At 69.1% G+C, this 57,246-nt stretch carries 47 protein-coding genes and 7 pseudogenes (1 of these 54 cut by a window edge); 32 read left to right on the forward strand and 22 right to left on the reverse strand.

The annotated features are described in order from the left end of the window. The first annotated feature begins 17 nt into the window (after positions 1-17). Positions 18-512: a putative immunity protein gene (locus ACF08M_RS12005; protein WP_392185118.1), complete on the forward strand. Its 495-nt coding sequence runs from the start codon at positions 18-20 to the stop codon at positions 510-512. A gap of 134 nt (positions 513-646) precedes the next feature. Here ACF08M_RS12005 and ACF08M_RS12010 read toward each other — a convergent pair. Beyond that, positions 647-905, reverse strand: a pseudogene (locus ACF08M_RS12010) (DNA helicase); the annotation flags it as partial. Between the two features lie 388 nt (positions 906-1,293). Here ACF08M_RS12010 and ACF08M_RS12015 point away from each other — a divergent pair. Both ACF08M_RS12015 and ACF08M_RS12020 read left to right on the forward strand, forming a co-directional pair. Beyond that, the gene (locus tag ACF08M_RS12015; protein WP_392185119.1) at positions 1,294-1,749 is read left to right on the forward strand and encodes a hypothetical protein; all 456 of its coding nucleotides are present in this window, start codon (positions 1,294-1,296) and stop codon (positions 1,747-1,749) included. Further along, a complete protein-coding gene (locus tag ACF08M_RS12020) occupies positions 1,746-2,138 on the forward strand; it encodes a hypothetical protein (RefSeq protein ID WP_392185120.1) in 393 nt (130 codons plus the stop codon). The genes ACF08M_RS12015 and ACF08M_RS12020 overlap by 4 nt, the downstream gene beginning before the upstream one ends. 33 nt (positions 2,139-2,171) lie before the next feature. Here ACF08M_RS12020 and ACF08M_RS12025 read toward each other — a convergent pair whose 3' ends face one another. Next, positions 2,172-2,918: a phosphotransferase family protein gene (locus ACF08M_RS12025; RefSeq protein ID WP_392185121.1), complete on the reverse strand. Its 747-nt coding sequence runs from the start codon at positions 2,916-2,918 to the stop codon at positions 2,172-2,174. Between the two features lie 211 nt (positions 2,919-3,129). On the opposite strand from ACF08M_RS12025, the pseudogene ACF08M_RS12030 reads away from it, so the two are divergent. After that, positions 3,130-3,399: pseudogene (locus tag ACF08M_RS12030) on the forward strand (integrase); the annotation flags it as partial. A 58-nt stretch (positions 3,400-3,457) separates the two neighbouring features. Here ACF08M_RS12030 and ACF08M_RS12035 read toward each other — a convergent pair. Continuing rightward, complete coding sequence (locus ACF08M_RS12035) at positions 3,458-4,330, reverse strand: aldo/keto reductase family oxidoreductase (RefSeq protein WP_392185122.1); 873 nt, start codon at positions 4,328-4,330, stop codon at positions 3,458-3,460. Between the two features lie 140 nt (positions 4,331-4,470). On the opposite strand from ACF08M_RS12035, the gene ACF08M_RS12040 reads away from it, so the two are divergent. Beyond that, entirely contained in the window at positions 4,471-4,908 is a 438-nt protein-coding gene (locus ACF08M_RS12040; RefSeq protein ID WP_392185298.1) for a winged helix-turn-helix transcriptional regulator, read from the forward strand. Positions 4,909-4,978: 70 nt separating this feature from the next. Here the strand turns inward: ACF08M_RS12040 and ACF08M_RS12045 are convergent, their stop codons facing one another. The 3 genes from ACF08M_RS12045 to ACF08M_RS12055 form a co-directional block, all read right to left on the reverse strand. Further along, a complete protein-coding gene (locus tag ACF08M_RS12045) occupies positions 4,979-5,167 on the reverse strand; it encodes a hypothetical protein (protein ID WP_392185123.1) in 189 nt (62 codons plus the stop codon). 79 nt (positions 5,168-5,246) lie between these two features. Beyond that, on the reverse strand, positions 5,247-5,675 hold the full coding sequence (locus tag ACF08M_RS12050; protein WP_392185124.1) for a hypothetical protein: 429 nt from the start codon (positions 5,673-5,675) through the stop codon (positions 5,247-5,249). A gap of 685 nt (positions 5,676-6,360) precedes the next feature. Continuing rightward, on the reverse strand, positions 6,361-7,335 hold the full coding sequence (locus tag ACF08M_RS12055) for an NAD(P)/FAD-dependent oxidoreductase (protein WP_392185125.1): 975 nt from the start codon (positions 7,333-7,335) through the stop codon (positions 6,361-6,363). A 92-nt stretch (positions 7,336-7,427) separates the two neighbouring features. Here ACF08M_RS12055 and ACF08M_RS12060 point away from each other — a divergent pair, with 92 nt between their 5' ends. Further along, entirely contained in the window at positions 7,428-8,078 is a 651-nt protein-coding gene (locus ACF08M_RS12060) for a helix-turn-helix domain-containing protein (RefSeq protein ID WP_392185126.1), read from the forward strand. On the opposite strand, the gene ACF08M_RS12065 is transcribed toward ACF08M_RS12060, so the two are convergent. After that, positions 8,031-9,908, reverse strand: a complete 1,878-nt coding sequence (locus ACF08M_RS12065) for a transketolase (RefSeq protein WP_392185127.1) — start codon at positions 9,906-9,908, stop codon at positions 8,031-8,033. The genes ACF08M_RS12060 and ACF08M_RS12065 overlap by 48 nt on opposite strands. A gap of 163 nt (positions 9,909-10,071) precedes the next feature. After that, on the reverse strand, positions 10,072-10,842 hold the full coding sequence (locus ACF08M_RS12070) for a dienelactone hydrolase family protein (RefSeq protein ID WP_392185128.1): 771 nt from the start codon (positions 10,840-10,842) through the stop codon (positions 10,072-10,074). Between the two features lie 266 nt (positions 10,843-11,108). Between ACF08M_RS12070 and ACF08M_RS12075 the strand changes: the two genes are divergently transcribed. Then, positions 11,109-11,507, forward strand: a complete 399-nt coding sequence (locus ACF08M_RS12075) for a DUF6221 family protein (protein ID WP_392185129.1) — start codon at positions 11,109-11,111, stop codon at positions 11,505-11,507. Between the two features lie 32 nt (positions 11,508-11,539). Here the strand turns inward: ACF08M_RS12075 and ACF08M_RS12080 are convergent. Further along, positions 11,540-12,536 (reverse strand): annotated as a pseudogene (locus ACF08M_RS12080) (RNA-guided endonuclease InsQ/TnpB family protein). Between ACF08M_RS12080 and ACF08M_RS12085 the strand changes: the two are divergent. Continuing rightward, a pseudogene (locus tag ACF08M_RS12085) lies at positions 12,522-12,596 on the forward strand (transposase); the annotation flags it as partial. The pseudogenes ACF08M_RS12080 and ACF08M_RS12085 overlap by 15 nt on opposite strands. A 188-nt stretch (positions 12,597-12,784) precedes the next feature. Here ACF08M_RS12085 and ACF08M_RS12090 read toward each other — a convergent pair. Continuing rightward, the gene (locus ACF08M_RS12090) at positions 12,785-15,028 is read right to left on the reverse strand and encodes a serine/threonine-protein kinase (protein ID WP_392185130.1); all 2,244 of its coding nucleotides are present in this window, start codon (positions 15,026-15,028) and stop codon (positions 12,785-12,787) included. A gap of 388 nt (positions 15,029-15,416) precedes the next feature. Between ACF08M_RS12090 and ACF08M_RS12095 the strand changes: the two are divergent. Continuing rightward, positions 15,417-15,742 (forward strand): annotated as a pseudogene (locus ACF08M_RS12095) (SAM-dependent methyltransferase); the annotation flags it as partial. A 36-nt stretch (positions 15,743-15,778) separates the two neighbouring features. On the opposite strand, the gene ACF08M_RS12100 reads toward ACF08M_RS12095, so the two are convergent. Then, positions 15,779-17,263 carry a DEAD/DEAH box helicase gene (locus ACF08M_RS12100; protein WP_392185131.1) on the reverse strand — a complete coding sequence of 495 codons (1,485 nt, stop codon included), beginning with the start codon at positions 17,261-17,263 and terminating at the stop codon, positions 15,779-15,781. Positions 17,264-17,428: 165 nt separating this feature from the next. Beyond that, the gene (locus ACF08M_RS12105; RefSeq protein WP_361458513.1) at positions 17,429-17,632 is read right to left on the reverse strand and encodes a cold-shock protein; all 204 of its coding nucleotides are present in this window, start codon (positions 17,630-17,632) and stop codon (positions 17,429-17,431) included. Positions 17,633-18,143: 511 nt separating this feature from the next. Here ACF08M_RS12105 and ACF08M_RS12110 point away from each other — a divergent pair. The 3 genes from ACF08M_RS12110 (at position 18,144) to ACF08M_RS12120 (ending at position 19,731) form a co-directional block, all read left to right on the forward strand. Continuing rightward, entirely contained in the window at positions 18,144-18,668 is a 525-nt protein-coding gene (locus ACF08M_RS12110; RefSeq protein WP_392185132.1) for an alcohol dehydrogenase catalytic domain-containing protein, read from the forward strand. A 61-nt stretch (positions 18,669-18,729) separates the two neighbouring features. Beyond that, positions 18,730-19,287: a TetR/AcrR family transcriptional regulator gene (locus tag ACF08M_RS12115; protein WP_392185299.1), complete on the forward strand. Its 558-nt coding sequence runs from the start codon at positions 18,730-18,732 to the stop codon at positions 19,285-19,287. Positions 19,288-19,413: 126 nt separating this feature from the next. Further along, positions 19,414-19,731 (forward strand): hypothetical protein, encoded by a 318-nt coding sequence (locus ACF08M_RS12120; RefSeq protein ID WP_392185133.1) that lies wholly within the window; start codon positions 19,414-19,416, stop codon positions 19,729-19,731. Between the two features lie 177 nt (positions 19,732-19,908). Here the strand turns inward: ACF08M_RS12120 and ACF08M_RS12125 are convergent, their stop codons facing one another. Beyond that, positions 19,909-20,496 (reverse strand): TetR/AcrR family transcriptional regulator, encoded by a 588-nt coding sequence (locus tag ACF08M_RS12125; protein ID WP_392185300.1) that lies wholly within the window; start codon positions 20,494-20,496, stop codon positions 19,909-19,911. A 73-nt stretch (positions 20,497-20,569) separates the two neighbouring features. Between ACF08M_RS12125 and ACF08M_RS12130 the strand changes: the two genes are divergently transcribed. The 5 genes from ACF08M_RS12130 to ACF08M_RS12150 all read left to right on the forward strand — a co-directional run bounded on the left by ACF08M_RS12130 (position 20,570) and on the right by ACF08M_RS12150 (position 23,530). After that, positions 20,570-21,400, forward strand: a complete 831-nt coding sequence (locus ACF08M_RS12130) for a class I SAM-dependent methyltransferase (RefSeq protein ID WP_392185134.1) — start codon at positions 20,570-20,572, stop codon at positions 21,398-21,400. After that, a complete protein-coding gene (locus ACF08M_RS12135) occupies positions 21,343-21,702 on the forward strand; it encodes a TauD/TfdA family dioxygenase (protein ID WP_392185135.1) in 360 nt (119 codons plus the stop codon). Before ACF08M_RS12130 ends, ACF08M_RS12135 begins: the two co-directional genes overlap by 58 nt. 130 nt (positions 21,703-21,832) lie before the next feature. Further along, positions 21,833-22,876 carry a 2,3-diaminopropionate biosynthesis protein SbnB gene (sbnB, locus tag ACF08M_RS12140; RefSeq protein ID WP_392185136.1) on the forward strand — a complete coding sequence of 348 codons (1,044 nt, stop codon included), beginning with the start codon at positions 21,833-21,835 and terminating at the stop codon, positions 22,874-22,876. Between the two features lie 76 nt (positions 22,877-22,952). After that, positions 22,953-23,378, forward strand: a complete 426-nt coding sequence (locus ACF08M_RS12145) for a pyridoxal-phosphate dependent enzyme (RefSeq protein ID WP_392185137.1) — start codon at positions 22,953-22,955, stop codon at positions 23,376-23,378. Continuing rightward, the gene (locus ACF08M_RS12150; protein WP_392185309.1) at positions 23,303-23,530 is read left to right on the forward strand and encodes a hypothetical protein; all 228 of its coding nucleotides are present in this window, start codon (positions 23,303-23,305) and stop codon (positions 23,528-23,530) included. The genes ACF08M_RS12145 and ACF08M_RS12150 overlap by 76 nt, the downstream gene beginning before the upstream one ends. 24 nt (positions 23,531-23,554) lie before the next feature. Here the strand turns inward: ACF08M_RS12150 and ACF08M_RS12155 are convergent, their stop codons facing one another. From ACF08M_RS12155 to ACF08M_RS12170, 4 genes and pseudogenes are all read right to left on the reverse strand, one after another. Further along, the gene (locus tag ACF08M_RS12155; protein WP_392185138.1) at positions 23,555-24,043 is read right to left on the reverse strand and encodes an MFS transporter; all 489 of its coding nucleotides are present in this window, start codon (positions 24,041-24,043) and stop codon (positions 23,555-23,557) included. A 55-nt stretch (positions 24,044-24,098) separates the two neighbouring features. After that, positions 24,099-24,395, reverse strand: a pseudogene (locus tag ACF08M_RS12160) (MFS transporter); the annotation flags it as partial. Between the two features lie 235 nt (positions 24,396-24,630). Further along, positions 24,631-26,781: a DUF6351 family protein gene (locus tag ACF08M_RS12165; protein ID WP_392185139.1), complete on the reverse strand. Its 2,151-nt coding sequence runs from the start codon at positions 26,779-26,781 to the stop codon at positions 24,631-24,633. Between the two features lie 242 nt (positions 26,782-27,023). Then, positions 27,024-28,166: a mandelate racemase/muconate lactonizing enzyme family protein gene (locus ACF08M_RS12170; protein ID WP_392185140.1), complete on the reverse strand. Its 1,143-nt coding sequence runs from the start codon at positions 28,164-28,166 to the stop codon at positions 27,024-27,026. A gap of 235 nt (positions 28,167-28,401) precedes the next feature. On the opposite strand from ACF08M_RS12170, the gene ACF08M_RS12175 reads away from it, so the two are divergent. The 7 genes from ACF08M_RS12175 to ACF08M_RS12205 all read left to right on the forward strand — a co-directional run bounded on the left by ACF08M_RS12175 (position 28,402) and on the right by ACF08M_RS12205 (position 38,240). Next, positions 28,402-29,403 (forward strand): LacI family DNA-binding transcriptional regulator, encoded by a 1,002-nt coding sequence (locus tag ACF08M_RS12175; protein WP_392185141.1) that lies wholly within the window; start codon positions 28,402-28,404, stop codon positions 29,401-29,403. 119 nt (positions 29,404-29,522) lie between these two features. After that, a complete protein-coding gene (locus ACF08M_RS12180) occupies positions 29,523-30,863 on the forward strand; it encodes an ABC transporter substrate-binding protein (protein WP_392185142.1) in 1,341 nt (446 codons plus the stop codon). 7 nt (positions 30,864-30,870) lie between these two features. Then, positions 30,871-31,821: a carbohydrate ABC transporter permease gene (locus ACF08M_RS12185; protein ID WP_392185143.1), complete on the forward strand. Its 951-nt coding sequence runs from the start codon at positions 30,871-30,873 to the stop codon at positions 31,819-31,821. Further along, complete coding sequence (locus ACF08M_RS12190; RefSeq protein ID WP_392185144.1) at positions 31,818-32,696, forward strand: carbohydrate ABC transporter permease; 879 nt, start codon at positions 31,818-31,820, stop codon at positions 32,694-32,696. Before ACF08M_RS12185 ends, ACF08M_RS12190 begins: the two co-directional genes overlap by 4 nt. Before the next feature lie 124 nt (positions 32,697-32,820). After that, on the forward strand, positions 32,821-35,112 hold the full coding sequence (locus ACF08M_RS12195; RefSeq protein ID WP_392185145.1) for a hypothetical protein: 2,292 nt from the start codon (positions 32,821-32,823) through the stop codon (positions 35,110-35,112). A 12-nt stretch (positions 35,113-35,124) separates the two neighbouring features. Continuing rightward, positions 35,125-37,347 carry an FAD-dependent oxidoreductase gene (locus tag ACF08M_RS12200; protein ID WP_392185146.1) on the forward strand — a complete coding sequence of 741 codons (2,223 nt, stop codon included), beginning with the start codon at positions 35,125-35,127 and terminating at the stop codon, positions 37,345-37,347. A 26-nt stretch (positions 37,348-37,373) separates the two neighbouring features. Continuing rightward, positions 37,374-38,240, forward strand: a complete 867-nt coding sequence (locus ACF08M_RS12205) for an NAD-dependent epimerase/dehydratase family protein (protein WP_392185147.1) — start codon at positions 37,374-37,376, stop codon at positions 38,238-38,240. A gap of 81 nt (positions 38,241-38,321) precedes the next feature. On the opposite strand, the gene ACF08M_RS12210 is transcribed toward ACF08M_RS12205, so the two are convergent. After that, positions 38,322-38,744, reverse strand: a complete 423-nt coding sequence (locus tag ACF08M_RS12210) for a secondary thiamine-phosphate synthase enzyme YjbQ (RefSeq protein ID WP_392185148.1) — start codon at positions 38,742-38,744, stop codon at positions 38,322-38,324. A gap of 321 nt (positions 38,745-39,065) precedes the next feature. On the opposite strand from ACF08M_RS12210, the gene ACF08M_RS12215 reads away from it, so the two are divergent. Next, positions 39,066-40,250 carry an NAD(P)-binding domain-containing protein gene (locus ACF08M_RS12215; protein WP_392185149.1) on the forward strand — a complete coding sequence of 395 codons (1,185 nt, stop codon included), beginning with the start codon at positions 39,066-39,068 and terminating at the stop codon, positions 40,248-40,250. A gap of 12 nt (positions 40,251-40,262) precedes the next feature. On the opposite strand, the pseudogene ACF08M_RS12220 reads toward ACF08M_RS12215, so the two are convergent. Then, positions 40,263-40,574, reverse strand: a pseudogene (locus tag ACF08M_RS12220) (aminodeoxychorismate lyase); the annotation flags it as partial. Positions 40,575-40,925: 351 nt separating this feature from the next. Next, positions 40,926-42,731: an ABC transporter ATP-binding protein gene (locus ACF08M_RS12225; protein WP_392185150.1), complete on the reverse strand. Its 1,806-nt coding sequence runs from the start codon at positions 42,729-42,731 to the stop codon at positions 40,926-40,928. Between the two features lie 200 nt (positions 42,732-42,931). Here ACF08M_RS12225 and ACF08M_RS12230 point away from each other — a divergent pair, with 200 nt between their 5' ends. The 5 genes from ACF08M_RS12230 (at position 42,932) to ACF08M_RS12250 (ending at position 52,049) form a co-directional block, all read left to right on the forward strand. After that, positions 42,932-43,375: a MarR family winged helix-turn-helix transcriptional regulator gene (locus ACF08M_RS12230; RefSeq protein WP_392185151.1), complete on the forward strand. Its 444-nt coding sequence runs from the start codon at positions 42,932-42,934 to the stop codon at positions 43,373-43,375. A gap of 93 nt (positions 43,376-43,468) precedes the next feature. Continuing rightward, entirely contained in the window at positions 43,469-46,420 is a 2,952-nt protein-coding gene (locus ACF08M_RS12235; RefSeq protein ID WP_392185152.1) for an FAD-binding and (Fe-S)-binding domain-containing protein, read from the forward strand. A 262-nt stretch (positions 46,421-46,682) separates the two neighbouring features. After that, complete coding sequence (locus ACF08M_RS12240) at positions 46,683-48,155, forward strand: Gfo/Idh/MocA family protein (RefSeq protein ID WP_392185153.1); 1,473 nt, start codon at positions 46,683-46,685, stop codon at positions 48,153-48,155. A 217-nt stretch (positions 48,156-48,372) separates the two neighbouring features. Continuing rightward, positions 48,373-50,271, forward strand: a complete 1,899-nt coding sequence (locus ACF08M_RS12245; RefSeq protein ID WP_392185154.1) for an ABC transporter transmembrane domain-containing protein — start codon at positions 48,373-48,375, stop codon at positions 50,269-50,271. Continuing rightward, complete coding sequence (locus ACF08M_RS12250) at positions 50,268-52,049, forward strand: ABC transporter ATP-binding protein (protein WP_392185155.1); 1,782 nt, start codon at positions 50,268-50,270, stop codon at positions 52,047-52,049. Before ACF08M_RS12245 ends, ACF08M_RS12250 begins: the two co-directional genes overlap by 4 nt. Positions 52,050-52,218: 169 nt before the next feature. On the opposite strand, the gene ACF08M_RS12255 is transcribed toward ACF08M_RS12250, so the two are convergent. Beyond that, positions 52,219-53,103 (reverse strand): nucleoside hydrolase, encoded by an 885-nt coding sequence (locus ACF08M_RS12255; RefSeq protein WP_392185156.1) that lies wholly within the window; start codon positions 53,101-53,103, stop codon positions 52,219-52,221. A 126-nt stretch (positions 53,104-53,229) separates the two neighbouring features. Between ACF08M_RS12255 and ACF08M_RS12260 the strand changes: the two genes are divergently transcribed. After that, positions 53,230-54,330, forward strand: coding sequence for a LacI family DNA-binding transcriptional regulator (locus tag ACF08M_RS12260; RefSeq protein ID WP_392185157.1), 1,101 nt, complete (start codon positions 53,230-53,232; stop codon positions 54,328-54,330). Positions 54,331-54,354: 24 nt separating this feature from the next. Here the strand turns inward: ACF08M_RS12260 and ACF08M_RS12265 are convergent, their stop codons facing one another. Then, positions 54,355-55,146, reverse strand: coding sequence for a metal-dependent hydrolase (locus ACF08M_RS12265; RefSeq protein ID WP_392185158.1), 792 nt, complete (start codon positions 55,144-55,146; stop codon positions 54,355-54,357). A gap of 138 nt (positions 55,147-55,284) precedes the next feature. Here ACF08M_RS12265 and ACF08M_RS12270 point away from each other — a divergent pair, with 138 nt between their 5' ends. After that, positions 55,285-57,246: the 5' portion of a DUF3516 domain-containing protein gene (locus ACF08M_RS12270; RefSeq protein WP_392185159.1), read on the forward strand. It continues 552 nt past the right edge of the window; the window shows 1,962 of its 2,514 coding nt (coding positions 1-1,962); its start codon is at positions 55,285-55,287; its stop codon lies beyond the right edge, outside the window.

A 57,246-nucleotide genomic window follows, 5' to 3' on the forward strand; every position in this document is an offset into this window, starting at 1 on the left:
GTCGTAGGGTCGTGGTGGTGAAGAGCTACAGCAAGGAAGACCAGCGCAGGATGGCCACGTGGGCCGCAGCTTGCGCCGAACGCGTGCTCCCGCTCTTCGAGCGGGCACACCCGGAGGACGGACGCCCCCAAAAGGCCATCGAAGTCTGCCGTAAATGGGTTGAAACGGGCGTCTTCAGTATGGCGGACATTCGCGGAGCCTCCCTTGACGCCCATGCAGCGGCGCGGGCGGCGAAGGCGGACAGCGATGCGGCCTGCTTCGCCGCTCGTGCCGCAGGGCAGGCGGTAGCGACGGCGCACGTGCCGCAACATGCCTTCGGCGGTTCCTACTACGCACTCAAAGCTCTCGCGGCAGCAAATCACACGGGGGCCGAAGCTGCCGCGAGCACAGAACGCGAGTGGCAGGCACAGCAGCTCCCTGAAGACCTGAAGCAAGAGTTCCTTGAACGAGTGGTCATAGAAAAACGTCGAACCGGCATCTTCGTCACGGTCAGGAAGGACGAGAACTTCTAGTGCGATGGCCGCATGGGTTCCCCGGGGTTGGGTCAGGCCGCGGTCGTGGAGGTAGGAGACGCGGTTGAAGCGGACTTCCGGCTCCTCGTCGCTGCTGGAGCTGGCGTCAGGTCGGCGGATGTCCTGGCGCACGTGCCAGCGGCGATGAGTGCGAGGACCTCGGTCATCGCGGCGACGTTGGTCCGGCACAGGACCGCATCCGGGCGCCCGTGCACCGGATCCGATCGTGGTGCGAATGTCGGGTGTCCCGGTCAGCCGGATGGGAGCGTTGCTGAGGGTGAGCCAGCGGTTGGCCTCCATTGCGAGTGTGAGGCCGAAGCGGGAGGAGCGGGTGAGCGTGAGGTGATGGCCGGTGAACCGCGCCATCACATCCCGGGCGCCGCGCCAGCCGTAGGGGGAGCGGAGTTGCCTGGGCGGCAGAAGCATCGGCGCCCACGGGGTGAGAAGAGCACCGACTGCACACCACAGACTCTGCGAAGGCGATGTTGATGGCCGGGCCGCGAGTGCCTGCCTCGATCGGAGTGGAGTTCCGGTCCACGACCCATCCGGCTACTGCCTGTGGGAGCAGCCGGGGTGAACGGGCGAACGGTGCTGTGAGATCAAGCTGGTTCCGCCGCACCCTGGCATGGTTCATCGCCCGCCACCCCGGGGTCGCCGGGGCCCTGCAATACCGCCACCACAGGATCCAGATGTTCGAGGGCTATGCCGGCACCAGCGCGTCCGGCTTCTGCGCGGAGGTCGAAAGTGAGCAGGCCCTGGCCGCGGCCAGGGCCTCATCGGGATGGTCGGAGGACATGAACACCGCGACCTCGCCGGACCGGCTGCCGACGAAGCCGAACGGCGCCTTGACGAGTTCGGCGAGCGCTCCCAGTTCCAAGGCACCGTCGTTCTCGACGAGCGCCGACTAGAAAGGATCACGAAGCGGCATGATCCGGCGGTCTATCCGGGCGACTACATCACCTGCATCCACGATTCGGCCAAGGCCCTCTGCGAGAAGGCCAAGCGCGGCCGGGCCGAGGACATGCCCGAGCACGGCGGATGCCAGCCGCTGGCCTGCCGCAACGTCGCCCTCACACCCGGCAACACAGCGGCCTGGCACCGTGAACTCGACCGGATCGAGCGCCGGCTCGACGCCCGCCCGCCTCTGCCGCCGCTGCTGGCCGACCGCCTGCGGAAACGGCAAGAGGAGATCACTGAGTTCCTCCGGGACAACGGCCAGTTGGAGGCCTCAGCATGAACACCGTCCCCGAGGCCCTGATCCGCAAGAAGCTCCAGGAGATGCTCACCGCCTGCGAGCAGCACAACCGTCGCCCAAGCGTCCTCGCCCTCGCGCAGAAGGTTGGCATGAGCAACACGACCCTCCGCCGCAACTACCCCGACATCGCACGCGAGATCGGGCTCCGCCGCTCGGAACCGACGAAGCCGACCCCCGGCACCCGCAGCGAGCACGACCGGCTCACCGCCAGGAACGCAAAGCTCCGCCGCCGCAACCGAGAGTTGAAAGATCAGCTTAAGCTTGCCGCCGCACAGATTCAGTTCCTTGCCCTCCGCGCTGCCCAGGCAGAGGAGGCGCTGGAAGCACAGGCGAAAGTCACGCACATCAGCAGCCATCGCTACCGCGGTTGACAGACAAAACCCGGCAGATTGGCCCGCGCAGCCTCACATCCGGGATCTCAGCACGTCGACCTCACAGCCCGGCGCGAACGGGTCGAAGCCGTGCTCCATCAGCCAGCGAATTGCCAGCAGGCTTCGCAACGACCACCACGCGTGGATCACGTCGAGGTCGATGTCGGTGCCATAGCCGGCGATGACGTCGTCGAGGTGCTCCTCGTGTCCGAGAGTGAAGGTGGCGAGGTCGGACAGGGCATCCCCCTGGCCCGCCTCGGACCAGTCGATGATGCCCGTGACCTCATCGCCGTCGACGAAGACGTGCGCGATCTGCAGGTCGCCGTGTGTGAACGCCGGAGTCCACGGCCGGAGCGCGGCCTCGGCGACCTGGCGGTTGCGGGTGACCAGGTCAGCGGGCAGGACACCGTTCGTCACGAGCAATGCGCACTCGTCGTCGAGTTCCGCCGCCAGCGCGACGATGCTCCGCCCGGCCCCGCCGGGCCGGGGCGGCAGCGGCGCTTCGTGCAGCTTCCGGATGGCGGCGCCCGCCGCGGCCCACGCCGCCGGCGAACCGGTCGACGGCCCGCCGAGGCGCCCAAGCGTCGTCCCCGGGAGCGCGGCGATCGCAAGCACGGGCGGCTTGCACCACAGGACCTCCGGGGTCGGGACCGGCGCGAGGGACATCGCCTCGACCTCGACGTCGATGCGCGCCTGATCGGCGTCCACCTTCAAGAACACGTCGCCGACGCGCAGAGTCGCGCGCTCGGAATGGGCGACGACGACTTTGACCTCATCCATGGGCGACCAGTATCCCGGGGATGATCGCCGACGTCGCCAGGTTTATCGCGTGCGACTACGCGGCTGACCGCGTCGCTATCCGGCGGCCTCATGCACGGCACCGACCCCTGACCAGGTCCCACCACTTTTGTTGGGAGTCCAAGAGTCACCAGGCGCCAAGGACAGCTGCACCAAGAACGGTCAACGGTCAGTCCAGAACCCCGTTCACAACCTGGCCTGGCACTTCGCCCGCCGTCCCGGCGGACTGATCGCGCTCGCCATTCAGTACGGGCACATGCGCACCGTCCTGGACGCCCGCACCTCCAGCGGCTACGCGACCCGCAGCCGCCGCGGCGTCCACAGCGTCCTGGACATCGAGACCGCGCTGGCCGCCACCAACACCGCCGCCCGCCTGCGCGACCGTGTCGCCGCGGCCCGGATTCCGGAGCCGACCACAACCGCGAGCAAGGCGGCCGTTCCCACAGCCTCGGCAGCCGACCGCCGACCCACTTGAGCGGTGGCTACGATCGTGGCTTGTGAGCCGGTCAGCTCTGGGGCATTCAGCGGCCGATGTCGTCCAGCTCGGTCAAGTCCTCATGAGAGAGGGAGAGTCCCGCGCCGGCGATGTTCTCGCGCAGGTGCGCCGTCGATGACGTGCCGGGGATGAGCAGGACGTTCGGTGATCGCTGCAGCAGCCAGGCCAGTGCGACAGACATCGGGGTCGTCCCCAATCGAGCGGCGACCGCCGAGAGCGCCGAGGACTGGAGCGGGGTGAAGCCTCCGAGGGGGAAGAAGGGCACATAGGCGACGCCGTCGTCGGCGAGCCGGTCGATGAGCTCGTCGTCCTGGCGGTGGGCGAGGTTGTACATGTTCTGCACGGACACGATCGGTGCGATGCCCTGTGCCTCGGTGACCTGCTCCTCGGTGGCGTTACTGACCCCGAGGTGGCGGATCAGACCCTGCTGCTGGAGTTCGACGAGCGTCTCGAACGCCACGGCGAGCGAGCCGGGCTGGGGGCCTTCGGCGTTGCCGAGCCGGAGGTTGACCAGGTCGAGTACGTCGAGCCCAAGGGACTCGAGATTCTCGTGGACCTGGCGGCGCAGGTCTTCGGGCCGCCGGGCCGTGGGCCAGCCGCCCTGTGCGTCGCGGGTCGCGCCCACCTTGGTCACGATGTGCAGCGACTCGGGGTAGGGGTGCAGTGCCTCGCGGATCAACTCGTTGGTGACGCGCGGCCCGTAGGCGTCGCTGGTGTCGATGTGGGTGACACCGAGGCCGACCGCCTCACGCAGAACGGCCACGGCACCCTCGCGATCGGCCGGCGGCCCCATCACCCACGGGCCGGCCAGTTGCATGGCGCCGTAGCCGAACCGGGTGACGGTCAGGTCACCCAGAGTCCAGGTGCCGCCGGGAAGAGAGAGGGAGGGTGCGCTCATCGTGTTGCCTTTCGTCGTGCACTTGGGGGTGGCGCCTGCTGCCTGCCTGCATCAGCATTGGAGAGAAACTTCCTGTCGGGAAGTAGGCACTTTGGAGTGCGTAACCCAACCATCGATGAGAGGTGCGATCAGTGGCGACGATGAAGGCGGCCCAGAAGAGGGCTCAGGCCAAGGTGGAGTACAATGCCTTCCTCGCAGAATGCCCCAGCCGACAGCTACTCGACCGAATCTCGGACAAGTGGGTCGTCCTGATCCTGTGTGCGCTGAGCGGCGACCACAACCCTGGACCCCCTGGTGCAGCACACGCAGGCACTCCGAAGGCGATGCGTTACTCCGAGATCTCTCGTCTTCTGGCCGGGGTGAGCCAGAAGATGCTGACCCAGACGCTACGGTCGCTGGAACACGATGGTCTGCTCATCCGCACCGTGACGCCAACTGTCCCCGTCACCGTCTCCTACGAGCTGACCGATCTCGGCCTCTCGCTCCACCACATGACGCGCGGGCTCAGAAACTGGGCGCAGACACACATGGCCGAGGTCCTCGCAAACCGCGAGAACAACGACGCCCGCACCTCCTGATCGAACCGTCCAATCCCTCTATTTGCGGAGCTACACCCTCAGGACCCACAGGACTGAATTCCCTCGGCGGTCATCGCACCGAACCTGAACAGACTGACTTGACAGGGAATTCCTCGAGCGTGGCCGCCCACTCCCGCTCGAAGGCCGGCACCCAGGTGTCGGCGCGCTGGTCGGCGCGCAGCGGGGCGAGGAGTTCGGTCGGCGCCCCGGGCGTGGGGGCGTACGGCGTGACGGGGGCGTGGTCGGGCTGCGCGCTCATCGGCTGTTCCTCCCGGCGGGTCGTACAGCCACGGTACGCGCGCCGGGTGGCCGTGGATGCGGGCAATGGTGATCCCCTTCTACCAGGTGCTCTGCAGGGCGATGTGGCCGAAACCGAACTGCGGTCGGCAGGTGGCGTAGCGGAAGCCCTCCAAAATGGCGCCGAGGGCGGTGTCCATCGCGGATCGGACCACCTCGTAGCGGACAACGGCCTCGTCGTCGGTGCGGTCGGCTTCGACCATGTCGAGCGCCGCGCGGTCGAGCCGGGCGTGGGGCAGCCAGTCAACACCGACCTGGCCGTCGTCGTCGATGCAGACCACGACGCCGCCCTGGTCCTCGTCGGTGAGCGGCTGAGGCGGTGTCACGTGCAGGCCGGCGGTGGCCAGGTCGAGCCGCACCTGTTCGAGGAGCAGTTCGGCGGCGACCGGGGCGAGCCCGTCGGCCAGGCGCAGGAGGGTAGCCGCTTCCTCCTCCTGGCGCTGGTAGCCGTTGGCGGCCTGACGGTTCACCGCCCGCTCGGCTTCCTTCTTCGGGTCCGGGAACGGGTGAGCCGAAGCTCAGGAGTTGTCACCAGCGGGACCGGCTGAGCTGGTGAATGGGAACGGTCGAAGCAGTCTGGTTGTCACAAGCGAGGCATCCGACTGGCCACAGGCGCTCATTCGGCAGTCTTTCTGTCACCAGAAACGAAGATCGTGAGGCTGGGGTTCTCTGCGGCGATTTCATGAGGTCATGGCCGCTACACGTGCTGGGTCGGGAAGTGCAGTCGAAGCCGCTGGTCGCTTCAGTGCAGCTGGGAGGACCTTTTCGTGTCGACGGACATCGATGCGGACAGGTCCGGCCTGGATCTGTCGGCAGCACGCACGACCAGAACGTCACGCCGTTAGAGCTGCCCCGCTGGGACCAGGCCGGATCAGGCAGCACGGCCGGCCGACGAGCTCCTCGGACCTGGCCCTGTGCCGCGCAACGGGTGCCGCCGCGATCTCCTCACGGCCGTACATGATGCCGGGCAAGGAGGCGATCTCGCGGCCCGGCCGTCGACGTTCTCGTCGGGGTTCCGGCAGACCACGGTCATCGTGGCCTCGTACTCGACCGCCAGGGCCCGTTCCGTGCGTCGCACGCGCGACGCTCCGAACGGGCCCGGACGTGTGCCGCGGAGGCCGGCCGGAACGGGCCGAAGGTGGCGGCGTGGCGGCCTCAAGCACCTCCCGTGGCGGCGCGGCGCCGCTCCACGGCGCGGTCGACCTCCTCGTCCAGCAGGTCGGCGTTGAGGGCGAAGGCCGCGGCCGACCCCATGCCGGCGGCGGTGACGACCTGGGCGCGCGGGTCGATGACGTTGCCGGCCGCCCAGACACCGAAGACGCTGGTACGGCCGGTGCGGTCGGTGGCGACCCAGCCGTTGTCGTCCTTGTCGCAGCCCAGATGGGTCAGCAGCGCGTCGTTGGGGACCGCGCGCGGGAAGAGGAAGGCGGCGGCGCGCGGGACGGACCGGCCGTCGGTGAGCCCGATGCCGCGCAGTCGGCCGCCCTCGACGACGAGGCGCTCGATCTCCCCCTCGACGATGCGCAGGCCGCGGGCCGCCAGCCGTTCCTCGTCGTCCGCCGCCAGATCCAGGGTGTGCCGGAAGAAGAGGACGTCGTCGCTCCACTGGCGCAGGAGCAGGGCCTGGTGCACCGCCCCCGGGTGGGTGCCGAGCACGGCGAGGGGCTGGTCCCGGACTTCGTAGGCGTGGCAGTACGGGCAGTGCAGAAGATCCTGGCCCCACCGTTCGCGCACTCCGGGGATGCCGGGCAGCTCGTCGCGCAGCCCGGTCGCGACCAGGACGCGGCGCGCCCTCAGCACCGGCCCGCCCTCCATGCGGACGTGGTAGCCGTGGTCGATCTGTTCCACCCTGCCCCGGATGAGCCGCACGTCGTACCGGGCGATCTCGGCGCGGCCGAGTTCGAGCAGGGTCGCCGGGGGCAGGCCGTCCCGGGACAGGAAGCCGTGCATGTGCGGGGCGGGCGCGTTGCGCGGCTCGCCGGCGTCGATCACCGCGACCTTGCGGCGGGCCCGCCCCAGGAGCAGGGCCGCGTTCAGACCGGCCGCGCCGGCGCCGATCACCACCACGTCGTGGACTTCGTCGCCGACGCGCTGTGCGTTGTTGTTCTGTTCGTCCGTCGCCTTGATCATGACGATCACCTCCGGGCCCGATGCTGCGTGCCCTGTTGGCGAATCGACAACTCTCGTTGCCATTTTCGGGAAATCGGAGGTGGAATGGGGGCATGGACGAACACTCCCCGATCACCGCCACGCTGGCCCGGGTCGGCCCCCGTCTCAAGCACATCCGCACCCGGCGTGGTGTGACGCTGTCGGCGCTGGCCGAGGCCACGGGCATTTCCAAGAGCACATTGTCGAGACTGGAGTCCGGACAGCGCCGCCCGAGTCTGGAGCTTCTGCTGCCCCTCGCGCAGGCCCACCAGGTGCCGCTGGACGAACTGGTGGGGGCACCGGAGGTGGGCGACCCGCGGATCCGGTCCACGCCCCGCGTCCGCAACGGACGCACGGTGATCCCCCTGACCTCCCATCCGGGGCCTCTGCAAGCCTGGAAGTCGGTCATCCCGGCCGAGCAGAGCCGGCCCGAGCCATGCACCCACGAGGGCTACGAGTGGTTGTACGTCCTGTCCGGGCGTCTGCGGCTCGTCGTGGCCGACCACGACCTGGTCATGGGCCCGGGCGAGGCCGCCGAGTTCGACACCCGCCTGCCGCACTGGTTCGGTCCCGCGGGCGACTCCGCCGTGGAGATCCTCAGTCTCTTCGGCCGCCAGGGGGAACGCATGCACGTGCGCGCCGGGCCCCGCTCCCGCCGACGCGCGGGGCAGCAGAGCTCAGCGGCCGGCGAGGTCCTGGGCGGTCCGGACGATGTGGGTGCGTGAGATGCCCGCGGCGTCGAGGAGTTCGGAGGTCGTTCCGGAGCCCGGCAGATTGCGTACGGCGAGGTGGGCGACCGCGGGGGCGAGCCGCTGTGCGGCGAGTGCGGACAGCACGGCCTCACCGATGCCGCCCTCGGGGTGGTGGTCCTCGACGAGGACCAGAGCGCCCGTCTCCCGGGCGGCGCGGGCGAGCGTGTCGAAGTCGAGGGGCTTGACGGAGTACAGGTCGATCACCCGGACGGGGACGCCGTCGGCGGCCAGCTGGTCGGCGGCCGCGAGGCATTCGTGGACGGTGACACCGGCGCCGATGAGAGTGACCCGGTCGTCGTCGCTCGCGCGCAGGGTCTTGGACCCGCCGACGGGAAACGTCTCGTCGGGTCCGTAGAGGACGGGGTAGGAGCCCCGGGTGGTGCGCAGATAGGAAATGCCGTCCAGGTAGGCCATGGCGGCGGTCAGGGCGGCGGTGGATGTGGCGTCACTGGGGTAGAGCACGGTCGACCCGTGGACGGCACGCATCATGGCGAGGTCTTCCAGGCCCATCTGGGAGGGGCCGTCCGCACCGATCTCCACACCGCAGTGAGTCCCGCACAGGCTCATGGAGATCTGGGAGACGGCCGCCATGCGGATGAAGTCATGGGCTCGGGTGAGGAAGGCCGCGAAAGTGGTGGCGTAGGGGCGGTAGCCGCGTACGGCCATACCGACGGCCGCGGCGATCATCTGCTGCTCGGCGATGTAGGTCTGGAAGTACCGCTCGGGGTGCGCCTTGCCGAAGTCCTCCGCATGGGTGGAGTTGCCCACCTCGGCGTCCAGGGCCACGATGTCGGGCCTGGCGCCGATCGCGGCGAGCGCCTTGCCGAAGGCGACGCGAGTGGCGACGGATTCCCCCGTACGGAATCGCTCCAGCGTCACCTGCACAGGAGCGGCCGGTGCGGAGGCAGGGGCGGGCGGCGGGCGAAGGCCGTGAACGGTGAGGTGACGTACGCCGCCCAGTTCGGTGATGGCGCGTGCGGCGAGGTCGTCGGGCAGCGCCTTGCCGTGCCAGCCCTCGGCGTCGGCGACCTCGGACACACCCTGGCCCTTGACGGTCCTGGCGACGACGACGGTGGGGGCCTGGCCATCGCCCGCGACGGCCAGGGCCTGCTCGATGTCCGCGAGGTCGTGGCCGTCGACGACGAGGGCGCGGCAGCCGAAGGCCTCGGCTCGGCGGGCGTAGGCGCCGGTGTCCCAGCCCAGCTCCGTAGGGCCCCTCTGGCCGAGACGGTTCACGTCGATGATCGCGACGAAATTGGCCAAGCGGTGCCGGCCCGCCTTGTCCAGGGCTTCCCACACCGACCCTTCGGTCATTTCGCTGTCCCCGCACAGCACCCACACGCGGTACGGCCGGTGTTCCAGGTCCCGTCCGGCGAGCGCGATACCGACGCCGTACGCGATGCCCTGGCCCAGCGAACCCGTGGCCGCGTCCACCCAGGGCAGGACCGGGGTCGGGTGGCCCTGCAGCCGAGCGCCGTTGCGGCGATAGGTGGTCATCAGTTCCTCTTCGCCGATCGCGCCGGCGGCGAGGAACATCGCGTACAGCAGGGGGGATGCGTGGCCCTTGGAGAAGATCAGGTGATCGTTCTCCGGGTTCTTCGGGTTCTGCCAGTCGTAGCGCAGGTGGCGCGTCATGAGGACAGCCATCAGATCCGCCGCGGACAGACTGGAGGTGGGGTGGCCCGAACCGACGGCGGTGCTGGCGCGGACGGAGTCCACGCGCAGCTGCTGAGCCAGCTGGAAGACCTGGTCGAGACCGCTGTCGGGCCCGAGTGGGACGGTGCGGGTGTTCTGGGCCGTCATCGCGGCCTCCTCTCTCGTCCTGCCTTCCGGTCCGGGCCTTCGGCTCTCGTCCTGCCTTCCGGTCCGGGCCTTCGGCGGCCGTGGGCTCGCGGGCCGCGCGCAGGGCGGCGCGCGGCGTACGTGCCCCCTGCCGACCGTATGTCCATGGCGCGGGGGCCGCGATTCAGGCGCGTGCCGGTCCGATGGTGCGGTCCAGGAGCGAGGTCAGTGCCACCCAGTGGCGATCGTCCGCCGTGCTGTCGTACGCGGCAGTGTCGGCCTGGGTGAAACCGTGCCGCGCACCGGTATAGACCTCACTGTGGTGGCGCACGCCCGATGCGGTGAGGGCCTCGTCGAGGCGGTCGATCTGCTCGGGAGGCAGCGAGGGGTCCTGGTCGGCGTGGCCGAAGTACAGCTCCGCGGAGATCCGGTCGGCGAGCAGGTGCGGGCTGTCGGCGGAATCGGTGGCCAGGCGCGCACCATGGAAGCCGGCCGCTGCCGCGATCCGCTCCGGGTACGTGCCCGCGGTGCGCAGGGCGAGGCCGGCACCCATGCAGTAGCCGGTGACACCGACCGGCCCGTCGGCGGCCAGGGGGCAGCCGGCGAGCCAGGCCAGGTAGGCATCGGCGTCGCGCATCGCCGGATCGGGTGTCAGTGACTGCAGGATCGGGCCGAGTCGCTCGAAGATGCCGGGGCGTCGGGCCGGGTCGATGAAGTCGGGCAGCTCGACCACCGGCGCTCGCCCGTGGCGGTAGAAGACGTTGGGGAGCAGGACGGTGTAGCCGGCTCCGGCGAGGCGGTCGGCCATCTTCCTCAGATGGGGACGGAGTCCGAACGCGTCCATGTAGAACAGGACCGGGGGGTGAGGGCTTCCGTCGTCGGGATGGGCCAGATAGGCGTCGGCAACGCCGTCCTGAGTGGGAATGTCCACGGATGTTCCTCGTACGGAGGGCATGAGCGGCTCTCTTTTCTTGTCTGACGCTCCTGCGTACCGGAGGCAGGAGGGGTGGCGCCGGCGATCAGTGATCGTAGACCGTCGGCAACGCCCTGACCGGCGCGTCCGGCCGCGGCGGGACTCGCCGTTGCGAACGATATGCCGGTCTTCCGACTCGGTATCGTCGTCCGGCAGCCCCGGTGAACGAGGCGGACGGACAGCAGCCGAACGGACAGCAAGTGCAGGTCCCGGCAGGAAGCCAAGACGGAGAAGGACTCCAACCCCAGATGACAGACAACTCCGACATGATCGATTTTGTCCGGGCGCGCCTCGCCGAGGAAGAACAGATCGCGCAGGCGGCGGGCGGAGAGAATTGGCGGCGCCCGACCGACGTGCCCGGTGAAGTCCACGACCGGTCCGGCGGCATCGCGTTCACCCTGCGAAATCACGGCTTCGACGAGCACATCGCCCTGCAGGACCCTGCACGCACCTGTCGCCGCATCGAGACGAGCAGGGTTCTTCTCAATGAGTACGCGGAGGTCGCCGACCGGGACACCGACCGCCCGGAGCACGACTTCTCGTCCGGTCGCGCCGTCGGACTGGGTTTCGCCGTCCGCCAGATGGCCGCAGAACACGCCGGCCACCCCGACTACCGGGCCAAGTGGCTGCCCCGGTTCATCCATTGACATCCTCTCCCCCTGGAGGGGGAGATTCCCGCCTACCGCGCCGTTGAAGGCTGCGGTGTCGAGTGGGTTCCTGCTTCGCTGCGCGGTGCCGGGACGAGTCCCGGTCTTACCTGCGCTCCACAGGCTGACACGGCCAGTCCGGCCGCCTTGGCGACGTTGACCGCCGCGTTGATGTCCCGGTCCAAGACCGCCCCGCACGCCCCGCACGTCCATTCCCGGACGTGCAGGGGCCTCGGGCCGTCCTTGACGCCGCACTGCGAGCACACCTGGGAGGTCGGCTCGAAGCGGCCGATCTTCACGAAGGTACGCCCGTACCGGGCGGCCTTGTACTCCAGCATGCTCACGAACGCCGACCATCCGGCATCGTGCACGGACTTGGCCAGGCGCGTGCGGGCGAGTCCCTTCACCGCCAGGTCCTCCACGGCAACCGCTTGGTTCTCGCGGACCAGCCTGGTGGAGAGCTGGTGGTGGAACTCGCGGCGCGCGTCCGTGACACGGGCGTGCGCCCGTGCGACGCGGAGCCTGGCCTTGTCCCGGCTGCGGGAGCCCTTCCTCCTTGCGGGAGAGCGCCCGCTGCGCCTTCTTCAGCCGCTTCTCGGCCCGGCGCAGGAAGCGCGGGCTGTCGATCTTCCGGCCGTCGGACAGGACGGCGAAGTGGCCGAGGCCGAAGTCGATCCCGATCCCGGGCGTCGTCTCCGACAGCAGTTCCTCGGGGCCGGTCTCCACAACAAAGCTCGCGAAATACCGGCCCGCCGAGTCCTTGACCACCGTCACCGTGGACGGGGTGGAGGGCAGCGTGCGCGACCACTTCACCTTCAGGTCGCCGATCTTCGGCAGGCGCAGCTTCTGTCCCGGGGTGATGGACCAGCGGGCGTTCGCGGTGAACCGGACGGCCTGCCGGGTGTCCTTCCGCGACTTGTACCGGGGCGCGCCCATACGGGGCCGCTTGCCCTTGAGGCCGTCGAAGAAGTTCCGGTAGGCGGTGTCCAGGTCCCTCAAGGGCTGCTGCAGCACGACCGCCACGTCCACTTGCTCGTGAACTTCCCGCCGAAGGTCGCCGTGTCCAGGCTGGTGAACTCCCTCAAGGGCGCCGACTTCCCCGAGCAGGTCACCTGCTCCGTGTTCTGGTTGTCCGGGACGAGCCTCGGCACCGACCTCATCCAGGTGGGTCTGTACAAGGCGGAAGGGCACCTCGTCGCCGGCTGCGCAGGCGACCGAATGCGCCGATGAGGTGTCCGCACGGCACGGAAAGCGGCCGGTGTCCGACGCTGCCCCGGTCAGCCCGATTTCGGCGGATTCTGCGCGTCGAAGGCGAAGAGAGTGTTCTTGGCCGCGGCCACGACCACCGCACGCCCCGCAACGGTCACGCGCGGGCTTGCGCCCTGTTCGCCCGTCAAACCATCGGCCTGCGGGTCTGTTGTCCACAGGGGCTTGCCATCGTGCGGCGACAGCGCGACCACCCGGCCGGTGGCCGAGCTGAAATACAGCGCGCCGGCTCCGGCAACGGGACCCGACGCACCCTCCACGCTTGTCTGCCGCGACCACTTCTTCCGGCCGGTCGCGGGGTCGAGCGCTGTGACGAGACCGGTCTGCCCGCTCACGTAGACGGTGCCGTCCGCCATGCCGGGCGTCCCCGCGTATGTCTTGGCCAGCCGGGAGTACGTGACCTTCCGCGAGGCCGGGTCGACCCGCGCCACCCCGTCGTAGCCGGCCAGCGCCGCTCCCTCCATGTGCACCTGAAGGAGTACGAGCCTGCCGTTGGCGACGCCCATCGGCACGGCGGGGCCGTTGACCGCGATGGGCCTGCCCAGTGTCCCAGAGGCACGGTCGACCGTGTACAGGGTGGGGTGGCGCACCTCCAGGGCATCCACCTCCGCATCCGTCGCGCACATCGCGAGGAGCTTTGGGCCCACCGGGACGGGGGCGCACTGCGTACCCGCGGGGAACGACGCCGTCCAGATGACCTCACCGCTGTGCGCGTCCCGGGCCTCGAAGCGGGAGTTGGAGGCATCGACCGTCACGACACCGGAGCCGACCACAAGGGCGTCCTGAGTCCGCCCCGTGACGGCCTTCGACTGGGCGCCGGACGGCACGGACCACAGCTCCCGGCCGCTGTTCGCGTCGATGGCCACCACCTCGCTGGGAGGGTCCTGCGGGGCGTCCTGGGCGGCGAAGCGGTAGCCGAGCACGGTGTCGTCGGTGGCGCCCACCAGGTGCATGCCCTGGACGGGGACGCCCGGGCTCTTCGCCGTCCACACCCGCGAGCCGTCCAGGGCCCTGATACGGGTCGCGACAACACCGCCGCCCCCGCAGAACAGCGCGTCGCGGCGCGCGACGCAACGCAGCTCGTCGGGGATGTCCTCGCGACCGCCCTGCACGGTCTTGCGCCACGGCTCGAAGCCGTCCGGAGGTGCGACATCCGGCGGCGCAACGCTGTTGCCCTTGTCGCCGCCGCTGTTCCCCCCGAAGCCGCCCGCCGTCAGCGCGGCGACTCCCCCGCCGATCGCTGCCACCGCGACCGCCGCCGCGAGCACGGGACGCCATCGGCGACGCAGGCGGCTGCCGATGGGGGTGCCAGTGCTCCCTGTATCGGGACCGGCCGGGGCGGTGGTCGGGGCAGTCGGCGCCGGGGTGGCCTGCGCCGCGAAGTGATGCTGGGTGATCACGTCGCGGGTGCAGCCCGCGCCGACCCCGTTCACGTCGGTCCCGCCGAGGTCGGCCGGCAGGTCCCGCAGCAGCACGAGCAGTTCGTCCGCCGAGGGGCGTGCCTCGGGCTCCTTGTCCAGGCACGACTCGACGACCACACGCAAAGCCGCCGGTACGGCACCCAGCGACGGCTCCTCGTGCACCACCTGGTACGCCGTCATGTATGGGCTGTCCGCGTCGAAGGGCCCGTGGCCCGTCGCCGAGTACACCAGCAGCGTCCCCAGCGAGAAGACATCGGACCGCGGACCCACGCCACGCGGCGCCCGCAATTGCTCCGGCGACATGAAGGGCGGCGTACCGATGACCCGCCCTGTCATCGTCAGCGTCTGCTGGTCCACGGCGCGCGAAATGCCGAAGTCGATGACGCGTGGGCCCTCGGGCGAGAGCACGACGTTCGAGGGCTTCAGGTCACGGTGGACGACCCCCACCCGGTGGATGTCGCGCAGCGCCTCCGCCAGCCCGATGGCGAGCCTCCTCAGCTCCGCTCCGTTCAGCGGGCCCTCCGTGGCGATGCGCTGGGCGAGCGTGTGTCCCTCGATATAGGTCGTCGCCATCCACGGCTGCTCGGCCTCAGGGGCAGCGTCGACCACGGCGGCGGTGAACGCGCCGCTCACCCGCCTCGCCGCCGCCACCTCCTGCCGGAAACGGATGCGGAACTCGTCGTCCCCCGCGAACTGCTGGTGGATCAGTTTGATCGCGACAGGTCGCCCCGAGCTCGTACGGGCCAGAAAGACTGTGCCCATGCCACCCGAGCCGAGCCGCGCCTCAAGCGGGTAGCCGCCGATCTCGGCTGGATCACCTCCGCGCAGCGACACTCTTCCCGACCTCCCGTCCCCCGTGCACCTCTGTCGCCACGGGCCTGCGTACCTGTCCTGCACACAAACTAGCCGCAGGGCAGTACGGGAGAGCAAAGCGGGGGACGAGCAGGGAGTCCAGGGCTGCTCCTGTGCCGCACACGTCGAAGCCCCGCCAAGAGCGGCTGGTTCTACTGACGACCGCATAAGCCATCAGGTGTTGCGAGGACTCCGAGAATCCGCCGAGCATGGCGGGGCTTCGACGTGTCGTGGGACAGCGCACGGTGCGGCCCGTCGCCACACGCAGAACCCCGTCGGCACAAGCCGACGGGGTTCGTGACCTCTCACATGCGTATCACCATAGGACGCCCCCGGGCCAACCGGTTTCCGCCGGCACCGGGCCGGTGCCGCGGCCATCCCCTCTCAGGATGACCACGAGGACACGCTCCCGGTCACCATCGGGGAGATGGCCACGTCTGCCGTCCCCGGCCAGTTCGCCCTGGTCCATCTCGTCTGCACCACCATCAGGTTCTCGTCTCGCACCACCTCACCCCTGGCGGCGACGGCCGCTACCGCCGCGGCAGCTCCCGGCACCGGTACGCGTGGCCGGCGGAGCTCGACCTGATGGCACGGATCGCGGGGCTCGAACTGGAACGGCGCGTCGCGGACCGGGACGGGGCGCCGTTCACCCAGGACTCCGCGAAGCACATCTCCGTGTGGTGCAAGCCGGCTTGAGTCACGCGCACAGCGTACGAGGGCACCGTTGCCGAGCTATGCGCCACGACGGACCCGGGCAGCCTTGCGGGCCTCGGCAATCTGGCGGGCCTCAGCGGACCGGCGAGACTCGCCACCGCCGCCGGCCCGCCCCGGGCGGGTGCCCAGACCGCGGAAGGGGGCGCCGCCGCGCTTCGTGCGCTCCGCGACCGGCCCGCTGCCACCGACGGGGACACCGGAGGGAACCTGGGCGCCGGTGATGCGGCTCAGCTCGGCCTCGCCGGAGCGGACCTGCGTGATCTGCGGCCTGACGCCCGCGTCGGACATGAGACGGGCCATGTCCCGGCGCTGGCCGGGGAGGACCAGCGTGACGACACGGCCGGACGCGCCGGCGCGGGCTGTACGGCCACCGCGGTGCAGGTAGTCCTTGTGGTCGCCGGGCGGGTCGACGTTGACGACGAGATCGAGGTCGTCGATGTGGATGCCCCGAGCCGCGACGTTGGTGGCCACGAGCGCCGTGACGTCGCCGGTCTTGAACTGTGCCAGGGTGCGGGTGCGCTGGGGCTGCGACTTGCCGCCGTGCAGCGCCGCGGCCTTCACGCCGCTGCTCAGCAGGTGCCTGGTGAACTGGTCGACAGCATGCTTGGTGTCCAGGAACATGATCACGCGCCCGTCGCGGGCAGCGATCTCGGTGGCGGTGGCGTACTTGTCGGCGCCATGCACCTGCAGCACGTGATGCTCCATCGTGGTGACCGCACCCGCCGACGGGTCGACCGAATGGACGACCGGGTCATGGAGGTAACGACGGACAAGAAGGTCGATGTTGCGGTCCAGCGTGGCCGAGAACAGCATGCGCTGGCCATCGGGACGTACCTGGTCCAGCAATTCGGTGACCTGCGGCATGAAGCCCATGTCCGCCATCTGATCGGCCTCGTCCAGGACGGTGATGTTCACCCGGTCCAGGCGGCAGCCCTTGCGCTCGATGAGATCCGCGAGGCGGCCAGGAGTCGCAACGACCACCTCGGCCCCGGCACGCAGTGCGCCGGCCTGCCTGCCGATCGACATGCCGCCGACCACAGTGGCCAGCCGCAGCTTCAGCAACCGGGCGTACGGGGCGAGCACATCGGTGACCTGCTGGGCCAGCTCGCGCGTGGGGACGAGGATCAGGGCCAGTGGCTTCCGCGACTCGGCACACTGCCCGGCCGTGCGCACAAGGAGCGCCAGACCGAAGGCGAGCGTCTTGCCCGATCCGGTGCGCCCGCGGCCCAGGACGTCACGCCCTGCGAGGGAGTTCGGCAACGTGGCGGCCTGGATCGGGAACGGCTTGTTCAGGCCGAGGCTGGTGAGCATCTTCAGCAACTCGACTGGCATGTCCAGTTCGCCGAAGGTCGCCACCGCAGGGAGGGCCGGGGTGACGGTGACCGGCAGCGCGAACTCCCCCTGTGGTGCGGAGGAGCGGCGCCCGGTACCGCCTGGACTGGCGCCAGGGCGCCTCTGGTCCTGTGGGTGGAAACGGTCGTTCGTACGAGCTGAACGGCTCACGGAGAACCTTCCTCGACAGGGCACGCATCGAGGAATTCCCGACAGGATGAGCCGGATGAATTGCAAGAACGAGCCGAATGTGAGACTAAAAGAATTCCATCGGAATACAGAAAGCCGGGGCCCCGGCGCAAGGCGGGGGCCCCAGCCATCTCATACGCTTCGACGTCAGGCGGGAGTGATGTTCTCCGCCTGCGGCCCCTTCTGACCCTGCACGACGTCGAAATTCACCTTCTGGCCTTCCTGAAGCTCGCGGAAGCCCTGCGTGGCAATGTTCGAGTAGTGGGCGAAGACATCCGGGCCGCCGCCGTCCTGCTCTATGAAGCCGAAGCCCTTTTCCGAGTTGAACCACTTTACGGTGCCAGTAGCCATGTCACATCTCCTTGGGGGCAGTGCCCGCGGGCCCACGTCGTGTGAACCCCTGCGTTGCCACAATGAACCCCGTCCGAATAAGCACCGGAGATACAAAAATGCCCGACGACATACAGCCGTCAAGGCATTTGAAGTTTCGGGAACCACAACTGCAACTGCTGGTAAGTTTAGCACGGCAGAGACATTCGAACCACTTTCGTCCGTGGCGTAAGGCCTCAACCTCGCGGCAACACCGGATCAATATGCCGGCCGGCGCCAACTCGGGTACATACGGAAGGTGAATTTTCAGATTACTCAAGGTGCAATCAATGAGAACTCATCCTCTCCATCGAAGAGCACCTGGCCTCCACGGCCATTTCTTTGCCCGAGGAAAGTCAATCGCACCTCTTGACTCGGACCATCTCGATTCATTTCCGCAAAAGACAGGCCCGGAATTACTCGCTGTCGAGCTGCTCGCATCCCTCCCATCACCAGGCCTCCCCCTCCCCGCGTCCGACCGTCGGGGCCGGCGGTGCGGCCGCCTCGCGCAGTTCGGCGGCGGTCTGCGCGACAAGCTCGGAGAGGGTCGCGTCCGGGTCGGCCGGCCAGCGGGAGGCCGGGCGACTGGGCGGTGGTCGACGGCCTGCTCGCCGACCAGTTGCCACCACTGCCGCGCGGGCTCGGCGTCGAGGTCGCGGGCACCGTCGACGCGCTCGGTGAAGGCGTCATCGGCGTCGAAACCGGCGACCGTGTGTTCGGCCCGGCGGCCTTCGACGGCCCGACAGGCGGTGCGGACGGGCATGGCGGGCGAACCGTTCGACCGAAGTGGATCACTGGCAAGCCGCAGCCTGCCCCGCCCGCCGCAGAGACGGGCCCACACATCGCGGTGGCGGGCGGTGCCCCGCCTCACTGTGAAGCGCCTCCCCCGCAGTCCGGCGCGATCGCCGACCGCTCCGGGCTCGATGCCGGCCGCTACCTGGCCACGACCGACATCATTCTCGTCGTCATCACTCCGCGTGTCAGACCGTCTGGTCTAATATCTGACCATCCGGTCTGACGATGCGGCAGGGCGAACCTTCATTGAGGCGGCACGACGCCGCCAGTTCATTGACAGCGCGATCGAAACGCTCGACGAGCTCGGCTTCTCCGGCGCATCCGCGGCGGAGGTGGCCCGCCGTGCCTCCATCGCCAAAAGCGCACTCTTCTACCACTTCAAGAACAAGCACGAACTGCTGCATGCCGTCGTCGACGACCTCTACGCCCTCGCGGCCCAGGAGATCGTGAAGGAGATGGCCACGGTGGACGGGCCGCAGCAGGCACTCATCCGGTACATCCGCACATGCATCCTGTTCGCCTCCGCCCACCCTCGCTGGATTCGCGCCGCCATGGAGGTCATCCAGAACCTGCGCGCCCCGGACGGAGCCCTGGTCTTCGGGCCGGCGACGAACCAACCGAACATCGACGCCATCGAGCAGATGCTGCGAGAGGGCCAACGCGACGGAGTGCTCAGGGCCTTTGCCACCCTGCCGATGGCAGTGTCCATCCGAGCGGCCATCGATGCCGCACCGGCCTGCTTCGCCCACCACCCCGACCTGGACCCTGGCGCGTACGCCGATGAAGTGGCGGCGCTCTTCGACACGGCCACACGCCGGACCGATGCCAAGGAGACGTCATGACCCAGTACCCCAACGGCACCGGAACACCTCACTGCGTGCCGAAGCCTGCACACACAGGGACGTCGTGGCTCAAGACGGCCTGGGCGCTGGCCGGAGATGTGGTGATCCCGCCCCTTCCTCCTGGACATGACCATCAAGCTCAGCACGCCAGAGCTGGCGGACCGCCTCGCCCACCTGTGGCAGCACAGCGCCGTATTCCACCCATGGATACGCACCACAAGCCTCGCCTGGGGCACAGCATTCCTCGTCGATGCCGGTGCCCGTATCCTCATGGCCTACACGCTCCCCGTCGACACCGTTCCCCTGCTCAGCGTCGTCCTCCTCATCGCCGCACTGACCATCGCGCAAGGCAGCTGCCTGATCCTTGGACGGCGCAGCGGTGCGCTCAAGCTGCTCAAGCCCGGCGCAAGTTCAGCAGCACCCCAGGCCGAGGGCGCCTGCTGACAACATGGATCGGCTGCCGGTAGCGGTACTGAGCGGCAAACACACATGGCCGACCCCACCGTCAACCCCCGAAGGACTTACGACGCCGACCACTTGGCCTGCGGACAGAGTTCGTTTCGGAGGCGTACCAGATCCGGAAACAGGGGCGGACGGCGACGTGCAACCTGGGCGCCCAGGTCACGACTCGGGTGGTCGCAAGGCGCCGACGATGACGACGGTCACCATCTTGTGGATGGCAGCGGTCTGCGGTGGGGCACTTGTTCGGTCGGCGAACAGCAGGTGCCCGGCCCCGACGAGGGTGGGGGCGAGTGTGTCGATGTCTGCGTCACCGGCCAGGCGCCCCAACTCCCGCTCGGCGGTGAGATATGCGGCGATCATGGCGGTGCCTTGCACGGCCAGCGGGATGCCGGTCAGACCGGCCTCGCGCAGCCGGGCGCGGAGACCGTCGCGGAAGGTGATGAGCGCGACGATTGCCACCGTGACCGGCCCGAACAGGTCCTGCAGCGCGTCGGCGAGGTTGTCCACCACGCTCCCGGAGCCGGCGGCCGCGCGCAGAGTCGTGGTCCGGTCCTCGATGCCGCGGACGCGGTCGAGGACCAGTTCCGCCAGGAAAGCGTCGAAGTCGGTGAAGTGCCGGTGCAGCACGCCCTTGGCACAGTTCGCCTCCTCCGTGACCGCCCGGCTGGTCAACGCGTCGGGCCCGTCCCGAAGCAGGACGCGCTCAGCGGCTTCGAACAACTGGCCGCGCACGTTGTGGATGTGCACCCCCGACGGCATTGCCTTCCTTTCCGCGCCGCCCCGCCTTAACAAGTGGGCAACCGCCCATTAGTGTGGGCGCATGCCCACTTTATCGCAGGGACAGCCGGACAAGTCCGGACCCGAGCCTCACCGCCACCGGCAGACGGCCGAGTCGTTCGGCGTGGACGCCGAACGCTACGACCGCGCCCGACCGCCGTATCCCCAGGCCCTGGTGGACAGGATCGTCGCCGCAAGCCCCGGTCGGCACGTCCTCGACGTCGGAGCCGGGACCGGCATCGAGGCCCGGCAATTCCAGGCGGCCGGCTGCACGGTGCTCGGCGTCGAACCCGACGTGCGAATGGCCGACTTCGCGCGACGCAGCCGTGTCGAGGTCGAGGTCACCAGGTTCGAGGACTGGCAGCCGGCCGGGCGGCAGTTCGACGCGGTCATCGCCGGCACCGCCTGGCACTGGGTGGACCCCGTCGCCGGCGCGGCCAAAGCGGCCCAGGTACTCCGGCCCGGCGACCGGCTCGCTCCCTTCCACCACGTCCCCCAGCTCCCGGACGAGGTGATCGACGCCCTCGCCGAAGCCCTCCAGCGGGTCGCCCCCGATTCGCCGTTCAACCCCGGCCTGCTGAGGGGATCGACCGTGGACGCCTACCAGCCGCCGTTCGCGAAAATCACCGACGGGATCCGGCAGGCCGGCAGCTTCAGCGAGCCGGAACAGTCGCGCTTCGCCTGGGAACGCACGGCCTCGCCGCGGCATTCGGCAGCGCGTACCGCGCGGACGTGGGGGCGTACTGCGCGGCCCGGGGCATCGGGACCACCTGGTCCGCGGATGGCGGCCTGCGGACGCGTCAGCGTGCCGCGGCCGTGCTGCGCCATCCCGTTTCGGGGCGCCGCGGCTGGTTCAACCAGGTCGCGTTCCTGAGCGAATGGACACTCGACCCGGTGGTCCGCGAGTACCTGAAGTTCGAGTTCGGCGAGGACGGCCTGCCGTTCAACACCGCCTACGGCAGCGGCGCGGCCATCGACGAGGCCACCGTGCGCACCGTCAACGAGGTGTACGAGAAGCACACGCTCCGGGAATCGTGGCGGGCCGGCGACCTCATGATCGTCGACAACCTGCGGATGGCCCACAGCCGCGAGGAGTACACGGGTACCCGCGAGATCGCGGTCGTCCTCGGCGCCCCGGTGCCGATCCCAGCAGTCAAGGTGACCGAAGGTCCCTGACCCGGCGCCCCGCCGGCCCTACGGCGTGCCGGATGTCCGTCCGTGGCCCACTCGGGCGGCGGCAGACGTCGGCGCCCCGTGAACCACCACTGTCCCTTTCCTCACGTGTCCCTCACGGATGGAGTCAGCCTTGTCCCGCAACCCCGTCGTGCCGTCATTCGCCGTGATCACCGGTGAGCAGGTCGCCCAGGTCCTCACGGGCGATGAGAAGCAGGTGGTGGGTCTGACCGAGGAGGTTTACCGGCTGCATGGCCGGGGATCCACGGTCAATCCGCCGTCCTATTTCCTGCGCTTTCCCGACCGGCCGAGCTCCCGCATCATCGCGCTGCCCGCCTCCGTGGGCGGCGAGGAGCCAACTGACGGCCTGAAGTGGATCTCCAGCTTCCCGGAGAACGTCGCCGCGGGCATCCCCCGGGCCTCTGCGGTGCTGATCCTCAACGACCACGAAACCGGTTACCCGTTCGCCTGCCTGGAGAGCTCGATCATCAGCGCGTCCAGGACTGCCGCGTCGGCCGTGCTGGCGGCTGAGCGGCTGAGCACGGACGAACGGCCGCGCCGTATCGGCTTCGTCGGCACCGGGCTCATCGCCCGCTACATCAGCCACTACTTCGAGGCCACCGGCTGGACCTTCGACGAGCTCGGTGTGCACGACCTCTCCGCAGATCACGCCGAGGCGTTCGCCGGCTACCTCCGGAGCCGCCCGGGCACCGCACCCGTCGTCGTCCACGGCACCGCCGAGGAGCTGATCCGGGCGAGCGACCTGGTGGTGTTCGCCACCGTCGCGGGCGCTCCGCACATCCACGAGCCCGCGTGGTTCTCGCACTGTCCGCTGGTGCTGAACGTGTCACTGCGGGACGTGGCCCCGGAGGTGGTGCTGGCCTCGGCGAACTTCGTCGACGATGTGGAGCACTGTCTCAAGGCGAACACCTCGGTGCATCTGACCGAACAGCGGGTGGGAAACCGCGACTTCATCGACGGTACGATCTGCGATGTCCTTCGGGGCCGGGTCGCTGTTCCCCGGGACCGGTCGGTGATCTTCTCACCGTTCGGTCTCGGTGTCCTGGACATCTCACTGGGCCGACATGTGTACAACCGGCTGCGGGATGCGGGTCAACTCAGGGTCGTGGACGGCTTTTTTCACGAACTGGACCGCTACGGACGCACCGGCGCGTAGTCGGCGCCCGGAACGAATGGGGTGATGAAATGCCGGTCGTGTCCGCCCCTACGAGATCAACGCCAACGATGTGTTCGTGAATCTGGAGACGGTCTTCGGGGTACCGCTTCATCTCAAGTGCGAGGGGTTCAACCTTGCGGGCTCCGTCAAGCTCAAGGCTGCTCCGGAGATGGTGCGCGCCGCAGAGCGGGACAGCCTTCTCACTCCTGACTCCGTCACGGTCGAGTCATCGTCGGGCAATCTCGGCGTCGCACTGAGTATGATCGCGGCGCACCGGGGATACGGTTTCGTGTGTGTCACCGACTCCCGCTGCAACCGGGCCAGCCGCCGCCTGATGGAGTCGTTCGGTGCCGAGGTGCGGGTCGTGACCCAGGCCACCGGGCAGCGGGGTCTGCTGGGTACCCGGCTCGACATGGTGCGCGACCTGTGCGAGGAGGATGCGAAACGGTGGTCAGCGGCGCGCTGCGCTGGCTGGCCGCCCGCGAGGACGCCTCCGCGCTGACCACGGTGGCGCTCGCCCCCGACCAAGGTGAGCGCTATCTCGACTCGGTGTACGACCCGAGTTGGGTGGAGCGCCATTTCGGTTCGCCGATGAGCTGGGACGAGGCGGCCGATCGCGACCTCCGGTCGCGCGAGCTGGCACGTGATGTGTGAGACGGCGGGCCCGGCCCCGGGGGATCAGGTGGCCACCGGTTGACGCCCCGGGGCTGCACTCGTGAACACGGAGGGCGTCATGACACGCCAGACGAGTGCGGCGACCGAGGTCAGGGCCGCGCACCCGAGCCAGAACGGCGCGGTAATGCCGAACGCCTTGGCGACGAAGCCGCCGAGGACGGAGCCAAGTGCGAACCCGCCCATGCTGAAGAGCAGATAGACGCTGTTGACCCGACCGAGCAGACGGGTGGGGGTGACCCGCTGGCGGTAGGTGTCCAAGACAACACCCCAGATGGTGGCGTGTGCGCCGAACACCACCAGGGTAACGGCCGCGACCCACGGTGCGCGGGTCACGGCAAACACCAGGTGGGCAAGGGTCTCGACAACCAGCCTGGCGCGGAACAGGGGCGCGGCCCCGAAGTGAGCGTGCAGACGGGCGACCGTCAGGGTACCGGCCACTCCGCCGACAGCGGTCGCCGACAGCAGGAATCCGTACCCGACCTCGGGCCGCACTGTCCGCCAGGGTCGAGCCGATGCCCATCAGGAAGACGGCCGCGTAGACGGCCGGGACGCTCACCCGGTCGTACCGGATGAGCAGGGCCAGGGCCGCGATCACCAGGCCGCGTACGGTGTCGACGATGCCGACCAGGACTCGCCGGTCGACACGGTCGACGAAGGCGCCACTGAAGAGGGAGAACATCAGCCAGGGAAGCTGCTGGGCGAACACGGCGTCGGCGATCAGCGCCGGATCGCGGGCGAGTGTCGCCATGAGCAGCGGTCCGGCGGCCAGTGTGACGCCGTCGCCCAGCGCCGATATGCCTGTGCTCACCCAGAGTTTGGCGTAGTTGCGCTGGTGCACCGTCATAAAATGCTGATCCTGGCAAGGTTGATCATTCTATTGAGAGCATCCTGCCCGGCAGACCGGAACAGCGGCCTGCCGGCGGGGCCAACTCCTGTGCCAGACGGCTCAGATGACGCCGGGAATTCGCTGTGCGGAGCCGGTGCGCGAGAACCGTCCGATTGACCTTGATCGGCGCACAGACGGATCACGTCATCGATCGGCGCGGACGCTTCACCCGCTCTCACTTGCCGCGCTCCTGTCACTTCCGGTCGAAGGAGAGCCATGTACCGGCGAGGTCCTGCTGACCCGCCCCGGGCCTGGACCAGTCGCAGACACCGTTCCTGAAGATCCCCTCCACTTCCTTGAGCTGGCCGTCGGTCACCGGCACTCGGTAGTCGGTGCGGATCACGGGACGCTTGCGGCACTTGACGATGTCGTTGGCCACATCGGCTCCGGCGACCATCCGCGGCGATGTCCACACCGGGTAGAGGGTGTTGCACTCGGTGTTGTCGATGCCCTCGACCTGGGGCTCCGCAATCTTCTTCGCACCGATGCCACGGGTCCAGCAGGCGTCCGTGAGACCCTGCGGCTTGTGGCGGACGATCTTCTCGATGGGGGCGTCGTTGCCGGGGTCTCCCTTGATGCCGGTGAGCCACTGGTCCATGTCGGACAGCATCCCGGCGAGAGTGAATCCGTGCCCGTTGGAGCGGGTGAGCATGACCTGGTTGGCGTGGGTGCCGTTGGCCTTGTCCAAGCGTGCCCGGGTGGAGAAGGAGTGGAAGCGCATGTGCATGTCGCCGGCTGCCGCGTCGTCCGTGTAGTCGCGGTAGTCGATGATCGGAACGTCGGCGAGGCCGGCACCGCCGTTCAGCATGCGGCCCGTGCGGTAGGCCGTCCGTACAGCCTTGAGATCGGCGACGGTCCGCTCCGCGGCGGGCTTGGCGTCGTCGTCGAGGCCACCGATGCGCCGGTTCAGGTCGATGAACTGGTCCATGTCGATGGTCCCCTTGTTCAGGGCCTCAAGTCCGTACTGGATACCGGTGTTGTCGAGCGGCCTGCGCGCCTTCCCGGTCTCCGGTACCTCGCCGTAGACGTTCACGGTGTGGCTGTAGACGTCACAGCGGGCACCGTCCGGGTTGGTGTCGGGGTCGTAGCGCTGTCCCACGGGCAGCTGGGGCGGGCAGAACACCGTGGGGTCGATACGGCCGCCGGCCCTGGCCAGGCTGCCGATGCTCTCCCACTTGCCGAACCCGGAGACCGCCCTCTGCTGCTCCTTGGTGAAAGCGTCCGGCGCGACTTCCTTGAAGTAGTGGTTCAGGAGCTGGGCGTCGCTGAGCGTCTGAATCGTCCCGAAGCCGACGTCGGGGAAGCTACAGCCGGAGAGGATGCCGTCCAGCAGACCCGGGTAGTTGTCGGCGATCTGGTGGGTCTGGTACGAGCCGCCGGAACAGCCGTTTCCGATGGTGAAGGCCGGGTCGCCGTACGTCTCCACGAAGCGTTCCTTGACCATGCTCATGGTCTCGGCGGCCAGCAGGTCGTTGCAGTTGTTGCCGAAGACGTTCAGCGTGGACGATGCGACGCCGTAGCCCTTGCTCAGATACGTGTCGTTCATGATGCCGACGGTGTTCCGGCCCTGGACGTACCAGCCGCCGTTACAGCCCCCGCCGAAGCCGTACACGAGGCGCCCGTTCCAGCCCGGCCCACGCTGCAGCGGGTCGGGGGTGCCGGACATCGGGTCGTGCAGCACGGCCGTCTCGTAGATGCCGCGGTTGATGGTGCCGGTCTCTACGCGGACGATGTACGGCACCTTCCTGCCCGCGCTCGTCGTGGCGGTCGCCAGGTCGGCGGGATGGACGTTCTCGTCGGGCAACGGAACGAACGTGCCGGCCGTGGTGCGATACATGTAGTCGACGCGGGTCCTGACCGAGCAGTCCTTGTCGATGGGCTGCCCGAGGGTACCGCCGGTGACCGTCTTGAACTCGGCGGTGTCACAGACGAACGGCTGCTCGTGCGGGCCGGCGAACACCGGCCCTGTGATGGGGTGGTTCTTCAGGGTCAGTTGTCCGGCGTCCGCGCCCCGGGCCCTGGCCGTGAGCCTGTTGTCGCCCTGGGACAGCTCCTTCACCACGCCCATCAGCGCGTTGTCGCCGGAGGGCCGGAAGCTCGAGGTCACATCCCGGCCCTCCACCTCTACCTGGACTTCGTCGACCGCTAGGGAGGCGGGCACCTCGACACGTATCAGGGCGTCGTCTCCCGACACCACGCCGGGCCGCGACGACACGGCCGTCACCTGCAGCTTCTCGCGTTCCTGGCTGACGGCCGGCGCCGCCGACGCGCCTACCAGCACGCCCATGAACGCTATACCGACAAGGCCCAGTTCGACCGGCCTCGCGGCTCCTGCGAACGACACGACGGAACTCGCCTCACTTCCTGGAGTCGGAATTCGTACTCGGTGTGCAGACGCGGGCTGTGGGCCCGCCGGGACGGTGATACGCATGTCCCGTTGTCGTGGGTGTGCGGTTTCTCAGCCAGTGACCGGAAGGGGCCCGGTTCCTGTCCGGCGTCCTGTTCGGAACCGGATGGGACACAAGGGTTGTACGCGGCCCTCGCTTCCGCGAGGGCGGGCCCGCACGGCCGACCGGCCCTGCCCGGCTACCAGTTGGTGAACGCCCCGTCCGCCGTGCGCAAGTGCGGGCGCTCGGTCGCCGCGGCCTGGTACCGGCGCGCCGCCTCTCGGTCGATGTCGACACCGATGCCGGGGAGTTCGCTCAGCTCCACCCGCCCCGGCAGGATCGTCGGCCGCGCGGTGAAGAGGGCGGCGATGGCTGGATCGGGGTCGGTCTGGTGCTCCTGGATCGCGACATTGGGGCAGGACAGGTTGAGTTGGAGCGAGGAGGCGGCGGTGACCGGGCCGAGCGGGTTGTGGGTGGCGAGCTTGATGTGGTGGGTCTCCGCCATCGCCGCGATCTTCTTCGCCTCGGTCAGGCCCGCGGCCACCCCGAGGTCCACGCGCGCGTAGTCGATGAGGTCGCCCTCGATGAGTGTCCTGAACTCCCATTTGGAGCCGTATTGTTCACCTGCGGCCAGCGGCACGCCGGTGCGGGCCCGCAGCATGCGGTAGCTGTCCGGGTTCTCACAGCGCAGCGGGTCCTCGACGAAGAACGGACGGGCCGCCTCGATCTCCCGGCACAGGGTCAGCGCCTCCGGCGGATCCAGGCGCGTATGGACGTCGAGGATCAGCTCCACCTCGTCGCCGACCGCGTCCCGCACCTGGTGGAAGAGGTCGACCGAGTCGCGCAGGCAGCGGCGGGCGTCGAGCGTGCCGTCGGCGTCGTGCGGCGAGGCGAACCGCAGATGGCGCCAGCCCTCGGCGACCAGGTCGCGGCAGCGGTCCAGGAACCACGCGCGGTCGTGGTAGCCGTCGCCGACATGCACATAGGCGGGTACGTGATCACGCACCCGGCCGCCGAGGAGCTCATGCACCGGTACGCCGAGCGCCTTGCCGCGGATGTCCCAAAGAGCCACGTCCACCGCTGCGATGGCGGCGCCGAGTATGCGGTCGGCGGGGAAGAACCCGCGCCGGAACATGACCTGCCAGAGGTGCTCGATCCGTCGCGGGTCCTCGCCGACGATCAGCTCCGCAAGGTGCTCGAGACCCCCCGCGACCGCCCGCTGGCGCGACCTGATGCCGACCTCGCCCAGGCCGTGGATGCCCTCGTCGGTGTCGACCACGACCAGCATCATGCTGTCGCCGTGGTCGGGAAGAGTCAGCACTTCCAGGCCGGTGATCTTCATTCCACTCCCCTATGAAAACGTTCCCGCAATTTCAGCACCGTTCTTGAGAACACATCATCGGCAGCAGTCGAGTCGAAGCGCAAGACCCGTGCATGCAGAAGGTTTCCCTCGATGAAATACTCCTGACACACGTCTTGACACGCTCTGGGAACGTTCGCAAACATCAACCGCATTCGCAGGATCCAGATGCGAGACGACCGGGGTCCCCCGGCTCAAAACGACGAGGAGGCCGTCCGTGGCAGTAACGATCCGGGAGGTGGCGAGCGCCGCGGGCGTCTCCGTGTCGACGGTGTCCCGTGCGTTCACCGCACCCGACCAGGTGCAGCCGACGACGCGGCAGCGCATCCTCGACGCCGCGGCCGAGCTCGGCTACTCCCCCAACCCGGCGGCCCGTTCACTGCGCGGCGGCGGCACCGGAACGCTCGGCCTGATCGTCCCGGACATCGCCAACCCGTTTTTCCCGCCGATCATCAAGGCGATGCAGGCCCGTGCCCGGCACCTGGGCTACACGGTCCTGGTCGCCGACAGCGACGAGCGCGAGGCGGACGAGCTGGCCGCCATCGCGGCCGTATCGAAGCGGGTCGACGGCCTGATCCTGTGGGCCTCCACCCTCACCGAGGACCAGCTCCATGAACTCGCGGGCCGGATGCCACTGGTGGTGGTGAACCGCCATGTGCCGGGCATCCCCGAGGTCCGGATCTCACTGTCCGCCGGCATCGCGCAGGCCGCCGAACAGTTGAAGGCGTACGGCCATAGGCGCTGCGTCTTCATCAACGCGTCCCGCGCCGAGCTGAGCCGCGGCAAATCCATCCAGGAGTCCTTCGAAGCGCTCGATCTCTCCCTGTCCGAGCTCGGCCCGTACGAGCCGCGGTTCGAGACGGGCGTGCACGCCGCCACCCTCGTCGCCGCCCACGATGCGACGGCCGTGATCGCCCACAACGACCTGGTCGCCCTCGGCGTGCTGCACCAGATGGCCAACCTCGGCGTGAGCGTGCCGCGCGACGTCAGCGTCATCGGCATCGACGACACGCTGCTCGCCTCCGTCTCCACCCCCAGCCTCACCACGATCAGGATCGACCCCGAAGAGATCGCCACGCGCGCGGGGGACCTCCTGATCGAGACGATCGCGAGCACAACAGGCCGTCCTGGACAAGGACTTGAAGTCGCCTCCCCCCTCGTGGAGATCGGCTCCCGTCTGATCCCCCGCGCCTCGACGGGCCCCGCACCCGCCCACTGATCCACGGCGCACACCACCTCGACGAGCAAAGCACCGCACTACACCGCACCGAGCCCACTCCTGCCCTTCTTGGAGCCGTTATGCCCAGAAACTCCCGCTGTGCGGCCATACTTGGCTGCATGGCGCTGACCGCGACCGTCGCGGGCTGTTCCTCCCTCACCCCGAGCAGCGCCGGCGGGGACGGTGATCTCGTGCTGCGGGTGCAGGGCATGCCGCCGGCCACCGACAAGCCGGGGGTCGCCCTGTTCAAGAAGCAGGTGGCCGACTTCGAGAAGGCCAACCCGGGCATCAGGGTCAAGGGCTCGACCACGGTCTTCGACCCGCTGACGTTCTCCGCAAAGCTGTCCGGCGGCAATGTCGAGGACGTCATCAAGGTGCCGCTGACCGAGCCGCAGCGGCTCATCCAGCAGAAGCAGGTGCAGCCGATCACCGGTCAGCTCAAGGAGTGGAAGCACTTCAAGGAGTTCAACCCTCAGGTCCTCCAGCCGCTCACCGACAGCGCCGGCGACGTGTACGGCGTACCGCAGAGTCCGTACGCCCAGGGCCTGGTCTACAACCGCGAGCTCTTCGAGAAGGCCGGCCTCGACCCCGACAAACCGCCGGCCACCTGGGCGGAAGTCCGCACCGCTGCCAAGAGGATCAGCGACAGGACCGGCAAGGCGGGCTTCGTCCACGAGTCCAAGGACAACCAGGGCGGCTGGCAGCTGGCGATGCTGTCCTACGCCTTCGGCGGCGAGCTGGAGAAGGAGCAGGGTGGCAAGTACACCGCCACGCTCACCGGGGAGCCGACGAAGAAGGGGTTGCGGCTGCTCAAGGACATGCGCTGGAAGGACAATTCGCTCGGCAAAACCCTGCTCAACAATCAGAACGACGTGATCAAGCAGTTCGCGGCCGGGCAGATCGGCATGTTCATGGGCAGCCCGGGGACCTACCGACTGGCGAAGATGCAGTTCGGCATGGAGAACACCGACGCCTTCGGAGTGGCCCCGATGCCGCAGTCCGGCGGCGATGCGACACTCACCGGCGGCGACATCTACATGGTCCCGAAGTCCGCCGACAAGAGGCATGCGGCAGCGGCCGTCGAGTGGCTGACCTTCACCTACGCCAAGCCGCAGTACAGCACCGACATCGCCGCTGAACAGGCCAAGGCGCTCTCTGCCGACCCGAAGTCCGCGGTGGGCGTGCCGACACTGCCGGTCTTCGACAAGAATCGGCAGGCCGAGATCGACGCAGCGATCAAGCCGTACGTCAATGTGAAGCTGCAGAACTTCAAGCCGTACATCGACGGTCTCTCCACGCTGAAACTGAAGCCGGAGCCGCCGTACCAGGCGCAGAAGCTGTACACCGTGCTCGACCCGGTGGTCCAGGCTGTGCTCACCAAGCGCGACGCCGACATCGACTCCCTGCTGGCCTCGGCCGAGAAGGACGTCAATGCCAAGCTCGCCGCGGACCAGAAGTAGCCGGCCCATGGCCCTGCTCACTCCGTCCCGGCGCCCGGCCGCTGTGTCCAAGGAGCCCGCGCCGCGAACCCTGCCGCAGTGGCGGCGCGGCACCGGCTCGCACAAACAGTTCACGGCCTGGCTGTTCCTCGTCCCCGCGCTGCTGGTCTTCGGGCTCTTCGCCTGGTGGCCGATCGTGCGCAGCCTGCTGCTCAGCTTCCAGAAGACCAACCTCGTCGAGCCCGCGGTCTGGGTCGGCCTGGACAACTTCCGTACCCTGTTCGACGATCCGCTGCTCGGCACCGCCGTCGGGAACACCCTGTTCTTCGTGGGCCTCGGCCTGCTGATCGGCTTCCCGGCACCACTGATCCTGGCCGCGATCATGTCGACGGTGCGGCGCGGCGCGGGCGTCTACCGCTTCCTGGTGTATCTGCCGGTGGTCATCCCGCCGGTGGTGGCGATCCTGCTCTGGAAGTGGTTCTACGATCCCGGGAGCGGGCTCTTCAACAACGTCCTCGGCAAGGTCGGACTCGGCCCGTACTCGTGGCTGGAGTCCTCCGACAGCGCTATGCTCTCGCTGGTCCTGGAGTCCACCTGGGCGGGCATGGGCGGTGCCGTCCTGATCTACCTCGCGGCCATGGTCGGCATCCCCGGCGAACTCTATGAGGCGGCCGAGGTGGACGGCGCCGGGATCTGGCGGCGGATCTGGCATGTGATGCTGCCTCAGCTGCGGTCCGTCATCGGCCTGTTGCTGCTCGTCCAGCTGATCAACACGGTGCAGGTCTTCACCGAGCCGTACGTCTTCACCGGCGGCGGACCTGAGAACTCCACCCTCACGGTCCTGCTGCTGATCTTCCGGTACGCCTTCCAGGACGGCGAGTACGGCCTGGCCGCCGCGCTCTCCTTCCTGATGGTCCTGACCCTCGCCCTGCTCTCCGCGGTGTACCTGCGGGCCACCCGCAGCTGGAGCACTTCATGACCACGCTCACCACCTTCGTATCCACCAGCGACCGCCAGCGCCCCGGCGTGCGCGCCGCAGTGCGCTCCATCCAGGTGTTCACCCTGATCCTGCTGCTGCTCATCGGCATCGGACCGCTGTACTGGATGGTCAAGGGCGCGGTCTCAACGCCCACCGAGCTCACCACTCAGCCCCTGGCCCTCTGGCCGGACCGGCCGGCCCTGGGCAACTTCTCGACGGCGTACACCGATCTGAGTGTCGGCCGCTATCTGATGAACACCTTCCTGGTGGTCGGCGGATCGTGGTTCGTGCAGCTCTTCGTCTCGGCCACGGCGGGCTTCGCCCTTTCGGTGCTCAGGCCAAGGTTCGGCAAGGCCGTCTACGGGGCGATCCTCGCCACGATGTTCGTGCCGTACACGGTGAACATGGTCAGCCTCTTCATGACTGTGATCGATGTGCCGTTCCTGCACCTCAACCTGGGCGACACCTACTGGGCGATCTGGCTGCCGGCCGGCACGAACGCCTTCACCGTGCTACTCGCCAAGCAGTTCTTCGACGCCCTGCCGAAGGAGCTGTTCGACGCGGCGCGGGTCGACGGGGCGAGTACCTGGCAACTGCTCACCAAGATCGTGCTGCCCATGAGCAGGCCGGTGCTCGCCGTGATCAGTCTGCTCGCGGTGATGCACTCCTGGAAGGACTTCATCTGGCCGCTGGTGGCCATCACCGACCCCGAGAAGCAGCCGATCAGCGTCGCTCTCGCCCAGCTCACCACGCAGGCTCCGCAGGACCAGCTGATCGCCGCGATGGTGCTCGCCGTCGCCCCGCCGGTGCTCGTCTTCGTCGTCTGCCAGAAGTACATCGTCGCCGGGCTCGGCTTCACCGGAGTCAAGGGCTGAGTTCCACCGGAGCCAACGGGCGGGCCCTCAGCTCCCCCATTGCACCTTCCGCTCCCCCACCGCACCTCCCGCTCCGGAAACTTCGGAGCATCCGGAACACCCCGACCAAGAGAAGGGCACCTCCATGTCAGTCGCCCGCCGCAGATTCATCCAGGGCACGGCCGTCGCCACCGGCGCCGCACTGCTGCCGACCGTTCCGGCGTACGCCGCGGACCCGGTCATCATCGAGGCCGACGGCATCACCCTGGTCGGCCGTAGCGATGGCAGCGTCCTCGTGCAGGACGGTGCGGGCGCCGACCGCATCCTGCTCAACCACTTCATGATCAAGGACACCTCGCTCGGCCAGCAGCGCACCTTCGGCGGTACGCCCGCCCGGATCACGCTCCCCGACGGGCGGCCCGCGATTCAGGTCACGTACACGATGGCGGGCGGCGTGTCCGGAGTCACGGTGCGCGGCACCTTCGACGTCACCCCTCACAAGGCACACATGAAGTGGGAGGTCGGCGGTTCCAGCACGCTCACACCGGCCGGCTTCATGTTCTCCCGCACGGTGTACGAAGCGAGCGCGGCGGAGGCGTACGAAGCGCTGACCGTCTGGGAGCGGGACGCCCGGGGCGGCATTCCGTACGAGGTGAACGCGGGCGGCGCGTACGTGGAGACGTGGGAGGGATCGAAGGGCTTCTTCTGCCTCTCGACCACCAACCCGGCGAGCACGAACGCCACTTGGGTCCATTCCCCCGGCGCCTCGACCGGCGCGAGCACCGCGGTCACCGAGGCCGATCTGGTCCTCGGCGATCTGCGGCCGCGCGGGGCGGGAGCGCTCGCCGCCAGGCGGCCCCTCGGCGTGGAGGTGTGGACCGACCAGCCGTTCAACCTCTACAAGGCGGCCGGGCAGACGATGACGCTCAAGGCGCAGGTCGTCAACGGCTCCGCCGCGGCCAGGAAGGTGACCCTGACGTGGTGGGCGCGGGACTTCGGCGGCAAGGAGCTCGCCGGTGGCACGCTCTGCAGGAACCTCGCGGCGGGCGCCGCCTGGAATGCCTCCTTTCCCGTGACCTCGCCGTCGCAGAACATCGTGTTCACCGAGGTGGAGGCGGTCAGCGGCAGTGACAAGGCGCTGGCCCGCACGAATCTGAGCGTGCTCCCGGAGTTCGCGTACAAGGCGGGCGAGGAGTCGATGTTCGGCCTCGCCAACTACCCCTGGCTGCTCAAGCCCGGCAAGGACGCCGTACTCGGGCTGGTCAGGACACTCGGCATCAAGTGGATCCGCATCGCCTACGCCGGCGCCCCGGGCATCGACACCGCGACTCTGGACGCGAACGGCATCGGGCACAACGTGGAGCTGTCCGGCATCCCCGTGGGCGGCAGTCCGGAGCAGATCGCGGCCTGGGCCGACACGAATGTCGCCAAGGCCCTGGACGCCGAGGCCGCGTACTTCGAGGTGAGCAACGAGGTCAACCAGCCCTGGATGTCGGGCCGCGGCGCCGACGCCTACGTCCGGGACGGTCTGCGCCAGGTCACCACGCGCCTCGACGCGGCGGGCTCGCGGATGAAGGTCATGAACGCCGGCCTCGGCGGCATGGACTACGTATGGACCAAGAACTTCCACGACGCGGGCGGCTGGGACCTCATCGACGCCTTCGCCTTCCACCCCGGTCGCGGCAACTTCACGCCCGACTTCGCACCGCCGCCCGAGGAGTGGACGCAGGGGCCGTCCGGCACGTACTGGAACTTCCTCGGCGCACTGCGCAAGGCGAACCAGGTCCTTCAGGAGTACGGCGGCGACAAGGAGCTGTGGCTCACCGAGGCGTACGCACCGACCCGGCCCAACGCATGGTGGAGCGACACCTACCGGCACGCCGCCGAGAACACGCTGCTCACGCTCGCTCTCGCCAAGGCCGAGAAGGTGCGCGCCGTCAACTGGTACCAGCTGCACGACTCGACGATCCACCACCCTCAGGAAGCCGACCCGGCCAACCCCGAGTACCACTACGGCCTGATGAACCGCGACACCAGCGCCAAGCCCTCGCTGCTCGCCTTCGCGACCGCCGCCCGGGTCCTGGACGAGGCCGAGTTCGTCCGGCATCTCGCCTTCACGGACAAGGACATCAAGGGGCTCCTCTTCACCACTCCCGGCGGACCGGTGTCGATCATTTGGAGCCGCAAGGACGGCTACATCCTCAACTCCGTGCACGGCGAGGATCCTTGGTACGCGTCGCCGGAGCCCTGGGTCGACACCTGGACGACCAGGACCGCGGTCGTGGCCCATTCGGGGACGGTCAACGGAACGGTGCGGGAGCTGAACTGCATCGGCCAGGAACGCTCCCTGAAAGCCTCCGGCGGCAAGATCACCCTCACTCTCGACGGCGCCCCGCGCATCTACTACGGTCTCGCCGCCAACCCCGACTGGAAGTAAGTGACGTACGACATGAGGAATGAAACCGCACGGCACGACATCACCGTCGTCGGCGGCGGCCTGGCCGGGGCCTGCGCGGCGATCGCCGCGGCCCGGCTCGGCCGGAGCGTCGCGCTGATCAACAACAGGCCGGTACTCGGCGGCAACGCGAGCAGCGAGGTCCGGGTCTGGGTGTGCGGCGCGACCGGCCACGGCAAGAATCACCATGCCCGTGAGGGCGGCATCATGGGCGAGTTGCTCGTGGAGAACCAGTTCCGTAACCCGGACGGGAACCCCTACTACTGGGATGCCGTGGTCCTGGACGCCGTACGCGCAGAGCCCGGCATCACCCTCTACCTCAACACCGACGTGCGCGAGGTCGACGCCGAGGGCCCGGACGAGGCCCGGCGGATCACCTCGGTGACCGGCTGGATGATGGGTTCGGAGCGAAGGATTCGTTTCGAGAGCTCGCTCTTCCTCGACTGCACGGGAGACGGCCTGATCGGCCACCTGGCGGGCGCCCACCACCGCATCGGCCGGGAATCCCGGGCCGAGTACGACGAGGCATGGGCCCCGGAGACGGCCGACGACATCACCCTGGGCTCAACCCTCCTCTTCTATACGAAGGATGCCGGCCACCCCGTCAAATTCGTGCCGCCGAACTTCGCCAAGGACATCACCCGGACCTCCATCCCGCAGCGCCGCATCATCAAGGCGGGCGACAACGGCTGCGCGTACTGGTGGATCGAGTTCGGCGGCGAGCTCGACACCGTCCACGACAACGAACGCATCCGCGACGAGCTGTGGTCGGTGATCCACGGCATCTGGGACCACATCAAGAACTCCGGCGAGTTCGACGCGGCCAACATGACCCTGGAGTGGGTGGGCTCGGTCCCCGGCAAACGGGAGTACCGGCGCTTCCTCGGCGACTACGTCCTGCACCAGGGCGACATCCTCGGCCAGACCGAATTCGCCGACCGGGTCGCTTTCGGCGGCTGGTCGATCGACCTGCATCCGCCGCAGGGCATGTATGCCACCGATGCAGGTGCCAAACAGCTCTACGCGGACGGCATTTACCACATTCCGTACCGCAGCCTCTACTCGGTGAACACCGAGAACCTGCTCTTCGCCGGGCGCAACATCTCCGCCAGCCATGTTGCCTTCGGCTCGACCCGCGTCATGGCGACCTGCGCCACGATCGGCCAGGCGGCCGGCACGGCGGCGGCACTCTGCGCCACCGGGGATGTCACCCCGCGCGCACTCCCCGTACCCGAGCTGCACAGGGCGCTGCTGCGCCAGGATGCCTCGCTCATCGGCCTCGCCTCGACGGACCCGGAGGACCTGGCCCTGCGGGCGACGGCCACGGCCTCATCCACTGTGAGCGGCTTGGCAGTCGAGGACCCCGATGAGCGATGGCCGCTCGCGGTGGACGCCGGACTCGTCCTCCCCGCGGACCCTGGCCTCTCAGGGGTGGAACTGCTCGTCGACGCCGACCGCGACACCGAGATCGTGATCGATCTGTACGACCCCGAACTCGGCCAGAACTACGTCCCGCGCCGCCTCGTCACCTCCACCACCCTGCCCGTCACCGCCGGTGCCCGGCAGTGGCTCAAGACGGGCCTGGACTGGTCTCCCGAAACCCCGCGCAACGCCTTCCTGGTCGTCCGCGCCAACGACGCCCTCGCCCTGCACCGTTCCGACCGCCCGACCCCCGGCGTCCTGTGCTTCACGCGCGTCCCGCCGCGCCCGTCGGACGAATCGCCGCAGTTGCTGCGCGAGTGGACGGACACGGGCCTGCTGCGCCGCACATTCTGCCTGCGCACGGGAGAGACCGCGGCCTACTCCCCCGCCAAGGCCATCGACGGCTACGCCCGCCCGTACGCGGGACCCCACATGTGGGTCTCCGCACCACTGGCGGACGTTCCTTCCCCCTGGCTCGAGTTGGCCTGGCCCGAACCGGTCGACCTGGGCCGGATCGAGGTCATCGCCGACGACGACGTCAACGAGGACCTGATCAACTTGCACCACCACCGCACGCCCTTCGACACCCTCCCCACCCTCCTTCGCGACTACCGCGTCGAGGCACTGGATACTGACGGCAGCTGGCGCGTCATCGCCCGTGCGGCGCAGAATCGGCGGCGCCGCGAGGCGCACACGCCGGCGGAGCCGCTCACCACATCGGCGATCCGGGTCGTCGTCGAAGCCACCAACGGGGCGGCGTCGGCGCACATCGTCGCCGTGCGCGCCTACGAGTAGAAACACCGAAGCAGGAGAGTGACTGGATGGTCGGCAGAGCGATGGTCACCGGGGCCGCCGGGCGGATCGGGCGAGCAGTCCTCGCGCTGCTCGCCGAGCGCGGGATCGAGGTGAACGCCTTGGTCCTCGATGATCCCGGCGATCTCGCGGCGCGCCTGGTCGTGACCGGCGACGCCGCCGACGCGAAGACGGTGCAGGCGGCTCTGGAGGGCGCCGACGCGGTCATCCACCTGGCGGCGATCCCGACTCCCGAGCGCAACACCGCATGTGAGGTTTTCGCGGGCAACAGCCTCTCCACCTTCACCGTCCTGGAGGAGGCCGGCCGGGCCGGGATCCGGCATGCGGCGGTGGCTAGCTCATGGGGTGTCACGGGCCTGCCCTGGACGGACGTCGAGGATCCGCATCCGTCGTATGCACCGGTCGATGAGGCGATGGCCTCCCAGGTGGCCGACCCCTACGGCCTCTCCAAACAGGTCGACGAGCTGACAGCGCAGATGATGGCGCGGCGGCACGGGATGAGCGTGGTGTGCCTGCGCTATCCGTACGTGGGCGGATTCGAGGAACGGCTGCACGCGCACGCCGCCCGGCTCACGGCCGACCCGGCCGCGGGGGCCAGGGACCTGTGGACGTACCTCGAGGTCCATGACGCGGCGAGGGCCGCGCTGCTGGCCTTGGACGTACCCGGCCGTGCGGCGCACGCGGTATACCTCTGCGCCCCCGAGATCATCGTGCCCTACCCGACGGAGGAGCTGCTGCGCCGCTATCACCCCACCACCGTGCTGCGGCGCCCGCTGCCGGGTCGCGCGGCGCCGGTCGACACCTCGGCCGCGCGCAGGCTGCTCGGGTTCAGGGCACGGAATCTTCTCGGTCACGGGGCGATTACCCCGAGTTGAGATCATGACGGCCGCCGAGCCGCCGCGGAACGGGAGAGAACAGGCCGTTTCCCGAGGCCGAGTGAGGTAACTGCCTCGGAGCTATCCAAGGAACGACAACCGCACCTGGCGGCTGTGATTCGAGATGTTCGTGTCCACCAGACACACCGACTGCCACGTCCCCAGTTCCAGTCGGCCCCCGATCACCGGCAGTGTTGCGTGCGGTGCCACCAGGGCGGGGAGTACGTGGTCGCGGCCGTGGCCGGGGCTGCCGTGGCGGTGTTGCCAGCGGTCGTCGGCGGGCAGCAGGACATGGAGGGCGGCCAGGAGGTCGGCGTCGCTGCCCGACCCGGTTTCCAGGATGGCGATGCCGGCGGTTGCGTGCGGAACGAAGAGGTTGAGCAGGCCGTCCCTGCCGACGGCTGTCCGGTCGAGGAACTCTTCGCAGTCATGCGTCAGGTCGGTGACGGTCTCCGACGCTCCGGTGGCGATGCGCAGGACGCTGGTGGTGAAGGCATGGGGCATCCCCCCATCCTCTCGCCCGTGCCGCGAGATCGCGCGTCCACGTGCCGAGACACCATTGACCACCTCAGTCATGGATGGCCACGTCCGACGCCGTGTTCCGTTCAGCCGAGCTCACTTCGCGCGGTCATATCGACCTGCTGGGGGTGGCTTCGGCCGAGTGTCGCCGCGGCTGCTGACGTCCTTTGAGCGCATGTCCCACCCGGTGGCCGAGCACTCCGGTCCCGTGTTCAAGCCGCCGTACGCAACTTTCCAGCGCCCCTGTGCGCGAGCATCGTGGCCGATCGCGGGAAGTTCCTCGCCTGCGAAGAAGTTAGTAGAAGCGTGAACAACTTCAGGGCGGTCGCAGCGGACACGGTCGATGTCGTCGTGATAGGCGCCGGGCAGGCAGGACTGTCCGGCGCCTACCATCTGCGGCGCGCCGGCCTGGAGCCCGACCGTGACTTCGTCGTGCTCGACCATGCCCCGCACCCCGGTGGCGCCTGGCAGTTCCGTTGGCCCTCACTGACGTACGGCAAAGTGCACGGCATGCACGCACTGCCCGGCATGGAACTCGCCGGAGCCGACGACAGCCGCCCCTCCTCCGAAGTGATCGGTGCCTACTTCGACACCTACGAGCACACCTTCGACCTGCGGGTTCACCGGCCGGTTGACGTGAGCGCCGTGCGTGAGGGCGGCGGCGGACGGCTGCTCGTCGAAACGTCCGAGGGCACCTACGCCACCCGTGCCCTGCTCAACGCGACCGGCACCTGGGACAAGCCGTTCTGGCCGCGCTACCCGGGACAGGAGAGCTTCCGGGGACGGCAGTTGCACACCGTGAACTACCCCGGGCCCGCAGAGTTCACCGGGAAGCGCGTGGTGGTGGTCGGTGGCGGCGCCTCCGGTACGCAGCATCTGATGGAGATCGCCGAGGTGGCGTCCGAGACGTACTGGGTGACGCGTCGGCCGCCGGTCTTCCGGGAAGGGCCGTTCGGCGCGGACCAGGGGCGGGCGGCTGTGGCGATGGTGGAGGACCGGGTACGGCGCGGACTGCCGCCGCAGAGTGTCGTGAGTGTGACCGGGCTTCCGCTCACCGACGCGGTCCGGCGTGCCCGCGAGGAGGGGGTGCTCGACCGGCTGCCGATGTTCGACCGGATCACGCCGACCGGAGTCGCCTGGGACGGAGGCCGTGCGGTCGAGGCGGACGTCATCCTCTGGGCGACCGGGTTCCGGGCCGCCATCGACCATCTCGCGCCGCTGAAACTGCGCGAGCCGGGCGGCGGCATCCGGGTCGAGGGCACCCAGGCGGTACGGGACCCCCGCATCCATCTCGTCGGGTACGGACCGTCCGCCAGCACGATCGGCGCCAACCGGGCCGGACGGGCCGCAGTGCGCGCGATCACACAGTTGCTGCACGAGACCGACTCCGAAGCGGAGGCGGAGGCGGGGCCGCAGACAACGGCAGAGACGGGGACGGGCACACGGGCGGGGACGGGGACGGGCGAGGATCTCGTGTCCGTCGCAATGTGACAGTGCGGGCGCTCAGCCGCCGGATGCGCTGCGGCGGTTTCGGTTGAACTCCTCCACGTTTCTCTGCTGTTCCGTATAGCTACTGGTGAGGCGCGTTTCTCGCGGTGCCACCGTGACGAAGTACAGCCACGGTCCGGGCGTGGGGGAGATTGCCGCCGTCTTGTACACCGAGACGCCATTGCGCCGCGCGCCCGCGGTGATGTGGTCCGCGCCGAATCGCCCGACCGCCGTGTCGGCCATGTGCCTGAGCAGGCTCTGCGGGGTGGCGTCGGAGGTGATGGGGTACGTCGCCGGGAAGAGGTAGCCCTCGGGATTGCCCTCCGCCGGACGACAGGCCCACGCCTCACGAACAGAACACACGAACAAGGGATCGGATGTTCGCTAGAACGCGTGATCGTTGCGCTATTCGTTGCTCAACACCCCTGCGGCAGATGATGATTACAGGGCGCAAGCGAAGGGCTGCAGACCGCGACTGCGCTGTCCCACAGATGCACCATGTACAAGGAGAAACACCAGATGAACATCATCACCAACCTGCTCGCCGGCATCGTCCACTTCGTGGGTTGGCTCGTCTGACCATTGCTTCACCCGGCGCCGTCGCTCCCCGTCCCACGGGAGCGGCGGCGTCGCCGTCTGTGGGGCCGCCTCGGCGGGGGCCGCACCCGGCCCCGCCGGTCAGCTCGTCACGGGCGCCAGTTGGGTATCGCGCCGGACCAGGGCGGCGTAGCGGCCGTCCTGTTGGAGGAGTTCGTCATGGCTGCCGCGCTCGACGGTTCGGCCACCGTCCAGAACGACGATCTGGTCGGCGTCGCGGACGGTGGAGAGCCGGTGCGCGATGGTGATGGTGGTGCGCCCCTCGGAGAGCGCGTCGATCGCTTCCTGCACGGCGAATTCCGTACGGGTGTCGAGGGCGCTCGTCGCCTCGTCGAGCACCAGGACGGGCGGATCGCGCAGGATCGTGCGCGCGATGGCCAGGCGCTGTTTCTCGCCTCCCGAGAAGCGGTAGCCACGCTCACCGACCATGGTGTCGTACCCATCGGGGAGTGAGGCGATGTGATCGTGAATCTGCGCCGCACGGGAAGCCGCCTCGATTTCGGCGTCGGTCGCGTCCGGCTTGGCGAAGCGCAGGTTGTCGGCGACCGAGGCATGGAAGAGATAGGTCTCCTGGGAGACCACACCGACGGCCCGCGCCAGGGTGTCGAAGTCCAGATCCCGTACGTCGACACCGTCGAGCGTGACCCGGCCGCCGGTGACGTCGTAGAGCCTGGGCACCAGATAGCTGAGTGTGGACTTGCCGGACCCGGTGGGACCGACGATCGCCAGGCTGCCGCCGGCCGGCACGGTCACATCGATGCCGCTGAGGGTCGGGGCACTCTTCTTGTCGTAGCTGAAATCGACGTCCTCGAAGCGGATCTCACCGCGAATCTGCTCCAGCCGGACGGGGTCCTCGGGCTCGGTGATGTCCACTTCGAGGTCGAGGTACTCGAAGATCCGCTGGAAGAGCGCGAGGGACGTCTGCATCTGCACGCCGGTGGAGAGCAGGCTCACGGCGGGCCGGAAGAGCCCCTGCTGGAGGGAGACGAAGGCGACGAGCGTGCCGATGGAGACGGCGGGGCCGCCGGACTGCAGGGCGAGGCCCGCCGCCCAGTAGATGACCGCGGGCATGGCGGCCATGACGATGCCGATCGTCGACATCCGCCACCGCCCGGCCATGCTGGAGCGCACTTCGAGGTCGACCAGTCTCTCGGACTCCTCCTCGAAGCCCTTGGTGAGGGAGTCCGCCCGGCCCATCGTCCGGCCGAGCAGGATGCCGCTGACGGAGAGCGACTCGGTGACCGTGGCCGCCATGGCCGCCATCTGCTTCTGACGCCGGGTGGTGATCTTCTTGCGCTCACGGCCGACCCGGCGGCTGATCCAGACGAAGACCGGCAGCAGGAGGAGCGAGACGAGGGTGAGCCGCCAGTCGAGCGCCAGCATGGCGACGACCGTGGCGACGACGGCGGTGAGGTTGGAGACCAGTGACGTCGCGGTGGAGGTGACGGTCGCCTGCATGCCGCCGATGTCGTTGGCGATGCGGGACTGCACTTCGCCGGTGCGGGTCCTGGTGAAGAACGCGAGCGGCATCCGTTGCAGCTGGGCGTAGACGGCGGTGCGCAGATCGTGCATGACGCGCTGGCCGACCGTGGTGGAGATGAGGGTCTGCAGGACGCCGAAGACGCTGTTCATCACGGCGGTGAGGATCATGCCGAGGGCGAGCAGCGACAGCAGTCCCGTACGCCCCTGCGGGATGGCGGTGTCCAGGATTTCGCGCAGCAGGAACGGCGAGGCGACCGACACCAGCGACGAGGCGCCGACCAGCAGCCCGACCAGGGCGAGCCGGCCTCGGTAGGGATGAAAGAGGCGCAGGATGCGGCGCAGCTCGGCGGGTGGGCTGCTCCCGTCCCGGGGCGGGGGTGTCCAGGTGATTTCGTCGGGTTTCATGGGCTCCTTCGTCGGGCGTGCGGCAACTCGTCGATTCGTTCGACAACTTCGATAACTTCGATAACTTCGATAACTTCGACAACTCGGCGGACATACGACAACTGCGACAATTCGGCCCCGGGTCCGGGGACTCGAATTTTGAGAGCATAGCTCATTGTTACCTATACTCACAATGCACAAGGTCCTGATATTGTTCCACCATGGACTCCTCCGACGCCGATGGCGTGCTCGCCGAGCAGTTGCTGCGGGTGACCCGCAGGCTCCAGCGGATTCAGAGCCGCCAGCTGGAACCGATCGGCATCACTCCCGCGCAGTTCCGGCTTCTGCGCACCGTCGCGCATTACGACGGGCCGCCGCGGATGGCCGACCTCGCTCAGCGGCTGGACGTCGTCCCGCGTGCCGTGACCAGCCTGGTCGACGGCCTGGAGGCGAGCGGCCGGGTGCGCCGCGCGCCCGATCCGGACAGCCGCCGGGTGGTCCGCATCGAGATCACCGAGGAGGGTCTCGCCACCCTCCGGTCGCTGCGCGACGCGCGCCGGGCCGCCGCGGAGGAGATCCTGTCCCCATTGACCGCCGACCAGCGCGAGGTGCTCGGCGGGCTGTTGTCCGCCCTGGTCAACGGGATGCCCGAGCGTCACTGCTAAACCTGTAGGCAGACACGTTCACCCGATGGGCGCCGCGTGCGCGCCGTACCGAACAAGAACAGACAAGTACAGAACCGCCGAGGAGAGCTCGACATGCCACTGCTGGAGCCGAAGCCGGAAGCACTCCGCCCTGGTGCGGTGCGCACCCCGTCCCCGGACCGGGTCCCGGACCGGCAGGCTCCGGGGACGCCCGGACCGCTGCGCCGCGAGCTGACCGACCTGCTGGGCCCGGAGAAGGTGCTGTGGAAGGTCTCCGACCTGGTGAAGTACGCCTCCGACGCCAGTCCCTACCGGTTCGTCCCCCAGGTCGTCGTGGTCCCGGAGGACATCGGCGACATCTCGGCGATCCTGTCGTACGCACACGGAAAGGGCCGCGAGGTCGTCTTCCGGGCGGCCGGCACCAGTCTGAACGGCCAGGCACAGGGCGAGGACATCCTCGTCGACGTACGCCACCACTGGGCGGGCATCGAGGTCCTGGGCGGCGGCGCTCGGGCCCGCATCCGGCCGGGGACGACGGTCCTGCGGGCCAACGCCGCCCTCGCCCGGCACGGCCGGCTGCTGGGTCCCGATCCGGCCAGCGCCATCGCGTGCACGATCGGCGGAGTCGTCGCCAACAACGCCTCCGGAATGACCGCGGGGACGACCCGCAATTCGTACCGCACCGTCTCCTCCCTCACCTTCGTGCTGCCGAGCGGCACGGTCGTCGACACCGGCGCCCCCACGGCGGACGAGGACCTGGCCCGTGCCGAGCCGCGGCTGTGCGAGGGACTGCTGGCGCTGAAGGCGGAAATCGAGGCGGATGCCGAGCTCACCGCCCGGATCCGCGCCAAGTACGAGATCAAGAACACCAACGGCTACCGGCTCGACGCCTTCCTGGACGGCTCGACGCCCGTACAGATCCTGCGCGGCCTGATGGTCGGCTCCGAGGGCACCTTCGGCTTCATCTCCGAGGTCGTCTTCGACACCCTGCCGCTGGACCGGCGCATCACCACGGCCCTGCTGTTCTTCCCCTCGCTGACCGCGGCGGCGGCCGCCGTGCCCCGCTTCAACGAGGCGGGGGCGATCGCCGTCGAACTGATGGACGGCAATACGCTGCGCGCGTCAGTGAGCGTCCAGGGCGTGCCCGCGGACTGGGCCGAGCTGCCCAAGGAGACCGCGGCGCTGCTGGTGGAGTTCCGGGCGCCGGACGGGGCCGGCCAGGAGGCGTACGAACGGGCGGCGGCGGCCGTCGTCGACGGGCTCGACCTGGTTGCCCCCGTGGCGTCGGTGACCAATGAGTTCACCCGCGACGCCAAGGTCATCTCCGGCTACTGGAAGGCCCGCAAGGCGTTCGTCACCGCGGTCGGCGGCTCCCGGCCCTCGGGCACGACACTGATCACCGAGGACTTCGCGGTGCCGCCCTCCCGGCTGGCCGACGCCTGCGAGGCCCTGCTCGGGCTCCAGGCGGAGCACGGCTTCGACGCCGCCGTCGCCGGTCACGCGGCGCACGGCAATCTGCACTTCCTGCTCGCCTTCGATGCCGCGAAGCCGTCCGACGTCGACCGCTACGCCGCTTTCATGGACGACTTCTGCCGGCTGACGGTGGACCGCTTCGACGGCTCCCTGAAGGCGGAGCACGCCACCGGCCGCAATATCGCCCCCTTCCTGGAGCTGGAGTGGGGTCCGAAGGCGACCGAGCTGATGTGGCGCACGAAGCAGATCATCGATCCCGACGGGGTCCTGGCCCCCCGCGTGGTCCTCGACCGCGACCCGAAGGCCCATCTGCGCGGGCTGAAGACCATTCCCAAGGTCGAGCTCATCGCCGACCCCTGCATCGAGTGCGGTTTCTGCGAGCCCACCTGCCCCAGCCACGACCTGACCACCTCGCCGCGCCAACGGATCGTGCTCCGCCGCGAGATGATGCGGCAGTCCGGCGGCTCCCCGGTGGAGGCGCAGTTGCTCGACGCGTACGGCTACGACGCCGTCGACACCTGCGCGGGCGACTCGACCTGCAAGCTCGCCTGCCCGGTCGGCATCGACACCGGGGCCATGATGAAGGACTTCCGGCACCAGCGGCACTCGCCCCGAGAGGAGCGGATCGCGGCGCTCACCGCGAAGAACTTCAAGGCGGTGGAGGCGGCGGCCCGGCTCGCGGTCGCCGCGGCCGACCGGATCGGCGACCGGATCGGCGACGGGCCGCTGGAAACGATCACCGGGCTCGCCCGTAAGGCCGTACGCCCCGATCTGGTGCCCGAGTGGCTGCCCGAGATCCCCGGTGCCGCCGCCCGCAAACTGCCTCGCACCTCCCGTGTCGGGGCGAGCGCCGTCTACTACCCGGCGTGTGTGAACCGTATCTTCGGCGGGCCCGAGGGCCATCGCGGCCCGTCGCTGCCGCAGGCGGTCGTCGCCGTCTCCGCCCGCGCCGGAAAGCCGGTGTGGATCCCGGACGATGTCGCGGGGACCTGCTGCGCCACGATCTGGCACTCCAAGGGATACGACGCGGGCAACACCGTGATGGCCAACCGCATCGTGGAGGCGGCCTGGGGCTGGACGGCGGGCGGAAAGCTGCCGCTGGTCGTCGACGCCTCGTCGTGCACCCTGGGCATCGCCCATGAGGTGGTGCCCTATCTCACCGACGAGAACCGGGAGTTGCACCGGGAGCTGACCATTGTCGACTCCCTGGTCTGGGCGGCCGACGAACTGCTTCCCGAGCTGACGGTCCTCCGCAAAATCGGTTCGGCGGTCCTGCATCCGACGTGTTCCATGCAGCATCTGGACGACGTGGAGCAACTGCGTACGGTCGCGGAGGCCTGCGCGGAAGAGGTCGTGGTCCCTGACGACGCCGGGTGCTGCGCCTTCGCGGGTGACCGCGGCATGCTGCACAAGGAGCTGACGGCCTCCGCTACGGCGAAGGAGGCCGCCGAGGTGAACGCGCGGGAGTACGACGCGCATCTCTCCGCCAACCGGATGTGCGAGATCGGAATGGACCGGGCCACGGGGCGCTCGTACTACTCGGTGCTGCTGGAGCTGGAACGGGCGACGCGGCCGGGGGCCGTCGTGCGCTGATCTCCGGGACCGTCCGGGGGCTGTCCCGTCCTCGGCCGCCCGACGGTACCGGTCGTCCCGCCCCGGACCGTCAACCCCTGTACTCGATCGCCGGGCGGGCTCGGATTCCGAGCCCGCCCGGCTTTTGCATGGCCACGAAAGTCCATGGTTTCGAAGCGGGAGTCCAATCACTCCCCTTGCGCATCAGCAGCACCAACTACCAAGGTCCTTCACGAGCTTCATTCAACAGCCGCGCACGTCAGACCCCCCTTCTGGAGGATCGATGAACGACGCAGCACAGCCGAACGACGGTACGCAGGACAGCGGCGAAGGATCGTTGAGCCGCCGCTCGGTCCTGTGGACGACCGCCTCAGTGGCCGGTGCCGGGCTCGCCCTCGGCGGTCTCGGCAGCGGCACAGCAGCCGCCGCAACCCCCACCCGCAGCCCGGAGGCCGCTACCGCGGAACAGCTGGATCGGGCGGCCGTCCCGAAGCGCCAGGGGCGCACCATGGTGGGAGTGCCGTTCGACCGGCGTTCCACCGTACGGGTCGGGCTGGTCGGCCTCGGCAACCGCGGTGGCAGCATGATCGATCTCTTCCTCGCCGTCAGCGGCGTACAGGTCGTCGCCGTCTGTGATCCGGTCCGGGCCAAGGCGGAACGGGCGGCCGCGAAGGTGACCGCAGCGGGTCAGCCGGCGCCCGCCGTCTACACCAATGGCGAGGACGACTACGAGAATCTCTGCAAGCGCGGGGACATCGACTTCGTCTACGTGGCTACGCCCTGGGACTTCCACTTCGAGATGGCGAAGACCGCCCTGCTGAACGGCAAGCACGTCGGCGTGGAGTGTCCCCTCGCTCTCCAGCTCGACCAGCTGTGGGAGTTGGTCGATCTCTCCGAGCGCACCAGACGCCACTGCATGCAGCTGGAGAACTGCTGTTACGGGCAGAACGAATTGCGGGTGCTGCGCATGGCGCATGCCGGCCTGTTCGGCGACCTCCTGCACGGCGCGGGCGCGTACAACCACGATCTGCGCGGCCTGATGTTCGACCCGGGGTACTACGAAGGGCCCTGGCGCAGGCTGTGGCACACCAGGCTGCGTGGCGACCTCTACCCCAACCACGGCTTCGGCCCGGTCGCCAACTACATGGACATCAACCGTGGCGACCGTGCGGTGAGCATCACCAGTGTGGGATCCCCGTCCCTCGGACTCGCCGAGTACCGCGAGAAGCACATGCCCGCCGGTGATCCGAGCTGGAAGGAAACCTACGTCGAGAGCGACCGGACGATCAGTCTCGTCCAGACCGCCAAGGGGCGGGTGATCCGGCTGGAGCACGATGTGTCGACGCCGCATCCGTACTCGCGCATCAACAGCCTGGGCGGTACGAAGGGGGTCTTCGAGGATTATCCGGCCCGTATCTACATCGAGCCCGACCACACCGACGACAACTGGGGTGACTTCTCGAAGTACACGCAGTGGGACCACTGGCTGTGGAAGAAACACGCCAACCCGCCCGGCGGTCACGGCGGCATGGACTACATGCTGGTGTTCCGGCTGATGCAGTGCATGCGGCTCGGGCTCGTCCCCGACTTCGATGTGTACGACGCGGCGACGTGGACGTCGCCCGTGCCGCTCAGCCATCTGTCCATCAAGGCGAAGGGCGCGCCGCAGCAGATCCCGGACTTCACGCGCGGTGAGTGGAAGAAGGCCCGCTCCGGCATGGACTCGGAGGATCCGGAGGGTCCGGAGAAGGCCTGACCGGCCGACGCGACGGAGTGCGGGGCCCGGCCCCGGCCGGGCTCGACCGGGCCGGGCCGAGCCCCGCAGCGCCTTCCCCTCCCGCCCGCATCACGACCATGGCGCGATGCGGGCCGTTCGAGGGGAAAATCGATTGCTCCGACGGGCCCTGCGGGGTGAACCTGGCACGGTTTGAGGCATTCACCGGACAAACCGACACACCGAACCATGGGACGTCATGCAGATTCGCGATCTTCCGTACTCGGATCCTGGCGATCCCGATGTCAGGTCGGGCCCACGCTTCCTGCTCTGGCTCGGTCGCAATCAGCTCCGCGGCCAGCTCAAGTCCATGTCCTGGGGCCTGTTGCACCAGTGCTCCCTGGCCGGACTGCCACCTGCCGTCGGCTTCGCCGTGCAGGCCGTCGTCGACCGTTCCGGCAGCCGGCTCGCCTGGTCGGGCGGCCTGATCGCGGTCCTGGGCGTGCTGATCGCGCTGGGCGACACCATGCTCCACCGGACCGCCGTCACCAACTGGATCACCGCCGCCGCGCGCGTTCAGCAACTGCTGGCCCGTAAGACCGCGGAGCTCGGCTCGGCGCTGACCCGCCGGGTCGCCGCGGGCGAGGTCGTCGCGGTCTCCACCGGCGACGTCGAGAAGATCGGCTGGTTCGTCGAGGCGCTCTCCCGTTTCGCCTCGGCCGCTGCCGCCCTGGTGCTGATCTGCGTGGGGCTCATCCTCTATCTGCCGTCGCTGGGCATCCTGGTGACGCTCGCCATGCCGTTGCTGGCTCTGGCGGTGCTGCCGCTGCTCCCCCGGGCGACCCGGCGCGCCGACCTCCAGCGCGAGAAGGCGGGCAAGGCCACCGAGCTGGCCTCGGACACCGTCGCCGGGTTGCGGGTGCTACGCGGGATCGGCGGCGAGGAGTTGTTCCTCGGCCGCTACCGGCGCGCCTCCCAGGAGGTCCGCAAGGCCGCGGTGCGCAGTGCGCGGATGTGGTCGCTGATCTCGGCGATCCAGGTGCTCCTGCCGGGCGTGCTGCTCATCTCGCTGGTCGTGTACGGGGCGACGCTGGCGCAAGACGGCCGGATCGAGGTCGGTCAGCTGGTCACGGTGTACAGCGCGGCGACGCTGTTGCTGTTCCCGCTGCGCCACTTCGAGGAGATCGCGATGGCGTACTCCTTCTCCCGGCCCTCCGCCAAACGCGCGGTCCGGGTGCTCTCGCTGCACCGCACGGCCCAGCCCTCGACCCTCGAGGCCACACCGGCCGGCGATCTGTACGACCCGGTCACCGGGCTGATGGCTCCGGCGGGCCTGTTCACCGCGGTGGTCTGCGGCGATCCGGACGCGGCGGGCCGGCTGGCCGAACGGCTGGGCGGACATGCCCACCAGGACGCGGGCGCGGACGAGGGCACCGACGGGAACGCGGCGAAGGACTCGTCGGGCGGGGCGGAGAGCGGCGGGCGCGCCTCCACGGACACCGTCGACGCGGAGCCGAAGCTCCCGTCCGTCCTGCTCGGTGGCGTACCGCTGGACGAACTCCCGCTGGACTCCGCCCGGACGGCGGTGCTGGTCCAGGACAAGGACCCGGTCCTGCTCTCCGGCACACTGCGCGAGCTGCTCGGTGTTCCGTCGTCGGGACGGGTGTCCGCCGCGGACGCGCTGTCCGCCGCCCAGTGCGGTGATGTGCTGGACTCGTTGGCGCAGGCGTCCGTCGGCACGGACGGCGACCCGATGACGACACGCATCACCGAACGCGGGCGTTCTCTCTCGGGTGGTCAGCGCCAGCGGCTCGCCCTGGCCCGCTCCCTGGTGACCGACCCGGAGGTGCTGATTCTCGACGAACCGACGTCCGCCGTCGACTCGCACACGGAGGCCCGGGTCGCCGCCGGATTCAAGGCGCTGCGCCAGGGCCGTACCACCGTGGCGTTCGCTTCGTCGCCGCTGTTGCTCGATCTGGCCGACCGGGTGGTGCTGGTGCACGGGGGGACGGTCGTCGCTGTCGGCGCACACCGGGAACTGCTGCGTTCGGACCCTCGTTACCGGGCGGTCGTGACGCGCGAGACGGACGAAGAGATCGCTGTCCCGGCGGCTCAGGACAGACTCAGGACGATCGAGGAAATCGAGGAACGGGCATGATCGGCGTCGCAGAACCGGCGTACGACCCGGCCGCACCGGAGTCGGCGACCACCCTGCCGGTCGGTTCCCCCGCCACCGTGCGCAGCTATGTGCGGGAGCTGCTGGGGCGCCACCGCAGGCCGTTCGCCGTGCTGGTCTCGTTCAACGCCATCGCGGTGATCGCCTCGATCGCCGGCCCGTATTTGCTGGGCGGACTGGTCGAGGACCTCTCCGACGGTGTCACCGACCTCCATCTGGAGCGCACCGCCGGGGTGTTCGCCCTCGCGCTGATCGTGCAGACGGTGTTCACCCGGATGATGCGTCTGCGCAGCGCGATGCTCGGCGAGGAGATGCTGGCCGACCTGCGCGAGGACTTCCTCGTACGGTCGGTGGGGCTGCCACCGGGCGTGCTGGAGCGGGCCGGGACGGGTGATCTGCTCTCCAGGATCACCACGGACATCGACCGGCTGGCCAACGCGATGCGCGAGGCCGTGCCGCAACTGGCGATCGGCGTGGTGTGGGCGGGGCTGTTGCTGACCGCGCTCACCGCGACGGCTCCGCCGCTGGCGCTCTCGGTGCTGGTCGCCCTGCCGGTCCTGATCATCGGCTGTCGCTGGTACTTCAAACGGGCTCCGTCCGCGTACCGTTCGGAGGCCGCCGGATACGCCGCGGTCGCGGCGGTGCTCGCGGAGACCGTGGACGCCGGGCGGACCGTGGAGGCGCATCGTCTGGGTGCGCGCCGGGTGGCGCTGTCGGACACGCGTATCCGGCAATGGACCGCCTGGGAACGGTACACACTCTTCCTCCGTTCGGTGCTCTTCCCGGTCATCAACGCCACCTATGTGACGGTTCTCGGCACGGTGCTGATGCTCGGCGGCTGGTTCGTCATCGAGGGCTGGCTGACTGTGGGTCAGTTGACGACGGGGGCGCTGCTGGCGCAGATGATGGTCGATCCGATCGGCCTGATCCTGCGCTGGTACGACGAGTTGCAGGTCGCTCAGGTGTCGCTGGCCCGGCTGGTCGGCGTGCGGGACATCGAACCGGACGCGGGCGACGCGGAGGTGGTCCCGGACGGCCGGGACGTACGGGCCGACGAGGTGCGCTTCGGCTACCGCGCCGGGGTGGACGTTCTGCACCGGGTGTCGTTGGACGTGGCACCGGGCACACGCCTCGCGCTGGTCGGCCCGTCCGGGGCCGGCAAGTCCACGCTGGGCCGCCTGCTGGCCGGGATCTACGCGCCGCGCACAGGTGAAGTGACGCTCGGTGGCGCGGAGTTGTCGCGAATGAAGGCGGAGTACGTACGTACGCATGTGGCACTGGTCAACCAGGAGCACCATGTGTTCGTGGGGTCGCTGCGGGACAACCTCCTGCTGGCCCGGGCCGGTGCCGAGGACGCCGAGCTGTGGGCGTCGCTCGCGGCGGTCGACGCGGACGGCTGGGCGCGGGCACTGGAGGAGGGGCTGGACTGCGAGGTGGGCTCCGGCGGTCTGGCGCTGACGCCGGCTCAGGCCCAGCAGATCGCACTGGCCCGGCTGGTCCTGGCCGATCCGCACACCTTGGTGCTGGACGAGGCGACGTCGCTGCTGGACCCGCGGGCCGCCCGGCACCTGGAGCGGTCGCTGGCCCGGGTGCTGGACGGCCGTACGGTCGTGGCGATCGCCCACCGGCTGCACACCGCGCACGACGCGGATGTGATCGCGGTCGTCGAGAGCGGCCGGATCAGTGAACTGGGCAGCCATGACGAGCTGGTGGCGGCGGACGGGGCCTACGCGGCGCTGTGGCGGTCCTGGCACGGCTGAGACACGATCCTGTCGGGTGCTCCGGGGTGTGGGCCGAATCGGCCGCAACCGGACCGGTGCCGGTTCCGCCGCACCAGGCGGCCCCTCAGAGCCTGTCGGGTGACCTCTGATCGGGCGGCCACGCCCCTGGGCACGCACGCTACCCGATCGAAGGTCACCCGACAGGCGCTCAGCCGCGGTGGGAGGCCTGGACGATCCTCGCGACGATCTCCTCCGCGATGGCTTCCATGTCCGCGTCCGCGACGAGGTCCACGTGGCCGTCCGGGTCGGCCGTGAAGACGGTCAGCCCTTCGTCGGTGACCTCGACCGTGCCGCGTTCGGTGGTGTAGAGGTCGGGGCGCAGCAAGGAGAGCACGGTGATCGGGTCGTGCGGGACGCTCCACGGGTCGCCGGTGAAGCCGGTCCAGGCGTCGATCTCGCGGGCGAGCGCGGCACCGTGGGCGCCGGCTTCCCGGATCGCCTCGATGCCGGGCTGTTCGATGCGCAGCCGCGTGGTGATGTCCAGGCCGGTGACGACGGTCCGGATGCCGGAGCCGAACACGATGCGGGCGGCCGTGATGTCGCAGACGATGTTGTGCTCGGCCTCGGCTCCGGGACCGAAGCTGCCGCCCATCAGGCAGAGCGTGCGCACGCCCGCGGCGAAGCGGTCGTCGAGGCGGATCGCGCGGGCGATGTTGGCGAGCGGGGCGATGGCGATGACATCGGTCGCGCCGGGGCGGGCGAGCACGGAGTCGACGAGGAAGCGGTCGGCGGCGACGGTGTCGCGTACCGGCTCGGTCTCCAGGTCGGTGAAGGCCTTGCCCTCGTGTCCGGCCCACCAGACCTCCTTGCCGGAGAGGGTGTCGGTGGCTCCGGGTACGACGGTGAGGTCGTGTCCGGCGAGGGCGCCGAGCCGGTGCGCGAGGCGGGCCCGGAGCAGGGTGTCGCCGTAGACGGTGGTGATGCCGCCGATCCGGGCCTCGGGTGAGCCGAGCAGCACGCCGAGGGCGAGGGCGTCGTCGACATCGCTGCCGATGTCGGTGTCCAGGAGGATGTGGGCGAAGGGCTGAGTCACGGTGTTCCTCGGTTCGTCGGGACGGGTTTCGACGGTCGGGCGGGCGGTTCGGCCTGCGGTCGCTTCGGACCGCTGCCCGCGATCGACTGGGTGAAATACCGCTGTCGCAGAAGGACGACGAGCGGGATGACGGTCAGGACGACGGAGGCGGCGAACACCTGGCCGTGGTCGGCGACCGTCTGCCCCTGGCAGGGTGCCGCACGCGATCGGGCCGAGTTGTCCGTCCGGTTCGGTTCCGACGAGCAGCGGCCACGGGCAGGACTGCCACGGGAAGGCGAGCAGGGTCGGGCCGGCCCCGATCAGAGCTCCTCATACACCTCTCCGGACGTCCGCGCCCGGGTCGAGGACGTCGTACAGCGCCTCGGCTACCAGGCCGACCCGTCGGCACGCGGCCTGCGCACCCAGCGCACCCGCACCCTCGGCCTGGTCGTCCCGGACATCACCAACCCGTTCAACACCTCGATCGCCGCGGGCATGCAGGAGATCGCTCTGCCCCATGAGTACCTGACGGTCGTCTGCGAGGCCCCCATGGACGGCCCGCACCTGCCCGCGGTGATCCGGCAGCTGGTGGCGCGCCGGATCGACGGCCTCGTGATCGGCCGGTACGGCGTCACCCGGCGCGATCTGGAGAAGGTCGTGGCATCGGGGTCGAAGCTGGTACGGCTCGGCGGACGGCTGGAGACGGCGCTCGGCGATGTGGTCAGGGCCGCCGAGACCGAGGGGATGCACGACCTGGTCAGCCATCTGGTGGGCCGCGGCTACCGCCGTATCGCGTTCATCGGCGGCACACCGGGGGTGGAGCCGGGCGAGGAGCGGTTCGCGGGCTACCGCAAGGCACTGGAGTCGGCGGGGCTGCCGGTCCCGAACGAGCTGGTCGTCTGGACCGGGTTCACCCGCGAGGGCGGACGGGCCGGGGCCGCGGCCGTGCTGGACGCGGCGCAGCGCCCGGACGCCGTGGTGTGCGCCAACGACCTGATCGCGATCGGCGCACTGGACACCGCACGGGCCGCCGGACTGCGGGTGCCGCACGACGTGGCGATCACCGGGTACGACGACATCGAGGCGGCCTCACTGGTCTCCCCCGCGCTCACCACCGTGCTCAACCCGGCCCGGGAGATCGGGCGTTCGGCCGCACAGCTGCTGGTCGACCGGCTCGACGGAGACGGCACCGGGACGGCCAGGGAGATCGTGCTGGCCCACCGCCTGGTGCCGCGCGAGTCCGCCTGAGGCCACCGGCGCCGAACGCGGTGGTCAGATGAAGTTCAGCGCCGCCGCCCCGCTCAGTCCCCCGAGCACCATGAAGGCCGGCATCAGCACCTTCAGCTCCACCCAGCTGCCCGCCCGGAACCGCATGCCCTTCGGCGGCCCTATCGGGTACCAGCGCTTGCGGCCCAGCGGGATGGGCCACAGGATCGGGCAGCCGGAGACGGTCAGCGCATCACCGATGTCGTGGACGAGGGCGCCGAGCACGATCGGCAGCCCGAGCCACAGGTACTCCTGGCCGGGGGCGCTGAACAGCCAGTCCGAGCCGTTTCCCGGTTTGTCCAGGACTCCGGCCAGTATCCAGGCGCTGGTCGCGCCGAGCAGCCACACCAGGACGTCACTGGACATCCGGGCGGCCCGCCACAGCAGTCCTTCGACGGCGAGCACCAGGTGGACGAAGAGGATCGCCAGGACCGCCCACCGGCCGCCGATGATCGCCGCGGCGGAGGCCCCGCCGCCGATCAGGACCGCCCACAGCCAGGTGTGCGTCAGGGTCCGGTGACCGCCGTTCCTGCGCGGGTCGCCGGAGCCCCGGGTCGCCTTGTAGACGGCGTGCGAGAGCTTGTCGACGATCTCGCACAGTCCCCGGGAGACCGGCCCGAAGGCCCGCGAGATGGTCGCGGACTTGTGGTCGAGGTCGGGGGCGAGCGCGGCTCCGGCGGTGATCAGGGCGCCGACGACCAGGACGGGCCACGGCATCGCGTGGCCGGCGGCGGCCGCCGCCGCGCCCACCCCCAGCCAGGCCGCTGCCCCTGACAGAGAGTGTGCCGGTCCCATCATGATTCTTCCCGCCCCCAAAATCGTCCTGCTGCCATTGCCGCCCGGGCACGGCCGAGTTGAGTGGGAAGCGTATCGTCCGTGATCTTCATACGGTCGTCCGGTTCCCTCATCCGGGCGGAAGGCAGGCAAGATGGGGGCGTGACCCTTATCGATCAGCTGCCCCCGACCGACGACCCCGACGTCCTCTTCGAGGCTTTCTCGTCATGGACCGAGACGCAGGGCATCACCCTCTACCCCGCTCAGGAGGAGGCGCTGATCGAGGTGGTCTCCGGCGCGAACGTGATCCTTTCCACCCCCACCGGCTCCGGAAAGAGCCTGGTCGCGGCGGCCGCGCACTTCACCGCGCTGGCCCAGGACAAGGTCACCTTCTACACCGCGCCGATCAAGGCACTGGTCTCGGAGAAGTTCTTCGACCTGTGCAAGCTGTTCGGTACGGAGAACGTCGGCATGCTCACCGGCGATGCCTCGGTCAACGCCGACGCCCCGGTGATCTGCTGCACGGCCGAGGTGCTGGCCTCGATCGCGCTGCGCGACGGGAAGTACGCCGACATCGGCCAGGTCGTGATGGACGAGTTCCATTTCTACGCCGAACAGGACCGCGGCTGGGCCTGGCAGATCCCGCTCCTGGAGCTGCCGCAGGCCCAGTTCGTCCTGATGTCGGCCACGCTCGGCGACGTCAGGATGTTCGAGGAGGACCTGACCCGCCGCACCGGCCGCCCCACTTCCGTGGTGCGCTCCGCGACCCGGCCGGTGCCACTCAGCTACGAGTACCGGCTGACCCCGATCACCGAGACCCTCACCGAGCTCCTGGAAACCAGGCAGTCGCCGGTGTACATCGTGCACTTCACCCAGGCCGCGGCCGTCGAGCGGGCGCAGTCGCTGATGAGCATCAACATGTGCACCAAGGAGGAGAAGGAGAAGATCGCCGATCTGATCGGCAACTTCCGCTTCACCACCAAGTTCGGCCAGAACCTCTCCCGCTACGTGCGGCACGGCATCGGGGTGCACCACGCGGGCATGCTGCCGAAATACCGGCGCCTGGTGGAGAAGCTCGCCCAGGCCGGTCTGCTGAAGGTGATCTGCGGTACGGACACCCTCGGCGTCGGTGTCAACGTGCCCATCCGCACCGTGCTGTTCACGGCGCTCACCAAATACGACGGCACGCGCGTGCGTACGCTGCGCGCCCGTGAGTTCCACCAGATTGCGGGCCGCGCGGGCCGGGCCGGGTTCGACACGGCGGGCTTCGTCGTGGCGCAGGCGCCCGAGCACGTCATCGAGAACGAGAAGGCCGTCAGGAAGGCGGGCGACGACCCGAAGAAGAAGCGCAAGGTGGTGCGGAAGAAGGCCCCCGAGGGCTTCGTCGCCTGGTCGGAGACCACCTTCGACAAGCTGATCCAGTCCGATCCGGAGCCGCTGACCTCACGCTTCCGGGTCACGCACACGATGCTGCTGTCCGTGATCGCGCGTCCCGGGAACGCCTTCGAGGCGATGCGGCGTCTGCTGGAGGACAACCACGAGCCGCGCAGGGCGCAGCTGCGTCACATCCGCCGGGCCATCGCGATCTACCGCTCGCTGCTGGACGGCGGCGTCGTGGAGCGGCTCGACGCCCCGGACGCGGAGGGCCGTATCGTCCGGCTCACCGTCGATCTCCAGCAGGACTTCGCGCTCAACCAACCGCTGTCCACCTTCGCGTTGGCCGCGTTCGACCTGCTGGACCCCGACTCCCCGTCGTACGCGCTGGACATGGTCTCCGTCGTCGAGTCGACGCTCGACGACCCCCGGCAGATCCTCGCCGCCCAGCAGAACAAGGCGCGCGGCGAAGCGGTCGGTCAGATGAAGGCGGACGGTGTCGAGTACGAGGAGCGGATGGAGCTGCTCCAGGACGTCACGTACCCGAAGCCGCTGAGCGAGCTGCTGTGGCACGCGTACGACGTGTACCGCAGGAGCCACCCGTGGGTCGGTGACCATCCGGTGTCGCCGAAGTCGGTGATCCGCGACATGTACGAACGCGCCATGACGTTCACGGAGTTCACCTCCAACTACGAACTGGCGCGCACCGAGGGCATCGTGCTGCGGTATCTGGCGAGCGCGTACAAGGCG

This window comes from Streptomyces sp. NPDC015032 (assembly GCF_043080425.1).
Taxonomy (GTDB): Bacteria; Actinomycetota; Actinomycetes; order Streptomycetales; family Streptomycetaceae; genus Streptomyces.

What these genes read in the sequence shown, in the direction of transcription:
- ACF08M_RS12015 (WP_392185119.1), top strand. Translation starts at nt 1,294, where the DNA reads ATGGTCGGAGGACATGAACACCGCGACCTCGCCGGACCGGCTGCCGAC.
- ACF08M_RS12020 (WP_392185120.1), top strand. Translation starts at nt 1,746, where the DNA reads ATGAACACCGTCCCCGAGGCCCTGATCCGCAAGAAGCTCCAGGAGATG.
- ACF08M_RS12025 (WP_392185121.1), bottom strand. Translation starts at nt 2,918, where the DNA reads ATGGATGAGGTCAAAGTCGTCGTCGCCCATTCCGAGCGCGCGACTCTG.
- ACF08M_RS12035 (WP_392185122.1), bottom strand. Translation starts at nt 4,330, where the DNA reads ATGAGCGCACCCTCCCTCTCTCTTCCCGGCGGCACCTGGACTCTGGGT.
- ACF08M_RS12040 (WP_392185298.1), top strand. Translation starts at nt 4,471, where the DNA reads ATGAAGGCGGCCCAGAAGAGGGCTCAGGCCAAGGTGGAGTACAATGCC.
- ACF08M_RS12045 (WP_392185123.1), bottom strand. Translation starts at nt 5,167, where the DNA reads ATGAGCGCGCAGCCCGACCACGCCCCCGTCACGCCGTACGCCCCCACG.
- ACF08M_RS12055 (WP_392185125.1), bottom strand. Translation starts at nt 7,335, where the DNA reads ATGATCAAGGCGACGGACGAACAGAACAACAACGCACAGCGCGTCGGC.
- ACF08M_RS12060 (WP_392185126.1), top strand. Translation starts at nt 7,428, where the DNA reads ATGGACGAACACTCCCCGATCACCGCCACGCTGGCCCGGGTCGGCCCC.
- ACF08M_RS12065 (WP_392185127.1), bottom strand. Translation starts at nt 9,908, where the DNA reads ATGACGGCCCAGAACACCCGCACCGTCCCACTCGGGCCCGACAGCGGT.
- ACF08M_RS12070 (WP_392185128.1), bottom strand. Translation starts at nt 10,842, where the DNA reads ATGCCCTCCGTACGAGGAACATCCGTGGACATTCCCACTCAGGACGGC.
- ACF08M_RS12075 (WP_392185129.1), top strand. Translation starts at nt 11,109, where the DNA reads ATGACAGACAACTCCGACATGATCGATTTTGTCCGGGCGCGCCTCGCC.
- ACF08M_RS12105 (WP_361458513.1), bottom strand. Translation starts at nt 17,632, where the DNA reads ATGGCTACTGGCACCGTAAAGTGGTTCAACTCGGAAAAGGGCTTCGGC.
- ACF08M_RS12120 (WP_392185133.1), top strand. Translation starts at nt 19,414, where the DNA reads ATGACCATCAAGCTCAGCACGCCAGAGCTGGCGGACCGCCTCGCCCAC.
- ACF08M_RS12130 (WP_392185134.1), top strand. Translation starts at nt 20,570, where the DNA reads ATGCCCACTTTATCGCAGGGACAGCCGGACAAGTCCGGACCCGAGCCT.
- ACF08M_RS12170 (WP_392185140.1), bottom strand. Translation starts at nt 28,166, where the DNA reads ATGAAGATCACCGGCCTGGAAGTGCTGACTCTTCCCGACCACGGCGAC.
- ACF08M_RS12180 (WP_392185142.1), top strand. Translation starts at nt 29,523, where the DNA reads ATGGCGCTGACCGCGACCGTCGCGGGCTGTTCCTCCCTCACCCCGAGC.
- ACF08M_RS12185 (WP_392185143.1), top strand. Translation starts at nt 30,871, where the DNA reads ATGGCCCTGCTCACTCCGTCCCGGCGCCCGGCCGCTGTGTCCAAGGAG.
- ACF08M_RS12190 (WP_392185144.1), top strand. Translation starts at nt 31,818, where the DNA reads ATGACCACGCTCACCACCTTCGTATCCACCAGCGACCGCCAGCGCCCC.
- ACF08M_RS12195 (WP_392185145.1), top strand. Translation starts at nt 32,821, where the DNA reads ATGTCAGTCGCCCGCCGCAGATTCATCCAGGGCACGGCCGTCGCCACC.
- ACF08M_RS12200 (WP_392185146.1), top strand. Translation starts at nt 35,125, where the DNA reads ATGAGGAATGAAACCGCACGGCACGACATCACCGTCGTCGGCGGCGGC.
- ACF08M_RS12205 (WP_392185147.1), top strand. Translation starts at nt 37,374, where the DNA reads ATGGTCGGCAGAGCGATGGTCACCGGGGCCGCCGGGCGGATCGGGCGA.
- ACF08M_RS12210 (WP_392185148.1), bottom strand. Translation starts at nt 38,744, where the DNA reads ATGCCCCATGCCTTCACCACCAGCGTCCTGCGCATCGCCACCGGAGCG.
- ACF08M_RS12225 (WP_392185150.1), bottom strand. Translation starts at nt 42,731, where the DNA reads ATGAAACCCGACGAAATCACCTGGACACCCCCGCCCCGGGACGGGAGC.
- ACF08M_RS12230 (WP_392185151.1), top strand. Translation starts at nt 42,932, where the DNA reads ATGGACTCCTCCGACGCCGATGGCGTGCTCGCCGAGCAGTTGCTGCGG.
- ACF08M_RS12235 (WP_392185152.1), top strand. Translation starts at nt 43,469, where the DNA reads ATGCCACTGCTGGAGCCGAAGCCGGAAGCACTCCGCCCTGGTGCGGTG.
- ACF08M_RS12240 (WP_392185153.1), top strand. Translation starts at nt 46,683, where the DNA reads ATGAACGACGCAGCACAGCCGAACGACGGTACGCAGGACAGCGGCGAA.
- ACF08M_RS12245 (WP_392185154.1), top strand. Translation starts at nt 48,373, where the DNA reads ATGCAGATTCGCGATCTTCCGTACTCGGATCCTGGCGATCCCGATGTC.
- ACF08M_RS12250 (WP_392185155.1), top strand. Translation starts at nt 50,268, where the DNA reads ATGATCGGCGTCGCAGAACCGGCGTACGACCCGGCCGCACCGGAGTCG.
- ACF08M_RS12260 (WP_392185157.1), top strand. Translation starts at nt 53,230, where the DNA reads ATGACGGTCAGGACGACGGAGGCGGCGAACACCTGGCCGTGGTCGGCG.
- ACF08M_RS12265 (WP_392185158.1), bottom strand. Translation starts at nt 55,146, where the DNA reads ATGATGGGACCGGCACACTCTCTGTCAGGGGCAGCGGCCTGGCTGGGG.